Source organism: Glutamicibacter sp. FR1, assembly GCF_047300825.1.
In the GTDB taxonomy this organism is placed as follows: Bacteria; Actinomycetota; Actinomycetes; order Actinomycetales; family Micrococcaceae; genus Glutamicibacter; species Glutamicibacter nicotianae.
Genome location: NZ_CP178602.1, coordinates 3,348,046 through 3,404,214, shown reverse-complemented (window position 1 = coordinate 3,404,214; position 56,169 = coordinate 3,348,046). Strand labels below are relative to the sequence as shown.

General features: G+C 59.5%; 50 protein-coding genes and 1 riboswitch. Of the genes, 30 read left to right on the top strand and 20 right to left on the bottom strand.

Features of this window, described 5'->3' with window-relative positions; translation table 11 throughout:
• Positions 1–516: 516 nt before the first annotated feature.
• From rpmH to ACLQ8T_RS16345, 8 genes are all read left to right on the top strand, one after another.
• Positions 517–654 (top strand): 50S ribosomal protein L34, encoded by a 138-nt coding sequence (gene rpmH / locus ACLQ8T_RS16380; RefSeq protein WP_073707184.1) that lies wholly within the window; start codon positions 517–519, stop codon positions 652–654.
• Between the two features lie 64 nt (positions 655–718).
• Entirely contained in the window at positions 719–1,072 is a 354-nt protein-coding gene (gene rnpA, locus ACLQ8T_RS16375) for a ribonuclease P protein component (RefSeq protein ID WP_128470866.1), read from the top strand.
• Positions 1,072–1,449 (top strand): membrane protein insertion efficiency factor YidD, encoded by a 378-nt coding sequence (gene yidD / locus ACLQ8T_RS16370; RefSeq protein ID WP_128470867.1) that lies wholly within the window; start codon positions 1,072–1,074, stop codon positions 1,447–1,449. Before rnpA ends, yidD begins: the two co-directional genes overlap by 1 nt.
• Positions 1,449–2,423 carry a membrane protein insertase YidC gene (yidC, locus tag ACLQ8T_RS16365; protein ID WP_204719769.1) on the top strand — a complete coding sequence of 325 codons (975 nt, stop codon included), beginning with the start codon at positions 1,449–1,451 and terminating at the stop codon, positions 2,421–2,423. Before yidD ends, yidC begins: the two co-directional genes overlap by 1 nt.
• 2 nt (positions 2,424–2,425) lie before the next feature.
• Positions 2,426–2,953, top strand: coding sequence for a protein jag (locus ACLQ8T_RS16360; RefSeq protein WP_038992744.1), 528 nt, complete (start codon positions 2,426–2,428; stop codon positions 2,951–2,953).
• A 46-nt stretch (positions 2,954–2,999) separates the two neighbouring features.
• Positions 3,000–3,641, top strand: coding sequence for a 16S rRNA (guanine(527)-N(7))-methyltransferase RsmG (rsmG, locus tag ACLQ8T_RS16355; protein WP_066142774.1), 642 nt, complete (start codon positions 3,000–3,002; stop codon positions 3,639–3,641).
• A 176-nt stretch (positions 3,642–3,817) separates the two neighbouring features.
• Positions 3,818–4,741: a ParA family protein gene (locus ACLQ8T_RS16350; protein WP_239543109.1), complete on the top strand. Its 924-nt coding sequence runs from the start codon at positions 3,818–3,820 to the stop codon at positions 4,739–4,741.
• 196 nt (positions 4,742–4,937) lie between these two features.
• Positions 4,938–6,131, top strand: a complete 1,194-nt coding sequence (locus ACLQ8T_RS16345; protein ID WP_413455315.1) for a ParB/RepB/Spo0J family partition protein — start codon at positions 4,938–4,940, stop codon at positions 6,129–6,131.
• 5,731 nt (positions 6,132–11,862) lie between these two features.
• On the opposite strand, the gene trxA is transcribed toward ACLQ8T_RS16345, so the two are convergent.
• The 5 genes from trxA to ACLQ8T_RS16320 form a co-directional block, all read right to left on the bottom strand.
• A complete protein-coding gene (gene trxA, locus ACLQ8T_RS16340) occupies positions 11,863–12,186 on the bottom strand; it encodes a thioredoxin (protein WP_038992752.1) in 324 nt (107 codons plus the stop codon).
• 28 nt (positions 12,187–12,214) lie between these two features.
• Positions 12,215–13,180 (bottom strand): thioredoxin-disulfide reductase, encoded by a 966-nt coding sequence (gene trxB / locus ACLQ8T_RS16335; RefSeq protein ID WP_413455314.1) that lies wholly within the window; start codon positions 13,178–13,180, stop codon positions 12,215–12,217.
• 100 nt (positions 13,181–13,280) lie between these two features.
• Positions 13,281–14,843: a hypothetical protein gene (locus tag ACLQ8T_RS16330; protein WP_413455313.1), complete on the bottom strand. Its 1,563-nt coding sequence runs from the start codon at positions 14,841–14,843 to the stop codon at positions 13,281–13,283.
• A gap of 126 nt (positions 14,844–14,969) precedes the next feature.
• Positions 14,970–16,727, bottom strand: coding sequence for a murein biosynthesis integral membrane protein MurJ (gene murJ / locus ACLQ8T_RS16325; RefSeq protein ID WP_239543105.1), 1,758 nt, complete (start codon positions 16,725–16,727; stop codon positions 14,970–14,972).
• Complete coding sequence (locus ACLQ8T_RS16320) at positions 16,711–17,250, bottom strand: NUDIX domain-containing protein (protein WP_413455312.1); 540 nt, start codon at positions 17,248–17,250, stop codon at positions 16,711–16,713. Before ACLQ8T_RS16320 ends, murJ begins: the two co-directional genes overlap by 17 nt.
• A 124-nt stretch (positions 17,251–17,374) precedes the next feature.
• Between ACLQ8T_RS16320 and ACLQ8T_RS16315 the strand changes: the two genes are divergently transcribed.
• Positions 17,375–18,826 carry a CCA tRNA nucleotidyltransferase gene (locus ACLQ8T_RS16315; protein ID WP_413455311.1) on the top strand — a complete coding sequence of 484 codons (1,452 nt, stop codon included), beginning with the start codon at positions 17,375–17,377 and terminating at the stop codon, positions 18,824–18,826.
• A 582-nt stretch (positions 18,827–19,408) separates the two neighbouring features.
• Positions 19,409–19,531 (top strand): hypothetical protein, encoded by a 123-nt coding sequence (locus ACLQ8T_RS16310; protein ID WP_255209577.1) that lies wholly within the window; start codon positions 19,409–19,411, stop codon positions 19,529–19,531.
• A gap of 186 nt (positions 19,532–19,717) precedes the next feature.
• Here the strand turns inward: ACLQ8T_RS16310 and ACLQ8T_RS16305 are convergent, their stop codons facing one another.
• The 7 genes from ACLQ8T_RS16305 to ACLQ8T_RS16275 form a co-directional block, all read right to left on the bottom strand.
• The gene (locus ACLQ8T_RS16305; protein ID WP_204719751.1) at positions 19,718–20,803 is read right to left on the bottom strand and encodes an inositol-3-phosphate synthase; all 1,086 of its coding nucleotides are present in this window, start codon (positions 20,801–20,803) and stop codon (positions 19,718–19,720) included.
• 296 nt (positions 20,804–21,099) lie between these two features.
• Positions 21,100–22,332: a DUF6716 putative glycosyltransferase gene (locus tag ACLQ8T_RS16300; protein WP_413455310.1), complete on the bottom strand. Its 1,233-nt coding sequence runs from the start codon at positions 22,330–22,332 to the stop codon at positions 21,100–21,102.
• An 8-nt stretch (positions 22,333–22,340) separates the two neighbouring features.
• The gene (locus ACLQ8T_RS16295; protein ID WP_413455309.1) at positions 22,341–23,354 is read right to left on the bottom strand and encodes a hypothetical protein; all 1,014 of its coding nucleotides are present in this window, start codon (positions 23,352–23,354) and stop codon (positions 22,341–22,343) included.
• 8 nt (positions 23,355–23,362) lie between these two features.
• Positions 23,363–24,706: a polysialyltransferase family glycosyltransferase gene (locus tag ACLQ8T_RS16290; RefSeq protein WP_413455308.1), complete on the bottom strand. Its 1,344-nt coding sequence runs from the start codon at positions 24,704–24,706 to the stop codon at positions 23,363–23,365.
• Complete coding sequence (locus tag ACLQ8T_RS16285; protein WP_413455307.1) at positions 24,703–25,698, bottom strand: glycosyltransferase family 2 protein; 996 nt, start codon at positions 25,696–25,698, stop codon at positions 24,703–24,705. Before ACLQ8T_RS16285 ends, ACLQ8T_RS16290 begins: the two co-directional genes overlap by 4 nt.
• An 87-nt stretch (positions 25,699–25,785) precedes the next feature.
• Entirely contained in the window at positions 25,786–26,679 is an 894-nt protein-coding gene (locus ACLQ8T_RS16280) for an N-acetylneuraminate synthase family protein (RefSeq protein WP_128470879.1), read from the bottom strand.
• Positions 26,680–26,691: 12 nt separating this feature from the next.
• Complete coding sequence (locus ACLQ8T_RS16275; protein ID WP_413455306.1) at positions 26,692–27,876, bottom strand: cytidylyltransferase domain-containing protein; 1,185 nt, start codon at positions 27,874–27,876, stop codon at positions 26,692–26,694.
• Between the two features lie 241 nt (positions 27,877–28,117).
• On the opposite strand from ACLQ8T_RS16275, the gene ACLQ8T_RS16270 reads away from it, so the two are divergent.
• From ACLQ8T_RS16270 to ACLQ8T_RS16240, 7 genes are all read left to right on the top strand, one after another.
• The gene (locus ACLQ8T_RS16270; protein WP_413455305.1) at positions 28,118–29,581 is read left to right on the top strand and encodes a glycosyltransferase family 87 protein; all 1,464 of its coding nucleotides are present in this window, start codon (positions 28,118–28,120) and stop codon (positions 29,579–29,581) included.
• Entirely contained in the window at positions 29,578–31,011 is a 1,434-nt protein-coding gene (locus ACLQ8T_RS16265) for a phytoene desaturase family protein (RefSeq protein ID WP_413455304.1), read from the top strand. The genes ACLQ8T_RS16270 and ACLQ8T_RS16265 overlap by 4 nt, the downstream gene beginning before the upstream one ends.
• Positions 31,012–31,014: 3 nt before the next feature.
• Positions 31,015–32,046, top strand: a complete 1,032-nt coding sequence (locus ACLQ8T_RS16260; RefSeq protein WP_413455303.1) for a YdcF family protein — start codon at positions 31,015–31,017, stop codon at positions 32,044–32,046.
• Between the two features lie 149 nt (positions 32,047–32,195).
• Complete coding sequence (locus ACLQ8T_RS16255) at positions 32,196–33,122, top strand: ABC transporter ATP-binding protein (protein ID WP_413455302.1); 927 nt, start codon at positions 32,196–32,198, stop codon at positions 33,120–33,122.
• A 4-nt stretch (positions 33,123–33,126) separates the two neighbouring features.
• On the top strand, positions 33,127–33,969 hold the full coding sequence (locus ACLQ8T_RS16250) for an ABC transporter permease (RefSeq protein WP_413455301.1): 843 nt from the start codon (positions 33,127–33,129) through the stop codon (positions 33,967–33,969).
• Positions 33,970–34,003: 34 nt separating this feature from the next.
• Positions 34,004–35,299, top strand: coding sequence for a sensor histidine kinase (locus ACLQ8T_RS16245; protein ID WP_413455300.1), 1,296 nt, complete (start codon positions 34,004–34,006; stop codon positions 35,297–35,299).
• Positions 35,257–36,000, top strand: a complete 744-nt coding sequence (locus ACLQ8T_RS16240) for a response regulator (protein ID WP_204719731.1) — start codon at positions 35,257–35,259, stop codon at positions 35,998–36,000. Before ACLQ8T_RS16245 ends, ACLQ8T_RS16240 begins: the two co-directional genes overlap by 43 nt.
• Positions 36,001–36,070: 70 nt before the next feature.
• Here the strand turns inward: ACLQ8T_RS16240 and ACLQ8T_RS16235 are convergent, their stop codons facing one another.
• Positions 36,071–36,457, bottom strand: coding sequence for a LapA family protein (locus ACLQ8T_RS16235; RefSeq protein WP_413455299.1), 387 nt, complete (start codon positions 36,455–36,457; stop codon positions 36,071–36,073).
• A 240-nt stretch (positions 36,458–36,697) separates the two neighbouring features.
• Between ACLQ8T_RS16235 and ACLQ8T_RS16230 the strand changes: the two genes are divergently transcribed.
• From ACLQ8T_RS16230 to rplI, 8 genes are all read left to right on the top strand, one after another.
• On the top strand, positions 36,698–37,978 hold the full coding sequence (locus ACLQ8T_RS16230) for a M18 family aminopeptidase (RefSeq protein ID WP_204719727.1): 1,281 nt from the start codon (positions 36,698–36,700) through the stop codon (positions 37,976–37,978).
• Between the two features lie 99 nt (positions 37,979–38,077).
• A complete protein-coding gene (locus tag ACLQ8T_RS16225; protein ID WP_413455298.1) occupies positions 38,078–38,629 on the top strand; it encodes an LURP-one-related/scramblase family protein in 552 nt (183 codons plus the stop codon).
• 140 nt (positions 38,630–38,769) lie between these two features.
• Positions 38,770–39,261: a helix-turn-helix domain-containing protein gene (locus tag ACLQ8T_RS16220; protein ID WP_204719723.1), complete on the top strand. Its 492-nt coding sequence runs from the start codon at positions 38,770–38,772 to the stop codon at positions 39,259–39,261.
• Positions 39,262–39,370: 109 nt separating this feature from the next.
• A complete protein-coding gene (locus ACLQ8T_RS16215) occupies positions 39,371–41,467 on the top strand; it encodes an acyltransferase family protein (protein ID WP_413455297.1) in 2,097 nt (698 codons plus the stop codon).
• Between the two features lie 170 nt (positions 41,468–41,637).
• Positions 41,638–41,934 carry a 30S ribosomal protein S6 gene (rpsF, locus tag ACLQ8T_RS16210; RefSeq protein WP_038992775.1) on the top strand — a complete coding sequence of 99 codons (297 nt, stop codon included), beginning with the start codon at positions 41,638–41,640 and terminating at the stop codon, positions 41,932–41,934.
• Between the two features lie 55 nt (positions 41,935–41,989).
• Entirely contained in the window at positions 41,990–42,559 is a 570-nt protein-coding gene (locus ACLQ8T_RS16205; RefSeq protein WP_013350684.1) for a single-stranded DNA-binding protein, read from the top strand.
• A gap of 62 nt (positions 42,560–42,621) precedes the next feature.
• The gene (gene rpsR, locus ACLQ8T_RS16200) at positions 42,622–42,861 is read left to right on the top strand and encodes a 30S ribosomal protein S18 (RefSeq protein ID WP_013350683.1); all 240 of its coding nucleotides are present in this window, start codon (positions 42,622–42,624) and stop codon (positions 42,859–42,861) included.
• 17 nt (positions 42,862–42,878) lie between these two features.
• Entirely contained in the window at positions 42,879–43,337 is a 459-nt protein-coding gene (gene rplI, locus ACLQ8T_RS16195) for a 50S ribosomal protein L9 (RefSeq protein WP_038992777.1), read from the top strand.
• Between the two features lie 180 nt (positions 43,338–43,517).
• Here rplI and ACLQ8T_RS16190 read toward each other — a convergent pair whose 3' ends face one another.
• A complete protein-coding gene (locus ACLQ8T_RS16190; RefSeq protein ID WP_413455296.1) occupies positions 43,518–43,883 on the bottom strand; it encodes an SPW repeat protein in 366 nt (121 codons plus the stop codon).
• A 309-nt stretch (positions 43,884–44,192) separates the two neighbouring features.
• Between ACLQ8T_RS16190 and ACLQ8T_RS16185 the strand changes: the two genes are divergently transcribed.
• Both ACLQ8T_RS16185 and ACLQ8T_RS16180 read left to right on the top strand, forming a co-directional pair.
• A complete protein-coding gene (locus tag ACLQ8T_RS16185) occupies positions 44,193–44,498 on the top strand; it encodes a helix-turn-helix domain-containing protein (protein ID WP_413455295.1) in 306 nt (101 codons plus the stop codon).
• 205 nt (positions 44,499–44,703) lie between these two features.
• Entirely contained in the window at positions 44,704–46,221 is a 1,518-nt protein-coding gene (locus ACLQ8T_RS16180) for an acetyl-CoA hydrolase/transferase family protein (RefSeq protein ID WP_413455294.1), read from the top strand.
• 128 nt (positions 46,222–46,349) lie between these two features.
• Here ACLQ8T_RS16180 and ACLQ8T_RS16175 read toward each other — a convergent pair whose 3' ends face one another.
• From ACLQ8T_RS16175 to ACLQ8T_RS16155, 5 genes are all read right to left on the bottom strand, one after another.
• Positions 46,350–47,408, bottom strand: a complete 1,059-nt coding sequence (locus ACLQ8T_RS16175) for a PQQ-dependent sugar dehydrogenase (protein ID WP_413455293.1) — start codon at positions 47,406–47,408, stop codon at positions 46,350–46,352.
• A gap of 7 nt (positions 47,409–47,415) precedes the next feature.
• Positions 47,416–48,006 (bottom strand): dihydrofolate reductase family protein, encoded by a 591-nt coding sequence (locus tag ACLQ8T_RS16170; protein WP_204719713.1) that lies wholly within the window; start codon positions 48,004–48,006, stop codon positions 47,416–47,418.
• 94 nt (positions 48,007–48,100) lie between these two features.
• Complete coding sequence (locus ACLQ8T_RS16165) at positions 48,101–48,379, bottom strand: hypothetical protein (RefSeq protein ID WP_204719711.1); 279 nt, start codon at positions 48,377–48,379, stop codon at positions 48,101–48,103.
• 118 nt (positions 48,380–48,497) lie between these two features.
• The gene (locus ACLQ8T_RS16160; RefSeq protein ID WP_413455292.1) at positions 48,498–48,914 is read right to left on the bottom strand and encodes a PaaI family thioesterase; all 417 of its coding nucleotides are present in this window, start codon (positions 48,912–48,914) and stop codon (positions 48,498–48,500) included.
• 15 nt (positions 48,915–48,929) lie between these two features.
• Positions 48,930–50,537: a long-chain-fatty-acid--CoA ligase gene (locus ACLQ8T_RS16155; protein WP_413455291.1), complete on the bottom strand. Its 1,608-nt coding sequence runs from the start codon at positions 50,535–50,537 to the stop codon at positions 48,930–48,932.
• A 376-nt stretch (positions 50,538–50,913) separates the two neighbouring features.
• Positions 50,914–51,031: riboswitch (SAM riboswitch) on the top strand.
• Between the two features lie 94 nt (positions 51,032–51,125).
• Between ACLQ8T_RS16155 and ACLQ8T_RS16150 the strand changes: the two genes are divergently transcribed.
• The 3 genes from ACLQ8T_RS16150 to ACLQ8T_RS16140 all read left to right on the top strand — a co-directional run bounded on the left by ACLQ8T_RS16150 (position 51,126) and on the right by ACLQ8T_RS16140 (position 54,637).
• A complete protein-coding gene (locus tag ACLQ8T_RS16150; protein WP_128470894.1) occupies positions 51,126–51,626 on the top strand; it encodes a flavin reductase family protein in 501 nt (166 codons plus the stop codon).
• An 856-nt stretch (positions 51,627–52,482) separates the two neighbouring features.
• Positions 52,483–53,838 (top strand): replicative DNA helicase, encoded by a 1,356-nt coding sequence (gene dnaB / locus ACLQ8T_RS16145; protein ID WP_038992790.1) that lies wholly within the window; start codon positions 52,483–52,485, stop codon positions 53,836–53,838.
• Positions 53,839–53,899: 61 nt separating this feature from the next.
• The gene (locus ACLQ8T_RS16140; RefSeq protein WP_413455290.1) at positions 53,900–54,637 is read left to right on the top strand and encodes a ZIP family metal transporter; all 738 of its coding nucleotides are present in this window, start codon (positions 53,900–53,902) and stop codon (positions 54,635–54,637) included.
• Positions 54,638–54,725: 88 nt separating this feature from the next.
• Here ACLQ8T_RS16140 and ACLQ8T_RS16135 read toward each other — a convergent pair whose 3' ends face one another.
• Positions 54,726–56,132, bottom strand: a complete 1,407-nt coding sequence (locus ACLQ8T_RS16135) for an exonuclease domain-containing protein (protein ID WP_413455289.1) — start codon at positions 56,130–56,132, stop codon at positions 54,726–54,728.
• Positions 56,133–56,169: the final 37 nt, after the last annotated feature.

Below are 56,169 nucleotides of genomic sequence, written 5' to 3'. Positions count from 1 at the left end.
TAAGGGCGCCCCGCTTCCGTTCGAATGCAATCTTGGTCACAAGAATCCCGTTCCCAGGCTTCCTAAACGTGGTTTTTTGGACCACGTCTGCATTGATTCTATCCATCATCCACACAGTTATGCACAGCTGCATGGAAAATCAGGGTGTTATTACTGTGGAAAACAGGTTTTCCCATGAAACCAAGCGTTTTTCCTCGCGAGATGACTAGCTGTTTTGTGGAAATATGTGAAGTTTCTTTCGTTATACACAGCCGTAATCCACAACTTTGAGGTAGATTATTCACAGGCCGGCACCCGAGCAGGGGAGCCGGGGCTAAAGTTGCGCGCCAATTTGACCCAGGGCGCATATTTTTCTATTGTTATTCAGTCCTATGCGCACCTTTTTGCGACTTGCTCATTTTGGAAGAGCCCGCGAGAAAGCGCATTTTATAAGAAAACACGAGCGTCATCCTGTTGTTATCGAGCTAGCTGGTCAACGGGTAGTACGCATCATCTAAATCGTTTTGGAGTGTCACCGTGAGCAAGCGGACTTTTCAGCCTAACAACCGCCGTCGTTCGAAGAAGCACGGCTTCCGCCTTCGTATGCGTACCCGTGCAGGTCGTGCCATCCTTTCGGCACGTCGCGGCAAGGGTCGCGCCGAGCTGTCCGCATAAATTTGCGAAGCAGCTCTTGGCAGCATGATTTCAACGCGCTCAGCTAAAGAGCAACGCGAAACAGATGTTGCCTAAGAATCAGCGACTGCGCCTAGCGCAAGACCTTACAGCCACTGTACGTTCCGGTGTCCGAAGCGGACGCCGGAACGTCGTGCTATATGCACGCCCCCGAGTAACCGAAGAGTTCCTCGGCGACAGGTTTGGATTCATTGTTTCCAAGGCTGTAGGTATTGCCGTTAAAAGGAATCTCACCAAACGACGGATGCGAGAGATCGGCCATGAGCTTCGGCGCGTGGACGGGAATGTCGATTTCGTCTTCCGTGCACTTCCTGGCGCTGCCGAACTCTCCTGGGAAGAACTCAACGCCCAGATGAATTCAGCCTTCTCCGCTGTTTTGCGCAAGATCGAGGCGCGCTGATGCGCAAGGATTCAGCTCCGCGTACCGGTTTGCTGTGGTTCATCATCGATATCCCACGCAACATCGTAATCGGGTTGCTCAAAACTTACCGAAAAATCATCTCGCCGCTGTACGGCGATGTATGCCGATACTTTCCTAGCTGTTCTGCCTATGGGCTCGAAGCAGTGACTCAGCACGGTGTTGTCAAAGGCGCCGGATTGACCACTTGGCGGATCCTCCGGTGCAATCCGTGGTCCCACGGAGGCGTCGACCACGTTCCTGAGGGACCGAGGATTTGGCCAGAAGGCAAACTGCCGAGGATCATAGTTCTGAATCATCCTGTGATTCCCGACGATGAAGACGCCGCGGAAAGCGGCCGCAAGGAGCTCGACCACTGATGAACAACTTCCTAGACACGATACTGACTCCGTTTACATACGTAGTCTCGTGGGTTCTGTGGGCCTTCCACGAACTGTTCACCGCGATTGGAATGAACGCGGATTCAGGTGTTACCTGGACCCTGTCGATCATCTTCCTCGTGCTGCTGATCCGTACATTGCTGATCCCAGTCTTCGTCAAGCAGATCAAGTCCCAGCGCGCGATGCAGGCACTGCAGCCTGACCTTCGCAAGCTGCAGGCAAAGTACAAGGGCAAGACCGACCAGCTTTCGCGCCAGGCCATGGTGCAGGAACAGCAGGCGCTGTTCAAGAAGCATAAGACCAACCCGCTGTCTTCCTGCCTGCCTCTGCTCGTGCAGATGCCATTCTTCTTCGCACTGTTCCGCGTACTGAATGAAGCATCGCGCGCTAGCGATGACGGCCGTTCTATCGGCGCACTGTCCGCTGAGCACATCCGCAGCTTCGACGGTTCCACCATCCTGGGTGCTCCACTGTCCGAGACCTTCTTGGGCACCATCAACTCCGGCGCTATTAACTGGGCCGTCATCATCGTTGCCGTAGTCATGATACTTGCCATGACCGCATCGCAGTTCTTCACCCAGCGCCAGTTGATGACCAAGAATATGAGCGAGGAAGCCCTGCAGGGCCCATTCATGCAGCAACAGAAGATGATGCTGTACATCCTGCCTCTGGTCTTCGGCATCGGTGGCATCAACTTCCCAATCGGTGTGCTGATCTACTGGACCGCATCGAACCTGTGGACCCTGGGGCAGCAGTTCTGGGTTATCCGTAACAACCCAACCCCTGGCTCGGAAGCGGAGCGCGAGCTCAACGCCCGCCGTGCAGCCAAGGGCCTTCCTCCAGTAGGCATGAAGAAGGAAGACGCTGACGCCGCTGCAGCAGCCGCAGCGGAGCAGCGGGCCAAGGGCCAGCGTCATCAGCCGCAGCGCAAGAACCGTCGAAAGAAGAAGTAGCCATGACTGCAACTGAGAATATCGACGCGCCCGACCTGGAGAACCAGATCGATGACGATCAGGAAGTTCTGGACGAAGGCGACGTCGCAGCCGACTACCTTGAAGAGCTTCTGGATATCGCTGATCTGGACGGCGACATCGACATCGAAATCCGTGGCGGACGTACCTACATTTCGATCCTTACCGAGGACGATGACGCGTCGCTGGAAAGCCTGGTTGGCAAGGATGGCGAAGTCCTCGACGCGCTGCAGGAACTCACTCGGCTCGCAGTGCTGACTGCGACCGGTGAGCGTTCGCGCCTGATCCTGGACATTGCCGGTTACCGTGCAGAGCGTGCAGATCTGCTGCGCAAGATTGCTGAGGATGCCATTGCCTCGGTCCGCGAAACTGGCGAGAAAGTCCATCTGGATCCGATGAGCGCCTACGAGCGCAAGCTCGTGCACGACGTCATCGCAGATGCCGGACTGCACTCGGAATCCGAGGGCGAATCGACCCGACGCCATATCGTCATCTCGGTACTGGACAGCTAAGAACCATCACGCGTCCGCGCGCTGATCGACCTAAGGACCAACGACAATGACTGAGGACCTCAGCCTTACTGCAGAAGAGACCGTGGCTGCCGAGAAGATTTTCGGTGACCGCTTGGATCTTGCCAAGCGCTATGTAGAGCATCTGGCGACCTCTGGCATTGAACGCGGGCTGTTGGGTCCGCGCGAAGTACCCCGTCTGTGGTCCCGCCACGTGCTCAACTGCGCAGTGATCGAAGAGGTTATGGACAAGGATGCCGAGGTAGCCGACGTAGGCTCCGGCGCAGGCCTTCCAGGGCTTTGCTTGGCAATTGCCCGCCCGGACCTCAAGCTGACTCTGATTGAGCCGCTGGAGCGCCGCTGCATCTGGCTTTCCGAGGTAATTGAGGATTTGGGTCTGACCAATGTCACCGTAATGCGTGGCCGTGCAGAGCAGATGGTTGACGTGGTCAACGCACGCTATGTCACGGCCCGCGCTGTATCCGCATTGACCAACTTGGCCGGACTGACTATTCCACTGCTGCACGGTCAAGGCGAGCTGATTGCGATCAAGGGGCGCTCGGCTGCCGAGGAAATCGCCAAGGCAACTAAGGCCATCCGCAAACTCGGTGGCAAGGAAACCGAAGTGCTTACTGTGGGCGAAACTATCCTTGCAGAACCAACAACGGTGGTTCGCATCAAGGTTGGCTAAGGTTGACGCGATAGTCTGTTAAATAGTTATAGAAGTGAAATGGCTTTTATCCTCGTGTATTCGAGGATGAAGCCATTTCGCAATCTGCATGACTTGTTTTGAATGTTTCACGTGAAACATTATCGGTGCACGCTATGAGTATTAGGCGCACCACTTCACGAGGAGGAGTTTTACCTTTGTCTAAGACTAAGGATTCATCGGATAGCGCGTTTGATTTCAACGACTCGTCCTCGCCCCTGGCTACTCAAATAGCTAGTGAACATCGTCGTCGCGAAGCTTTGGAGGCCCGTAAGGTGCCAACGCCCAAGAAGACCCGCTATTTCACGATTTCCAACCAGAAGGGCGGCGTCGGCAAGACGACGACCACCGTAAACCTTGCAGCCGCTCTGGCCAAGGGAGGACTGAACGTCCTGGTGATCGACATCGATCCGCAGGGCAACGCTTCAACCGCGCTGGGTATCGAGCATCATGCTGAGGTGGACAGCATTTACGATGTGCTAATCAACGACCTTCCATTGTCTGATGTCGTAGCTACATGCCCAGACCTGCCAACCTTGCAGGTCGCTCCTGCGACGATTCACTTGGCTGGTGCAGAGATCGAATTGGTTTCTCTGGTAGCTCGCGAACAGCGCCTGCAGCGCGCCTTGGACGACTACGCTCGGACTCGCCAGCGTGAGGGACTGCCTCGCCTGGACTATGTCTTCATCGACTGTCCACCGAGCTTGGGCCTGTTGACCGTCAACGCCTTCGTTGCCGCCCGTGAGGTTCTCATCCCTATCCAGTGCGAGTACTACGCGCTGGAAGGTCTGAGTCAGCTGCTGAAGAACATCGAGATGATCCAGAAGCACCTGAACTCCAAGCTGACAGTCTCGACGATTTTGCTGACCATGTATGACGGTCGCACTAATCTTGCTGCACAGGTAGCTAACGAAGTTCGGGAGCACTTCCCGGAGCAGGTGCTCAAGGCTGTCATTCCGCGTTCGGTGCGAATTTCTGAAGCTCCGAGCTATCAACAAACCGTTATTACCTATGACCCGAACTCGACCGGCGCCCTGTCGTACTCCGAAGCAGCCCTAGAGATGGCTGAGCGGGGCGCGTAGGCCCGTAGAAGGGCATTTCACCCCCTAGAGTCGTTTACCTTAGGTTTTAGTTTGTTTCAGACGTGACACCGTGGCTGATAGCTAACACTCATTGTGAAAGTCATGGGTGACGCACTGTGCGCATCCCCGGTTCGATGCCAATAAACAGTAGACTAGTCTCGGGCTGAAATTTCGGATGAAAGGGCGTGCGAAAAACATGGCAGACAAGAAGCGGGGCTTGGGCAGGGGACTAGGTGCCCTCATTTCCAGCTCGCCGGCGACCGTAGCTCCAGAGGAGAAGCAGGATGTTTCACGTGAAACATCGCCCGCAGAACCTGTCGCAGAAGCATCGAGGCCACGGGCAGCACGTCCAGTCGATATGTTCTTCGAACCGGGACGCAAGTCCTCAACGCCGAAGGCACCAACTACTGCTGCTAAGCCGGCAAAGCGTGCTCGAGCAACGATGCCTGACTTGAACACAACTCTTGGGACGAAGAGTTCTCCTGTGCGCGAGGATGATGCATCTGCCGAGAAGCCAGCACCTAAGAAGAGGCAGCCGAAGCCTGACACCCCAGACTCTTCGGATCTAGTTGAAGTTCCTGGAGCGCAGTTCGCTGAACTCGACGTCAAGCTCATCCACCCGAATCGCAAGCAACCGCGAACCAACTTCGACCAAGAGCACATGGATGAGCTCATCCATTCCATCCGTGAAATTGGACTGCTTCAGCCTATCGTTGTCCGTCCTTCGCGCGAGAAGGATGACGCCCCATACGAACTGGTCATGGGTGAACGTCGTTGGCGAGCAACGCAGGCCGCTGGCCTGGCGACCATCCCGGCGATCATTCGGGACACGCAAGACACCGATTTGTTACGCGATGCGCTGCTCGAGAACTTGCACCGCTCGCAGCTCAATCCGCTGGAAGAGGCCGCTGCTTACCAACAGCTTTTAGAAGAGTTCAACTGCACGCAGGAAGTGCTTTCCGAACGAATTGGCCGATCACGTTCGCAGATTTCCAACACGATCCGTTTGATGAAGCTCCCTCCTCTCGTTCAACGTCGCGTTGCAGCGGGGGTTCTCTCGGCCGGCCATGCACGGGCTTTGCTTGGACTGTCCAACAACGAAGTCATTGAACAGTTGGCCCAGCGGATCATCAACGAGGGTCTGTCTGTGCGGGCGACTGAAGAGGCAGTTGCCCTGAGCGATGATAAGCCGCGCAAGCCAGCCAAGAAGGCGCGCGAGAACCAGCGTAATGAGCGTTTGGACTTCTTGGCGACATCGCTTGCGGACCGCTTGGACACTAACGTCAAGATTCAACTTGGCAGCCGCAAGGGCAAGGTCAGTATTGAGTTCGCTTCGGTCGATGATCTGAACCGCATCATGCAGGTTATCGATCCGACAATGAACTCGTAATTAGATAGAGAAGGCGCATGTTTCACGTGAAACATGCGCCTTCTCTATCTCCAAAACGCTGTTTCACGTGAAACAAGTATTGGGGAGCGGTGGCCAGTAATTAGGAAGGGTTGAAGGAGAGGTTGGCCAGCGGATGTTGTCACTGCATTAAAATCTCTCGGGACGTACAACCCTGAAGCCTGGATGCAAGGACTTCCTTCGGCCCCAAGAATCAGTACCACGCGAAGACCCAGGCTTTGCGCCAAGTGCATCTCAGTTTGTGTCCACGCCTCCCCATAGGGTCTTCATCGGAGTTGCAACTAAAAACCTCTCGCAACTGACGATGCACCGATCGACACCTGGTGCGCTTCCAAGGAGTTGCAGGAAGAGCAGAGAACCGTCATAAGCCTTTGGGGGAGTGCTCGGGAAGAGTAGTGCACCGAACTCGACTGGGGCACCATCCGCACCTCGTCACCCCGGAGCAAAACCGTCTAAATGTTCCTGTCTGCCGCACGCTCAAGAAGGTCAGGTCTTGATGAAATGGCGTACCTGGTTCTTGGTTGATTCTGTAGCCCTATGCACCTTAACTGCTGGACTGCGACCCCGACTTGGAGGCTGATCACTAGGCAATGGTTCGCTCACGAACAGGATGGGCGCTCCAAGCAAAGGCATACGATAAAAGGGTAGTGACCATCAAGCCAGAGAGTGAATGCATGTCCTTCAGCCGAGAGAACCTGATCCTCCCTTACGCGGGAAAGTCTCAGAATTCTTGACGGAGGTGCCATATCCCGAATGGCTCAATAGTGAATATTCGTGGCTTTGAGAGCCGCTAGAATTCTCGTCCAGAGCCACCGGCCAGCCATAACCGACTCACGGCTGCCTTATGCGAAGGCAGAGCTCCACGTAAAGTATCGGCTGAACGGCAGGCAGGCTTCAAATAGACCCTCAGAGCCTGTTGCCCGGCGACGATGCTCGTGCGAGGCCATGGAAGCTCCTAGCCAGCCCAATTTGATGCTGACGTTTTGTCATCGACGTCGGAGGTGACCATGAGTTGGAGTAAGCAGCGTTCGTAGGACGTAAAGAAGCTGTTCTAGCCCATGAAGGCAGCACCATTGGCTTCGGACTGGCTGGTCGTATTCACCATGTAAGAGCTTAAAATCGGCCCGACCTGGTCAGCTTCTTGGGCGCGATGTTCTAGCCCAGGTTGGGCAACGCGCCTTCTTGTTAGTTGCAGTCGGGAAGAGTAGTTGAAGGACGTGCTCGTCGCTCAGCTTCTCGAGGTGCTTCCAGTTACGAGGACGATATCTGCGGCATTGAAGTCTTCGCCTACGCTGTCGTGAAAGATGCCTTGCGTGGATGCGATGGCGCAGTCTGGCAGACTCTCAGCGCGAGATGGATTAGTCGAATGACTTCGAACTTTCGTACATTGAAAAAGGTTCTGTCCACCATACAGTCGGTTGCGTGGTGGGAGCAGCATATAGGGGGTGGCTCTGACGAAAAATGTTCGGTGGCAATGAGCGACAACGGCGGCGTTTCTCTCTGGTGACTCTAGATCGGAATTGTCGTGGCCCCCAGATTCAGATAATCAGTTTTCTGCGGATCTATGATTCGAGTGAAACTGTCCTATGGAATAGAACGAAAATGCCGACCAGACTGTGCTCGATGAGGAGTTGCTGTGTCGGTCGGTAGGGAGACTACTCCTTCATTCACTGGATCATCCAAAGATGATAAGTTCGCTGCGACTGATTTCCAGTACTCGATCCAGACTCTAGGATTTGATGACTCCACCCTGAATAGGCGTGGTCTTCTAATGCAGCCTTGAAATGATTAGCGTCGATCACGAATCTGTCTAGGCCTATACATTGGACTGATGCACTGTTTACTCTAACGACAAACACCAGTCCGGTGTTGCAACCGCCGTGAGGTCGCTGTTCGAATATTCAGGCTGATAGCCATGCCATAAGAGCAGATGATGAACCGACTTATGAAACGAGGAATAGAATTTCTCTCGGGCATCTTCGCTGTTAGTTCGCTTACGTCATGATTCATGAGAATAAGTTTCACGTGAAACATAGACCCTCCCTCAGGCGGTTCGATCGATATACCCTTGGCTGTGACTGTTGGCCAGGGCTCTGAAGAAACCTATCGAGCAATCAACATGCCGCACCCATCCACGGATCTGCAGGAACTGCAACGTGGACGAGTGATATTCGGTGGCCGTAGTCTGGCTTGCTTGGATTTCTACGTAAGCCTCGGAATAGACCGAACTGGCAGAGTCCAGCAACGAGCGGTTTGCAGACCTGATCAAGAGACGATCTAGACTTTCAAGAGTTGCTGTGAGCCGAACGCAATCTATTCATGGCCATAGTCGGCATTAGTCGGAGATTCATATCCACGCTACGTCCTTGAATGGCTTCGTTTCGATGGCTGTCACTCATTTGCATTCGAATCAGCTTTCAGGACATCGACTTCAAGCTTTTGGGTTGCTGTACATGACTGAATATGGTGAGTACATTCTGCTGGATAGGGGAATGGCATGAACCGGACCCACAATCTAATGGGCGAGCAGTGTTCTTGAGGTCGTGATGAATAATTGAACCTTTGGAGCCATAAATGAGTTCCGGTTCAGAGCCGCCCGTTACTATGCTTCTGCGCCTCTGAGAATTAACGCCTGGAGTCACCATTCCATTCTGACGGGATCACCGCTACCTCATATCACGACTGGGCTCTTCGAAAGGGAACATCTTGAACAGCAGGCAGATGACAAATGGAGACACTCTGGACCGTTGGGCATTGAAAGGGGGAGTGTAGGGTCATGATGGCATCTGGCCGTCAGCCTCTATGGTTATGCGTGCTTTGTGCTCAACTCTGGACTTGGCCAAGTCTACGAGTAAATGATGATGGTATGAGGATCAGAACTTGTTGTAGCCCTTGAATGCGGTTCGATGCTCCTGTCATGTCGTACGTAATCATCGTGCAAAGCTTGAGGTAGGCGCCAGCCTAACCTAGATCCGTATGGTCGATGCTCCAGTACGGTTGGGTGAACACGTTTAGAGTTGGTTGCGGTCAAGGAATTGCAATTAGTAGCGCTTTTGCCGCTCTTGTCCTGAAGGCGCTCTCAGCTTTGTAGGGAGGCGCCGCCTACTTCTATGACTCTGCTGCGGGAGATGCGTCGGGTGTGGACGTGAAGAATCGTCCTGACTAAGACTCGGCGTAAAGCTGGAGCATGAGCGTCATTCGCGCGTGCCGCTGAACATGGCTTGTTCTGCGAGAAAGTCTGTTGCACTGGCCGGGAGTTTATACAGGGTTATTTGGAGGGATAGTGTTTGACAGCTCCGAGTGACAATAATGGAGTACCCCTCGAGCGACTCTGAATTGGAAGGGCGGTGGCTTCCATAATGGCTACATACTCACTTGGACTCAGGCTGAAGACAGCCGCTTTTCGGCGCCGTTTCACGTGAAACATTAATCGATGAACCATACAGGACTTTCGAGACTAACCGCTGGGAACGTGTTTCACGTGAAACAAGGAGAACCACCTAAACGACACCTCGTTTCCAACGCCATGCCCAATGGAATGACCACGCAAGTCACTGGAAGTTCCGTTCAGCTGGAATGGCGAATGATCACAGGTAAATGATCATAGGGGTGGATGTCCTGGCGATAGCCGAGTTGCCAATAACTAGAACTGCATAGGCAGATCGGAAGGGACATCGGGAGCAACTATCCGATGTTCAACGTACGCGGACAGTATTCCGTGCAGGGCGCGCAATCAATGAATCTGGACGTATAACCAGAACGTAATCCCGACCAGCACGCATGGTCTGCCGGGGGCGCAGCACGCTTCATTCGTATGTTGTTGTCTCTAACAGGGGTACGTCTGGTGAGCGTCAAGTGCAGTCATGGAGTGTGATGATCAAACCGCATCTATAAGCGCTAAGAGCACCAGAAGCGCCACTGAAAGCCTTCCATCTACCACTCCGAGTACCAAGAGGTTCCATAGGCTCCTGGATCACTACACGAGCCCACAGATGCTTTGCTGAGAAGAGCAGCGCACTGCTGGCCCAGAACAGGATCAACTGAGCGACAATAGCGTTAGGCCTGTGGCTGTAGACGCTTTGATTTACGCTGATTTTCCGAGACAGTGGACGCGTACCGCAGGCCTATTTGCATGCCCAAGTCATCGAGAGAGAACTGAGTCAAGTGAGCCCGTCTCTGCCGTCGCGCAGCTATGTCGTCACTTGTCCGTGGATCCAGATGAATATTAGAAGCTTTGAGAGCCACCAGTATTGCCGCTCAGGGCCACCCAATATTCTTGTTCAGAGCCACCAGCCGGCCGGGGTAGTCCGACTGCTTGTACTGCGTGCAGAAAATGGGGATGCTCTGTCTTACTGTTGCTCCATGAGCACGATAATAGAACGCGAAATTTCCACGCTGGGTGGTTCTAAAAGCCACTGATCGTGCATCAGAACACTGTAAATTGATGCCCAATGCCCTGGCGACGTCCTCGGTGGATCGATTGCTGCGTCAGGCGCATATTTGCCAGACCAGCGGTGAATCTGTTCGGTTGACGCAGGTGTTGGCTGGTGCTGGGGTGAGTTCCTTGATGTAGCCCCTCTCAGCACGGGCAGACTGCCGTGCATGACGGCTGATACCACATTGGCTGATTATGGGCAGCAGGCAGTTTTGCTGACCCTTAGTGGGCATTATTCGTGGCCGCCGGTGGGCAGAAACTCATGCCCCTTGACAGAGGGGTTTATACAGGGTGGCTCTGAAGGAGAAAATCAGGTGGCTCTGATCGAGAATATGGCGTTTTCAGCTGGTGGCTCTGAACGGCAATATTGGTGGCCCTCAAAGAGTCAAATATTCAATTCAGAGTCTTTGGCGTGGTCGGCGCAGACACGGCGCATCAACGGCTGGGGCGTCGAATCTAGAACCAGTTCCCTCATGCGTGAATGATCCGGTCTGATTGGTCAAACAGGATTCTGCGACCGTTGCGGACTGGGAACAGGTGTTGGCAGATCTGCTCGTGGCCCAGGTCGTTGAGCACCTACCAACGGAGCCAGATAGTGCCTCGGGTTTTGAAGAGTGTAGTTCCACAGCGTCGGAGTTTCCTTGCAAAGACTCTGCCGCCGGTCCTGATGGAACCCCTGCTCTGGATACAGGAAAGCTCGACGCACTCCGGGGCAGCTAATGCATTCAAGAGCCCGGCTCGATAGCTCAGGCTGTCGCATGATGGAAGGATCCTATACAAAGGCGGCACTGAACGGCACGGTCCTGCTCTCTCAAAGAAAAGACTGCCGCATGCGTTTTTAAATCCGCATGCAGCTGCCACTCCTTGAAAGTCGGAGGCGAAGCATTCGGGATCGAGAGCTGGCCGACGGGCAGTCCCTGCAACGCAGAGCAGGTTGCAAAATGCACCGGAACAAACAGCACCGAATCACCGACGCAGGCCTCGAACTTGGCGAGCCATTATCCGAGCAGAAAGTGCGAGCTCGACTCATCGAAACCAAGTATTGATGCATTAAGTCTTAAAATGGTACCAAGAATTCAAAAACAAAGTGTACATATTGATATTTTAAAGTTAATCGTCAAAACGTCTTCAAATCAAAGAACAGCACCCATCTGAGCTGGGGTCAGGGCTGGAACTTACTCCGGAATGGGAGAACTAGCAAGATTTTCACAAGACATCGGTTAAAACAGGAGTGGAGACCTACCTTGCGGTTGGTCTCCACTCCAATGACGTATCGACTTACAGGTATTCTGCGAAGTCCTTCTCGATGACAGCCTTTGGCTTGGCACCAATGGAAGTGGCAACATGCTCGCCACCCTTGAACACGTACACGGCAGGGATGCTGGTGATGCCGTACTTGGCGGCAATTGCCTGGTTCTCATCGACGTTGACCTTCACGACGTCGACCTTCGCAGCGTGCTCTTCTGCGATCTGATCCAGGATCGGACCGAGCTGGCGGCAAGGGCCGCACCATTCAGCCCAGAAATCTACGATGACTGGCTTTTCGGCATCCAGGACATCAGCCTGGAAGGTTGCTTCAGTTACTGCTTTTGCGTTGCTCATGAGAGACAACCCCTTTCTGAGAAATCTGTTAGGCGGTAGCGAGGGTTTCGGAAACGTTGGCCAGGTAGTGCTCCACGTCCTGGGCCGCGGCGCAGCCCGAACCGGCTGCGGTGATGGCCTGGCGGTAGGTGGAGTCGATCACGTCGCCGGCAGCGAAGACACCTGGCAGTGAGGTCTTGGAAGAGCGGCCTTCAACGGCGATGGTGCCTTCGGAAGTCAGCTCAAGCTGGTCCTTGACCAGATCCACGCGAGGGTCGTTGCCGATGGCTACGAAGATGCCGGTGACATCAACGGTGGACTCTTCGCCGCTGGTGCGGTTCTTGAGGACCAGGCCGTTGACCTTGTCTTCTCCGTTGATGCCGATGACTTCGGAGTCCCAGATGAACTCGATCTTCTCGTGGGCCAAGGCGCGGTCGGCCATGATCTTCGAGGCGCGCAGTTCGTTGCGGCGGTGCACCACGATGACCTTGGAAGCGAACTTTGTCAGGAACAGTGCTTCTTCCATGGCCGAGTCGCCACCGCCGATCACGGCGATGGTCTGCTCGCGGAAGAAGAACCCGTCGCAGGTGGCGCACCAGGAGACGCCATGGCCGGAGAGGCGCTTTTCATCTTCCAGACCCAGCTCGCGGTAGGCAGAGCCCGTGGAGACGATGACAGCACGGGCACGATAGACGGTGCCGTCGGCCAGGGACAGCGTCTTGATTTCGCCCTCGAGATTCATTTCCGTGACGTCATCGAAGAGGATCTCGGCGCCGAAGCGTTCGGCCTGCTTCTGCATGTTGTCCATCAGATCAGGGCCCATGATGCCCTCGGGGAAGCCCGGGAAGTTTTCCACGTCGGTGGTGTTCATCAGTTCGCCGCCGGCGGTGACTGAGCCTGCGATGACTAGTGGGTTCAGATTCGCACGGGCGGTGTAAACCGCGGCGGTGTAACCGGCCGGACCGGAGCCGACAATGATGACGTCGCGGATTTCGTCGTTCTGTGCTGAAGTCACGGGGGTAGAACCCTTTCGTTCTAATAATGCGAGGTGGGTAGCAAGGTCTAACCTCACTATCCACCTCAACGCATTGCTTTCGTAAAAAATTCCGCTTCTATTACTTGGCGGAGAATTCACCGATCTGCAGACCGAATGGCCGCGAATCGTTGCCACCGGATGCCTTGCGAGGCAGCTCGGTGATGTCCAGGAATACGTGGGATCCTTCCATGTAGTCCTTGTCGTCGCCCTTGACAGTTACCGATACCGAAGGGCCGGAGAATGAGCCCTTGGCTACCGACTTGGCATCGCCCAGATCGTCGGAGTCGCCGACGAGGATCTCGTAATTGCCGCCGGTGCCGTTCAGGCCCTCGAGGTTGACCTCGGAGATCTTGGACTTCTCGTCCAATTTCAGGATGAAGACCATGTTGGAAGCGAAGCCGCCAAAATCAGCTGTGGTGTACGAGTAGGTGGCGTAGGTGCTCGACGCGTTGCCGTCGATCATCTGGCCCAGCTTGCCATCGGTTTCGGAGTTCAGCTGCTGGTTGCCGGGAACGAGGCGGGACACGTCATCGACCTTCGGGGCAGGCAAGGACTCTTCGGTAGGTTCCTGTTCCTTCTCGGACTCGGAAGGCTTCTCCGAGGATTCCACGGCAGTTGGCGTCTCGCCCTCTGCGGTGGTGTTCTTGTCGCCACCTAGGAAGTTGAAGGCGAAGACCACGGCAACGACCAGCACGATCAGCAATACGGCGCCAACGAGCAGGCGAGTTCCCTTGGATCCGCTTTCTTCCTCTTCCTGCTCGTCGACCTGCGGGTCTTGGGCGGGAGCGTTCTTGGCTGCTGCCGGGAAGGTCGAGGCCTTAGGCGCGGCTGCGGCGGCACCTGCAGCAGCCGCTGCTGCGCCCTTCTTCTTTGCAGGCTTTTCTTCTTCCTTGGCCGGCTCTTCCTCGGCAGGCTTGGCCGGGGTGTTGCCCTTGGACTGCGCTGCGGCGGCTAGCGCCGCGGTTGCGGTGACGTTAGGTTCGTCGTCGTCCAGACGGGTGACCTTCGGCTTGTCTTCGGCCGTTGCATTTTCAGCAGGGGCAACCGGGGTGGCGACGGTGTCGGGAACCTGTTCGTTCGGCGCGGTCTGGTCGAACTGCTCCTCTTCAGGCTGTTCCTGGTTCTTCTTGCCGAAGCGGTTCTTCAGCCCCGCGAAGCCCCCAGCCAGGGCGGAACCGATCTTGCCTTGATGTTCTGGTTCGTCCTCGTACTGCAGCTGCTCGTAGTACTCGTTGTCGTCTTCGTAGGTTTCGGGGACAGCCTGGCGGGACTCGCCAAAGATCTCGGTGCCGAGGGTATCGGTGAAGAACGGCTCAACGTATGGAGCGTCGTCGGTTTCCAGAACCAGGTCCAGCAGGTCCGAGGACCGCGCGGTATTGGCGACTAGGTAGGTCTGGTTGGAGTCGGTGATGCCCAGATCCAGCACCTGGACGTTCGATGCGCGCTCGCCCATGGCGATCTCGCGTGCGCTCGTTGCCAGCTGCGAGGAATTCTCCACGGAAGCCACCATGATGCTGACCGAGCGGTTCAGTACCTGGTCTACGCCACCGAGTACCAAGTCTCCTTCAGCTGATGAAAGGACACTCTCAGTTACCTGGTAGCGGCCGCTGAGGACAGAGCCGACATCGATTGGCTGCGACACGTGCATCTCCAAGGGGTTGAATTTGGTTCGGTGGCGGTCCACAGACCACCACCTGTCATGTTACCGGTCAGCTCCGGCTATTTGGTGCCTATTTGCCCAGAATCACTAGCAAGTTTCAGCGGATTTTCAGCGATTCAATCCCGGGATTCTGCGCAGGATCGGACCGAGGAACGACTGGAGCTCCGGAACCTTGGTCTTGTGCAGCAGGGCGATGAACACGATGCCCATCAGCAGGGCGACAACAGCCACCGAAATCAGCGCGCTGACTACTGAATCGTAGGCGAATCCGAAGCTGAATCCTCCCAGCAGCCAGAGCGCTACGCAGCCGACGATAGCTGACAGCGTAGCCATCCACCCGACTCGGATGTAGGTGTCGATGACCGAGGAAACATCGTAGCTGCCGTAGCGGCGCTTGATCAGATAATGGGTACCGATGCAGGTCAGCACGTTGGTCAAGCCGTAGATGAAGGCAATGGCGGCGGCGATATGCAGCGGGTCAATCACGGCGGCCGCGGTGAACGCCAGGACCAAACCGACCGCTGCCGTGGCCGATTGGATCAGCATCGGGGTGCGGGTATCTTCTTCCGCGTAGAAGACACGCAGCATGAAGAACTGCAGGGACTTGAACGGCAGGCCAAGCGCGGTGAGCAACAGCAGCTGCCCCAAAGCGCCCGCGGCCTGTGCGGCATGCTCGGAGCTGCCGGCAAACAGCCTGCCCAGCGGCCCGGCCAGCACGATGAAGACCAGCGTGCAGAACACGATGGGAATCGCAGTGGAGCGCATGCCCTGGTTCAGCAGCTTGCCGACATCCTTGCGGCGGTTCTCGGTGAACGCCCGGGCGAAGTCGTTGAACAGCACGGTGGCCACGGTCAAAGCGAACAGCGAATGCGGCAGCACGGTGATCAGCTGCGAGGTGTTCAGCGCGTACTCGCCGGCGACCGAGGCGGCCTGTTCGGACGGCAGCTGCGCTCGAGCTGCGGTAGCGCCGGAGACGATCTTAGAGTAGGCGAGCGAGGAAAGATTGCCGATCACCATGGCCGCCAGCGTCCAGATTGCCAGCTTGCCCACATGGCGCAGGCCCATGCCGCGCCATTGGAAGTCCAGGGTCAGTTTCAACCCGGTCTTCTTCAACGGCCAGAACAGCACGACTGACTGCAGCACGATGCCCAAGGTGGCTCCGCCCGCCAGCCACATGGTCTTGATGCTGTTCCACTCCTGCATCGGGTCGCCCGACGAGTAGGCGCCGAAGGTCAGGATGAATGCGCCAATGACGATCAGCTGGATGACGTTGTTCACCGCCGGGGCCCACATGAACGCGGCGAATCGGCCGTTGGCGTTCAGCACCTGGCCCAGGACCGCGTAGAGTCCGTAGAAGAAGATCTGCGGCAGCGACCAGTAGGCAAATGCAGTTCCCAGCGCGATCATCGGCTCGGTCCAGTTATTGGTGAGCACCGTGATCAAGGGCCTGGCGCACAGCGTGAGGATCAAAGTCAGGATCCCCATGCCCACCACGGTCAGCGTGACCAGCTTGGACGTGTACGCGGCACCGCGATCCTTGGCCTTGGAAGCCTTGATCAGCTGCGGGATGAGCACGACATTGAAAATGCCGCCGGCCAAGAGCATGTAGATGATGGTGGGGATGACATTGGCTTTTTCAAAGATGTCGGCCACCGAGGTGACCGAACCAATGGCCATCGCCAGCAAGGCCGTGCGCACAAAGCCCAGCAGGCGGGAAACCATCGTGCCGGAAGCCATCAGGGCATAGATCTTGGAACGCGATCCTGCCGGTTGGGCTATCGGCTGCCGGGGAGGTTCGGCGACGATGTCCGTGGCTCCGGTGTTTGGCTGGTCGAAGCCGGCAGTTGGATTAGGAACCTGGGACATGCTTTGTAAGGACCTCGCGTGCCAGATCGGCGATCCGGCGCTCATTAGGGAAGGACAGGCGCTTGCCCAGGGAACCCAGCGGCACCCAGGCAACATCGACGGCTTCATGATCGGGATCATTCTCGATCGTCAGATGCCCGCCGGTAGCTTCCAGCAGAAAATGGTGCACGGTCTTGTGCACACGGTAATTCGTCACGGTGAACCAGTAATCGACCGAACCCAGCGGGGCGAGGATGCGTCCGGCAATACCGGTCTCTTCCTCGATTTCGCGGATAGCCGCTTCCTCGTTGGTTTCCACGCCCTCCGGGTGGCCCTTGGGCAGGCACCATTCCAGCCGTCCGCCACGGTTGTAGCGGGCAATAATTGCCACTGGCAACTCGGGGTCGTCGAAGTCGATGACGATGCCTCCGGAAGAGATTTCTTCCACTGTCGGCAAGCTCGTATGACCGCCAGTTGCCTGCGCGCGAGCCATTGACGCAGTCAATGGAGTGCGCTTCGGGGCAGACGGGATCGGTCGGTTCATAGAACCACTCTATCGAGAAAGTGCCGCTAGCCGCCTGATCGACGTGGACAAGTAAGTTATCTCGCAGGCAAATTCGCCGAAAGCTCAAGCATTCTTGCCGGATTTCTGGCACGCTTAAGTAACTATGCATGCACTTCCCTCACCTGACGCGCTGCGTCAGATCCTGCCCGCGGTCATTTTCGACTTGGCCGACCGTTTCGTTCGGGCAGGCCATGAATTGTCGTTGGTAGGTGGGCCGGTTCGCGATCTGTATCTGGGACGCGTCTCCCCGGACCTGGATTTCACCACGAGCGCACGTCCGGAAGAAACCATCAAGGCAATTTCCGGTTGGGCAGATAACATCTGGGATGTAGGACGCGAGTTCGGAACGATTGCCTTCAAGAAGGGCGAACACACGCTAGAGGTCACGACCTACCGCGCTGATGCCTATGATAAGGAATCGCGCAAGCCCGTCGTCGCCTTTGGCGATAACTTGCACGATGACCTCTTCCGCCGCGACTTCACCATGAACTCGATGGCGCTGCGATTGCCCCAGCTCGAGCTGGTGGATCCCTTCGACGGCGTGAGTTCCCTGGAAGACGGTTCCATCCGCACCCCCGGTGCCCCTGATGTCTCGTTCTCCGATGATCCGCTGCGCATGATGCGTGCCGCCCGTTTCGCTTCGCAGCTGGAGATTGAAGTCAGCCCCGAGGTTCGCCGCGCCATGAGCGAAATGACCGATCGAATCGACATCATTTCCGCCGAACGGATCCGCGACGAGCTGGTCAAGCTGATCAACGGGGCCGACCCGAGCACGGGCATCGACCTGCTGGTGGAAACCGGCCTGGCGGACAAGGTGCTGCCCGAAGTGTCGGCTCTGCGTCTGGAGATCGACGAACACCACCGGCACAAGGACGTCTACCAGCACTCGTTGACCGTGCTGAAGCAGGCGATGGCGTTGGAAACCGATGAAGCGGGGCCGGTGCCCGGACCGAACTTCGTGCTGCGCTTCGCGGCGCTGATGCACGATATCGGCAAGCCGGCGACCCGCAAGTTCGAACCCAGCGGCGCCGTCTCCTTTCGCCACCATGACATGGTGGGTTCAAAGCTCGTGAAGGCGCGGATGCGCGCCTTGCGTTTCGACAAGGACACCACCAAGGCCGTGGCCCGCCTGGTCGAGCTGCATATGCGTTTCTACGGCTATGGCGAGGCGGGCTGGACCGACTCGGCGGTACGCCGCTATGTCACCGATGCCGGCGACTTGCTGGAGCATCTGCACCGCCTGACGCGTTCGGATGTCACCACGCGCAATCGCAAGAAGGCTGACCGCCTGGCCTTTGCCTACGATGACCTCGAGGCGCGTATCGCCAAGATTGCCGAGCAGGAAGAGCTTCAGGCGATCCGTCCTGATCTCGATGGCGAACAGATCATGCGGTTGCTGGAGATCAAGCCGGGCAAGGTGGTTGGCCGGGCCTACAAGTTCCTCCTGGAATTGCGTATGGACGAAGGTCCACTGGGCGAAGAGGTCGCCACGGAGCGCTTGCGTGCGTGGTGGAAAGAGCAGCCCGAAGCCCAGGAAACGCCTACCGAGGGGTAACTTTTGACCTGAATGCTATTGGAAGAGCACCTGGAATCCGCGTGGATCCAGGTGCTTTTGCCATTCCCGGAAAAGTACTTAAAGTTTTTGCTCTGGCTTGTAGCGCATTGGGCGTAATCCATGTATGCTGAATACTGTGATTGGGAAGTCTCAATGAGACTTGCGGATCGAGACAAATTTTCAGACAGGCCCATGGCATCCATGGCCGGCCGAGAGCAGATTTTAGGAGGTGGCGAAATGATTAACACGACTTGGTACACAGAGACTCATCGCGGAGCGCGATTTAATAGCGGCTCTCCAATGACTCGTCTGCGCAAGCGCATTTCCCCAACCTCCGGACAAGCGGATTCCTAGCCCACGGTAAATCCCGCTCAAGTTCCTGAGGTTGCAGGTCAGTAATCGACTCTCACCCTTAGGAACTTTTTTCATGTCCAGTCCACTGTTCTCCTCGTCCGCTCAACGGGCAGTTCGCACCTCGGAATTAATCTTCGCAGGACCGGAAAGCCTGAAAGCTCGCGCAATTTCAACCACGCGACAAGATCTTCCCTCCCCTTCGACTTTGACCGAAGGGAGGGACAGCAAATGAAAAAGCGTCAAGACAAGCGCAAGTTCACCAACCTTGACAGCACCGAGTTCAATCGTCGCATGCGTCAGCGCGAGCTGAAGAACCATGTGCCACCAGAAATGTACCTGCGAATTCGCTAGGCCCGGCAACGCCATTACCGTTGCCAGCTAACCAGAATCCGAGGTACCAATGATGAACTCGCAATGCATCGCCCAGAGGCCCGCCGGCCTGCAAGCCGGCGGGCTTCTCCGCATCCAAAGAACTTTTGAATACAGCAATGGCCAGGACATCAGTCCTGGCCATTGCTTTTCCGCCACAGCGGAAGATTAGCGTTCGATTTCGCCGCTGATGAAGGCTTCCACCTTGTTGCGTGCGGTCTCATCGTCGTACTGCTCTGGTGGCGACTTCATGAAGTAGCTCGAGGCGGACAGGATCGGGCCGCCGATGCCGCGGTCCAGGGCGATCTTCGCCGCGCGAACGGCGTCGATGATCACGCCGGCCGAGTTTGGCGAGTCCCAAACTTCTAGCTTGTATTCCAGGTTCACCGGAGCATCGCCGAAGTTGCGGCCCTCGAGGCGGACGAACGCCCACTTGCGGTCGTCAAGCCAGGAAACGTAGTCGCTCGGGCCAATGTGGACATCGTCGTCGCCCAGGGCGGCGGAGGTGTTCGAGGTGACTGCCTGGGTCTTGGAAATCTTCTTGGATTCCAGGCGATCGCGCTCGAGCATGTTCTTGAAGTCCATGTTGCCGCCAACATTCAGCTGGTAGGTGCGGTCCAGGACCACGCCGCGGTCTTCGAACAGCTTGGCCATCACGCGGTGGGTGATGGTTGCGCCGATCTGGCTCTTGATGTCGTCGCCAACGATTGGCACACCGGCGTCGGTGAACTTCTGCGCCCACTCCGGGGTGCCGGCGATGAATACTGGAAGTGCGTTTACGAAGGCAACGCCGGCATCGATGGCGCACTGCGCGTAGAACTTGGCGGCCTGCTCGGAACCCACCGGCAGGTAGCAAACCAGGACGTCGACCTGGTTGTCCTTCAGGGACTGCACCACGTCGACTGGCTCGGCTGCGGACTCTTCGATGGTCTCGCGGTAGTACTTACCGAGGCCGTCAAGGGTGTGGCCGCGCTGGACGGTCACGCCGGTGGTTGGAACGTCGGCAATCTTGATGGTGTTGTTCTCGCTGGCCAGGATGGCTTCCGAGAGGTCGAGGCCGACCTTCTTGGCGTCGACGTCGTAGGCGGCAACGAACTGGACGTCGCCAACGTGGTACTGGCCGAACTGCACGTGCATGAGACCAGGAACGGTGGAATCTGCATCGGCATTTCGGTAGTACTCAACACCTTGGATAAGGGAAGTGGCGCAGTTGCCTACGCCTACGATGGCAACGCGAATCGGGTTCGCCGACACATGAACTCCTTATTGAAATGTATAAAACCTTTGGGCAATTGGGCGCGCAGAAGCGCATCGCGCAAATTGCCCCATATTGATCTTAAGTCTTAATGGCTCGTAAACATTCCCAATCGTGCCCTGTATCACCGAATAACTCTTGAACAGGCGTTCCAGGGCCAGTGCCGTCGACGGCCAGCGGGGTTATCGCAGCATAGGAATACCAAGAATCGGTACATGACCAAAATTTAGAATGATACTGAGATGACCTATGTTTGCAGGTATGAACTGGTATTCATGAGCAAAATGCCATTAGCTCATGACAAAGAGTTGGCCCCATTCCTGCGGAATTGTCGGTAATGATGGCGTAACTTGAGCAAAACCCGGACCAGCGGGGCAGGCAACGTGGTGCGGAGCCGATGGCGTAAAGGCTGGCGTCGAATATGCGCCAGTATTTCTGGATCTGTGAGCAGCTTGCCGGCTCGAGCCCGATGCGCGAGGATCCCGAGGGATTGGGCGAAGCTGTGGTCGACCCGGTGGAAGTAGTTTTCCCGCAGCCAGGCTTTGGTCGGCTCCCCGAAGCTCAAGCCGATGACATCATCCAGGGTGCCAATCACTCCGGAGGCCACGAAGACCGTGTTGATCATCTGCGCGCTGACACCGAAGTCGGAGAGGATCAGCGTGGGCAATCCGCGATCAAGGGATTCCAGGGCGGCCGTCGAAGAGACCGTCATCAGGGCGCTGCCATCGGTCAACGCCTCGCTCATCGATCCTGTATCGAAGCGCAGCCGCGAATCCGCGCCGATCCGCTGTTCAGCCTGCAGCTTCTCGAACAGCAAGTCATAGGGGAACGCCTCGAGATGCGTCTGCGGCTCCCCGGCCTTGGCACGGAGCTTGATGAGGACCTCAAGTTCGGGATTCATCCTGCTGGCCTGCTCGAGCGCCAGCAGGATCGACTCACGTTCGTGCTCCTGGGCCGGAACCTTCGCCTGAGGTGCGAACACCAGCCGTTCGACGACTTGCTTTTGCTCCGGCGGGAAACCCGTCGAGCGCAAGAAGGGCAGCTTGCTGACCATGATGGTCGGCTGATGCCCTTCCTGTCCTTCGATCATGAACGAGAAATCACGGGCCTCGGCATGCGAATGGCAGATGAACGCATCGCCGGCCCGGCGATAGTTCCATCCCTTCTGCGTGGCGGGGAAGGCGACGCCGGGCAAGGCTGAAATCAGTGCAGTGCAGCGGCCGTCAACCGGCTCGGTGCGCAGGATGCGGGAATAGATTTCGGCAACGACCGGACCGGTCGCCGACGCGAAGACAATATCCTCGTGCACTGTGTCGGCCTCCAGCTGGGATACCGAGATTACCTGCAGGGCATCGGGGTCCAGATCCGTGCCTTCGAAGGCGGCTGCGATCTGCTCGGCTGTCGGCATCACCGGGGTCCGCGCCAAATACACCTTGCGATCCCATGCGGGGCCCAGGCGGGTCAGGAAACTTGTCGCGAGCTTCAGGTAGGAATCGGAATCTGCAATGGCAAGAATTGATGGCTTCATCAGCTGCTTCACACCTTCAACGAACTGGATAGGTGCTCACGCAACTCGAGGGGAGTACCAGGGGTCCACCAGCTGTCAAGCACGGCTTGCGGATACAGCAAGCGGGCATCGGGACCCAGCAGCAAGCGTAGGGACGGAATCACCGTGGACGGCAGGGCCCGGATCTCCTGGCCCGGCCGCAGGGCGCGCAAACGCATTTCGATGGGAACTGTGTGCTCCTTGAGCACGACCTGGTCAATCTTGGAGATCTTCGCCAGCAATTCCGGCGTCTCACGGCGATGCGGGAAGTAGGCGACCGGACTCTCGGATGCGATCCCTTCGATCCAGCGCAAGTACGGCTGCTCATGGATCAGCCCATCGGCGACCATGGCCGAACCGATCAGCAGGGTAGGTTCGGTGAACCGCTCGGCCACCGGCTGGGTAGCAAGCCACTCGAACTTGTGCTGCGCGAACTTGATCCCCAGATCAGCCATCTTCTGGCGGGATTCCAGGTCGACGAACAGCGCCGAGACAATCAGCAGGCGATCCTCGCGGGCAAGCTGGCGCAAACGATGCCAGGTCGCCAGCCCCATGGCGATGCGGGCCGCCGAATTCTTCGTCCGGGCGCGCACCAACGGGGTGGGCTCGTCGGAGATCAGCTGCTTGATCAGGGCCAGCGTCGCCATGCCGTCATCGATGATCACGATTTCCTTGGCCCGCACGCCTGCAAGGAGCGTGCGCTGGATCTTGCCCGAATAGGCATCCCCGGTGACATATCGGTCGGCAGCGCCTTTGGGCTGCGGAGGCTTGCGCGCCGCCGGTTCGAAATGAACCCCATCGGGGGCATGATCCAGCATGGCCTGGGTCGTGGCCTCCAGCGGCATTCCCTGGCGCGGAATGATCCGGATGTCGGTGCCCAGCAGACCCGCGGCATGCGTTTCCACTGCGGAGAGCAGCTGCAGGGGCGACTCGACCCACACGTGCGCCGTGCCGAAACGGGGGCGCGGCACCTCGTGGGTGTCATTTTGAGTCAATTTCATCATCGTGAGTGTCATTTTGCCAGTCGGTTCAGGGACTTGGAAAGCGTTTCGAACTGCTTGGAACCATGGCGCAGCACTCGGCGCGAGGCCCCGCGGACCTTCGAGGGCAGCGAGCGGCGTGAGCTGATGTGCGCCCAGTGCGGAGGCAGGTCCAGCTTGGTGATGCGGCGGCGCTTGAAGTGGGCCGAGAACTCAGGGTAGTGCGCGGTCAGGAAGGACTCGGCCTGCTCGCGCAGGTGCGGCAGCTGGGCGGCCTGCATGCAGTAGGCCACGGCGATCAGCAGTTCGGTGAGCCGGTCGTCATCGCCAGCGTGCGCCGGAACCGGCAGGTCCTGGACGAACAGTGCGTGGATGATGGACAGCGGGATGCGGTTGGAGTTCTCGTACGGAGCCAGCGCCTGCAGCATCCTGCCGGTGCCCACGGCATGGACTTCCGTGCCCAGGATGTACTTTGCGGTGGCCAGGCCGGTGGAGAAGCAGGAGATCACCACGGCTGGGTTCACCGCAGCGATCACGGTCTCCGCCAGATGATCGGTGGCGACCAGCCGGAAATCCAGGCCCATGTGCTTGGCGGCCGCGGCCAAGCGGGCCGCCGAGGTGGCGCTGGCCGACGGGTGCGCCTTGAACAGGACGGTGGAAAGCTCCCGGCGGGCCACCTCGTTGAGCATCTCGAGGTGCAGCTCGAATTCTTCCTCGGCGTCCATCAGTCCCAGAGAACCCAGATACTGCCCGAGGACGAGCGCGCCACCGGCGGGCAGGTCGAATTCGGCGCCCTGGGCCAATTCGCCAAAGATGCCAGCCAGCCCGCCGGCCTCCAGGACTTCACGCCGCGGCTCGAGCTCTGCGAGCAGATGCGGCTGCAGCCCGGGAACCAGATCCACGTGGATGGTGCCGATGACCCGCTGGCGCAACGGCATGGGCAACCGGTTGCGGGTGGGTCCATAGGACATCAGGCCGTCGGAATGGATCCACAGCTGTGCGTCGAAGAAGATGCGCGCCAGGGCGCGGGCGGGGTTGACCTGGATGGATTCCAGCACCAAGGTCAGCGGTTCATGGCCCAGATCCCAGGCGCTGCGCAGCAGGCGCTCGAAAATCAGCAGTTCGTCCTCGCGCGGGTTGAACTGCGCCGGGCGGCGCGGTGCGGTCAGCGCGGCGAAATCCACCACCCGGTCAAAGCGGGCGGCCAGTTGCTCAAAGCCCGGAACCTCATCCAGCGGGGTGGTCAGTTCCGGAACCTGCGAGCCGTTGGCCAGGACGAGAATGCGTTCATCTGCTTCGGGGAGCAGTCCTGCATCGGCCATCGCGGCCAGAGAAGCAAGCTGGAAGTAGCTGCTGGCTTCAATCAGTGCGATCACTTGGCGGCCCCGATCTGACCTGGCTGGAGGAAGGAGAGGATATGGCGGCGGCGCGCAACATCCATCTCGAGGGCGACCTGGCGGGCCATTGGCGCGTCAACGGTGGTGAATATCTGGCGCAGCTTCTGCTTCATCTCCAGGCGGACTTCTGGCGGGTAGTTCTTCGCGCGCTTCTCGTGATGGCACACGATGGCGAAGAACTGGCGCATCGCCTTGGGCAGGTGGCGATCCGCATCCGGGTGCAGGCGCACCTCGGTGAGGATCTGCGAGTAGGCGGGGATGAAGCCGAGCTGGCGATGGTCGAAGACCTGGGTCAGCGAACCGGGCAGGCCGCGGCGGTAGAACACCCCGGGGGAGGAGACGACGGAGTAGCGCTCGGTATTCAGGTGCAGCTTCCACAGCCACAGCCGGTCTTCGGCGCTGTGCAGCTGTGCGTCGAAGTACATCAGCTCGCGGGTGCGCATCAGCTCGGTGCGGTACATGCCTGCCCACACGAAGGCGTAGTCCACCATGGACGGGGAATCGATCGGCTCGATGTCGTCGGCCGGGTTCAGCGGCATGCCGCGCAGGGCCTGCGGGGCGCGGTGGATGACCCGGTTGGTGCCGGTGACGCGCACATGGTCGCAGCGCACGAAGTCCACATGCAGTTCGGTCAAGGATTCCGCCAGGGCTTCCAAATGCTCGGGGGAGTACCAGTCGTCGGGGTCGAGGAAGGTGAAGTATTCGCCGGTGACCTGTTCCAGCCCGGCGTTGCGGGCGGCGGAAACCCCTGAATTCTCCGGCAGCGAGATCAGCTTCAGGCCAGGCAGCTGGTCTTGGTAGCCGCGCACCAGATCGGCAGTCTGGTCATCGGAAGCGTCATCAACTACGAGCACTTCCAGCTCCCAGCGTCCCAGCTTCTGCCGGACCAGGGATGAGAGGGCATCGCAAATGTACGCTTCTTGGTTATAGGCGGGGATCACCACTGAAATGCGCCCGGAGATCAAACTCATTTGTGCTTCAAGGCCTTCCTCATGCAGACAAAAATAAACGGCGGTTGGACCCGTCGGTGAGTCCAACCGCCGGATACGCTGGCGTGCTTAGGCGTCGACGCGGCGCAGGCGCGAGAGCGGAGCCAGTTCGCCTGGGAAGACCTTCTTCACGCCGTCGCCCATGGCCTGTTCCAGGATGCGGATGTCGCGGATCAGCGACTCGAAGCCCTTTGGCTCCAGCGACGAAGCCTGGTCCGAACCCCACATGGTGCGGTCCAGGGTGATGTGGCGCTCGACGGTCACTGCGCCCAGGGCGACAGCTGCCAGCGAGATCTGCAGGCCGCGCTCGTGGCCCGAGTAGCCCACTGGGACCTGGTAGCGGTCGCGCAGGGTCTCGATCATGCGCAGGTTGGCCTCTTCGGCAGGCAGCGGGTAGGTGGAGGTCGCGTGCATCATGACCAGCTTGCTGGTGCCCAGGGTCTCCACTGCTTTGTCGATCTGCTCGATGGTGGACATGCCGGTGGACAGGATGATCGGCTTGCCGGTTTCCGCCAGCGCCTTGAGCAGCTCGATGTCGGTGACCGATGCGGAAGCTACCTTGTGGGTGACTGCACCCTGCTCTTCCATGAACTCGACCGAGGGAACGTCCCATGGCGAAGCGAAGGCGTGCAGGCCCTTGGATGCGGCGTAGGAGATGAGCTCCTTGTACTGGGCCTGGTCGAACTCGACGCGGTAGCGGTAGTCCAGGTAGGTCATGTCGCCCCATGGGGTGGAGCGGATCTTGTCGCGCATGTCCATCGGGGTGGAGATGTCCGGGGTGCGCTTCTGGAACTTAACCGCGTTGGCGCCGGCCTCGGCCGAGATGTCGATCAGCTGCTTGGCGATCTCGATGTCGCCGTTGTGGTTGATGCCGATCTCGCCGATGACGTAGACCTGCTGGCCTGCGCCAACCTGGACGTCGCCGATGGCAACTGGCTTGATGTCGGTAGTCATGGAGGTCATGGGTATTGCCTTTCAGTGGGTGAAACTTGGAGAACTCTTGGTGGCGGTGCGTGCGGCGAGAACCAGTTCGGCCAGTTCCCGTACCGCTCCGTCCCCGCCCTTGCGGGTCAGTGTGTGCCGTGCTGCCAGGTGCACGTCGTGGTGGGCATCGGCTACGGTGATCGGCCAGCCGACCAGTGCCATCGCGCCCAGATCATTGATGTCGTTGCCGACGTAGGCGACGCGGGCAGGGTTGATGGATTCATCAGCCAGCCAGCGGGCCAGGTATTCGGCCTTGTTCTCGATGCCGTGGGCCACTTCCACCTTCAGCTTGGCGGCGCGGGCGGCGACAACAGGATTGGTTTCCTTGGAGAGAATCAGGAACTTCACTCCGGCGGCCCGCAGCCGGGCCACTCCCATTCCATCGGAGCGGGAGACGCGCACGGTTTCGGTTCCGTGCTCATCGACATATGCGGTGTCCGGGGTGTGCACCCCGTCGAAATCCGTGATGACCGCGTCGACTTCGATCGGTTCCCGGTTGGCCGGAACGGCCAGCCCGGCGAGCATCAGGTCTGCTTCGGTATCGACGTCGATGCCGTGCTCTGCTGGAACCTCATGGACCCGGACCTTTCCGAAGAAGCGGTGGCCGGCTTCGAGGAATCCGCGGGTATCCATCACGTAGAAGGCCCCGGTCTCACGGAAGCGCGGTTCGCGATCCTGGCGGCGCGGACGGTGCAGCTTGTCGTGCCCCACGGCGACCGCTTCGCCCTGCGGATCCAGTCCCCAATGGAAACCGTGGTCCGCAACAGCCGCGAAGCTGACGTCGGCGCGTTGCGAGGCCACTGCCGCGATGGCCGCGTCCAGGTCCTCCGGGTCGATGAACGGGCTGGTGCACTGGATGAACACGGTGATCTCTGGCTGGGATTCCGCATTCGCCAGTGCGTGGAGCAGAACTGACTCGCTGCTGGCCGTGTCGCCGGCGATATCTGCCGGTCGATCGATGACCCGCGCCCCGTAGCGGAGCGCTTCGGCCTTGATCTGCTCATGGTCGGTGCTCACCACGACGTCGCTGACTGCCGCCGCGGATCTGGCCGATTCGATTGCGCGGCCGAGCAGAGATTTGCCGCCGACCTCGCGCAGGTTCTTAAGCCGGATGCCCTTGGATCCTCCCCGGGCGGGGATGATCGCCATGGCGTTTGGCTGGTTGGTTTTGCTCACGAATAAGACGCTATGGGCACAAGTTAACCGGGAAGGGGTATCTGGGTTAACGCACGGTGAAGTGCCGGTGTAATCACCTGTCTGTTTGCTGAATGCGAGGTCAGCAAGCGTTTTACGTCTCCGGGGGCAGCTTGCGGGAGGGGCGGGAAACGCACTGCGCTTCGCGTAGAAGATCAAAGCGGCTGATGAAATCAGAGTGTGCACGCTGGTGCTGGGGCACAGAACATCTAGGCTGGATGGTATGCACGAGCCTAACCAGTCACAGCCCACGCGTGGCCCGCTGCGCATTACCGTGCCTTCACGCGCTGACGGGTTCCTCCGGCAATTCACCGCAATGATCGGCGGCCCGCTAGGACGGCACAGCGACCCGGGCCGAGTCGATCCCGGGTTCTTCAGCGTGGAACGGGTCATCATCCTGATGACCACCGTGGGCGCGCTGCTGATGCTCCTTGCCAAGAACCCGTGCCGGGTCAACGGGTGGACCGGCAACAATCCCTATGTCTATGCGTGCTACAGCGACTGGGTTCCGCTGTTCTCCGCCCGCGGCTTCGCCGAGAACCCCTGGGCGCCGTTCAGCGCCGCCGCCGAGTTCGAGTACCCGGTGCTGATGAGCACGGTGGCCTCGGCAGTCGCCTCGATCATCCCCACGGGGATCGAGAACCGTTCGCTGCTGTACTTCGACATCAACCTGCTGCTCGTCGCGATCCTGTGGATGGCAACCGTGGTCGCCACCCTGCGGATGACCGGGCGCCGTCCGTGGGATGCCGCCATGGTGGCGATCGCCCCGGGCATCATCCTGGCCGGCAGCATCAACTGGGACATGTGGGCTGTGGCCTTGCTGGCCCTGGGCATGCTGGCCTTCGCCCGGAAGCATACGGTGCTGGCGGGGGTGCTGATCGGCCTCGGTGCGGCGATGAAGATCTATCCGTTCTTCGTCCTCGGCGCGGTGCTGGTGCTGGCCATCCGCACCGGCAAGCTCAAGACCTTCTGGGTGACGGGCGGAACCGCCGCGGCGACCTGGGTGCTGGTGAATCTTCCCTATGCGCTGGCGTTCCCCGACTCGTTCATGCACTTCTTCAATTTCTCCTCCGAACGCGGGGCAGGCTTCTCCAGCTTCTGGCACGCGTGGAATGTCATCGCCGATAACCGTGAAGGGGTGCCGCTCTTCGAAGCGGAGCAGATTTCCCGCTACGGGCTGATCCTCTTCTTCCTGTGCTGCGCGGGCGTGGCGGTGCTGGGGCTGGCGGCCAAGCGCACCCCGCGCCTGGCTTCCATGGCTTTCTTGATCATCGCCTCCTTTGTCATGGTCAACAAGGTGTATTCGCCGCAGTTCGTCGTCTGGCTGATTCCGCTGTTCGCACTGGCCCTGCCGCGCTGGCGCGAGTTCGTGATCTGGATGCTGGTGGAAATCGCCCACTTCTACGGGGTCTGGTACTACCTCGATTCCCTCTCGGCCGAAGAAGTGCAGAAGGCCTTCCCGGAGACCGGCTATGCGGTACTGGTGCTGGCCCATATGGTGATGCTCGGATACCTGATGTTCCTGGTGGCGCGTTCGATGCTCGATCCGCGCCACGACCCGGTGCGCGCCGTGGGACAGGACGATCCGCTGGCCGGTCCGTTTGCCGGACTGGAAGACCGCTGGACCCTGCGCGGGCTGCTGCCCCAGGCCAAGCCGGAGAAAGAAGCGGTGGGCAAGAAGCCATGAGCGATGTTGCAGTAGTCGGTGCCGGCCCCAACGGGCTGGCGGCCGCGGCAGTTGCCGCCCGGGCCGGATTGAGCGTCACGGTCTATGAAGCCAACGGCACCATCGGCGGGGCCGCCAGAACGCAGCCGCTGAATGGCTCGGCGGCGAAATTCGATCTGGGCAGCGCCGTGCATCCGATGGCCATGCAATCCCAGGCGATGCATGAACTCGGTGTCCATGACCGGGTGGACTTCATCGTCCCGGAGCTGTCCTTTGCCCATGTGCTGGATCGGCGGCCCGCCTACGCGTACAGGGATTTGGAACGCACCGGGCAGGAACTTGGCGGTGCGGATGGCCAGATGTACACCCGGCTGCTGGGGCCGCTGGTAAAGCAGATCGACGCAGTCAGCAACACCCTGCTCAACCCGCTGTTCAAGGTGCCCTCGCATCCGGCGGCATTGGCAACCTTCGCCGTCAGCACGGTGGCCGGCATGGCCGTGAAGGACCTCTTCTCCGGGAAATTCGAGCGTGCCGCAGCGCTCTATGCAGGCTGCGCGGCCCATGTCGCCGGCGGTTCGCGCGGGCCGGCCAATGCCGGGGCAGGGCTGTTCCTGGCGGCGGCGGCGCACGCCAAGGGGTGGGCGATCCCGCGCGGCGGCTCCCAAGCCATCAGCGATGCGCTGGCCGCAGAGGCAATGGATCACGGGGCGAAAATCCTCACCGGAACCCGCGTCGAGCATGTCGATGAGCTTTCTGCACGCAACATCCTGTTCGATACCTCCGCCGAAAGCGCTGCCAAGCTGTCAGCCGGGAACCTGCCCGAACGGCTCGCGCAGGCCTTGGCCGGCACGCGGCGCTCGCCGGGAAGCTGCCTGGTGCACTACGTGCTTTCGGAACCGATTCCGTGGCGCGATCCGACGCTGGCCCAGGCCGGCACCGTGCACCTGGGCGGCACCGCCGTGCAGGTCGGGAAGGCCGAGCGCACCGCGGTGCGCAGGGGAGCGGCGAAGCCGTTCATGATCGTGGCCCAGCCCTCGCAATTCGATGGCTCGCGGGCGCCGCAGGGCCAGCACGTGATCTGGGCGTACTGCCATGTGCCGCTGGATTCCCCGGTAGACATGAGCCGTGAACTGAAGGACATGATCGAACAGGCAGCCCCGGGATTCGCCGAGACCATCATCGAATCGCATGTGGTGACCGCGAAGGACCTGGAAGCGCAGAACTCTGCGCTGGTCGGTGGCGATCTTTCAGGGGGAACCATGGATCTGCTGGGCAGCATCAAGCGGCCGCGGATCTCCCCGGACCCGTGGTACCTGCAATCCAAGGGCCTGTACCTGGTCTCCTCGGCCGCGCCCCCTGGCCCGTCGGTGCACGGCATGGGCGGATTCCTCGGAGCGCAATCGATGCTCAAGCGCGAATACGGAATCGAGAACTGGAAAGCGGAGAACTGACAGATGATGGACGCGGCATTCGAGCAACTCCCCGGGGTGGTTTTCCTGGCAGTGCTCTGGTGGCTGTTCATCTGGCAGTACCGCAAGGACCCGCGCCGCCTGGGACTCGCCGTCCTGCTCTTGCCGCTGGTGCTCTTCAGCATTTCGGCGGCGGCTGGCCTGCTCTCCAGCGTGCTTCCCGGATTCGGGCTCCTGTTCTCCATCGTCCTGGTGCTGGCCCCGCTGATGGTCGTGGTCTTCGGCGCGGCCCTGATCCACAACGGGATCATGATGTGCCGGCGCGAAGGTGCCAAGCCCGCGAACCTGCTGTCCTTGGCGGCCGGGCTCGCGGTCTTCATCCTGCCGATCATTGCGGTGCTGCTGATCCGGATCCAGTCATGGTGGACCTATTCGCTCGCTTTCGTCCTGTTCATGGCATCAGTCTTCACCGCGAGCCTGTTCACCATGCTGCTGCTGTACGCCTGGGTGCACGCCAAATTTCCTGCCAAGGGCAAGGGCGCGGCCGTGGTGGTGCTCGGCGCCCGCACCATCGATGGCAAGGTCACCCCGCTGCTGCGCGGCCGACTGGACAAAGGCATCGAACTGCATGAGCGGCAGGCGGATCCCCGCCCGTTGATGGTTCCTACCGGTGGCCAGGGCCGTGATGAGATCGAGCCCGAAGGCGTGAGCATGGGCCGCTACCTGCGCGAACAGGGCATCGCCGATGAGCAGATCCTGGTGGAAGACCGGGCCAGGGACACCATCGAGAACCTCCGGTATTCCGATGCCCTGGTTCGCGCCCACCGTCCGGAAGGCCAGCTGTGGCTGGTCACTAGCGACTATCACGCACTGCGTGCCGCGATGGCCTCACGCCAGCTCGGCCTGGATGCCCGTGCGTTCGGCGGGAAGACGGCGGCCTACTACCGTCCAAGCGCCTTCCTCAGGGAATGCGCAGCGATCGTGCGCGATCAGAAGAAGCTGATGATCTTGCTGGCCCTGCCCTTCGCGTTGGCCGTCGCAGGAATGATGTACGTCCTCACGACGAGCTACCTATGACCGTCCTCTAACTGGCGTGGAGTCGTGGGTCCATGCACCATATGGTGCATGGACCCACGATTGGCCCAGCTGCCCTCACCCTTTCGGGTGAGCCCTAAATCAGCATTGCGGGCGGTGATAGCTGGACGCCAAGTCTCTAGGCTGGAAGCATGATCCAGGCTCAGCAGTTGACGAAGAAATACGGTGGAAAAACCGTGGTCGATAATGCATCGTTCACGGTGCAGCCGGGGATGGTGACCGGGTTCCTCGGCCCCAACGGCGCCGGCAAATCCACCACCATGCGCATGATCGTGGGATTGGCAGCGCCTACCAGCGGAGAAGTGCTGGTCAACGGGCGCGATTTCAAGAAGTCCAGGCATCCGCTGACCGAAGTCGGCACCCTGCTGGAAGCTAAATCGGTCCACAAGTCCCTGACGCCGCTGGCGCATTTGCGGGCCATGGCGGCTACTGCAGGATTGTCGGTTTCCCGAGTGCACCAAGTGCTGGAACTGACCGGCTTGTCCAGCGTCCAGCGCAAGAAAGTCGGCGGCTTCTCGCTGGGCATGGGCCAGCGGCTTGGCATTGCCACCGCCCTGCTGGGAGATCCGCAGGTGCTGATCCTCGATGAGCCGGTCAACGGGCTGGATCCCGAAGGCGTGGCGTGGGTCCGCAATCTGGCCCGCCAGCAGGCTGCCGAAGGCAAAACCGTGTTGATTTCCTCCCACCTGATGAGCGAAATGGCCCAGACCGCGGATCACTTGATCGTGATTGGCCGTGGCCGGATCATGGCCGATGCACCGATCAGTGAATTCATCGATAACGGCCTTGACCAGACAATTGTGCGTTCAGCAGACATTGAGGTGCTGATGAACGCGCTGAACGGCGACGGCGTCCAGCTGCGCCGGATCGACGAGCATGGCGTGGAAGTCACCGGTCCCGATTCGCAGACCATTGGCCGTCGCGCACTGGAATACGGTGTGGTGCTCAGCGAACTGCGTCCGCTGCAGCGCACCCTGGAAGACGCCTACATGGAATTGACCCGTGATGCCGTCGAATACCACTCGAGTAATGTTGCCGAGACTGGCGGCGGGAAGTAAAGACATGTCTGAGAAATTAGCAACCGCACCGCGCGGCAAGGTCTCCCTCTTCGGCGTGCTGCGCAGCGAATCCATCCGTTTCTTCTCCCTGAATTCCACCCGCATCCTGATTCTGCTGGCCATCGTGCTCTATGCGGCCATCGCGGCCATCGGCACTTGGGGCTTCGGATCGCTGCGGGCCAGCATGGGCGGCATGGAGCAGATGCCGGGCATGGAGGACCTGGCGGCTCCGGGATTCGCCTCCGAGCTCATTGGTTCGGGCCTGGTCTTCAGCCAATTGATCCTCGGCGTGCTCGGTGTCCTGCTTTTCAGCGGGGAATTCACCACCGGTTCAGCGGTGAGTACCTTCCTCGCCAGCCCGCAGCGCCTGCGCGTGCTGGCTGCCAAGACCATCCTGATCACCGTCGTGACAGCCGCCGTCCAGATCGTCAGCTCGCTTCTGGCCTTCGCCGTCAGCAAGCCGATTGCCGACAACTACCAGATGGACCTGGATTTCGGCAGCGACGCCTTCCAGCGGGTTCTCTGGTACGGGGCGCTTGCGGTGGCCATGGCGGCGCTGATCGGTTTGGCGCTCGGGATGATGCTGCGCAATTCGGCTGGAGGCATCACCAGCCTCGCTGCCCTGTTCTTCGTCTTGCCGATCATCCTTTCCATCCTGACCAGCATCACCGACTGGGCACAGCACATCGCGAAGTTCACCCCCGACCAGCTGGGCATGGCGTTGGCGACGCCTTCGAGCGTCGTCACCGACTTGGAAAGCTGGCAGCAGCTGCTGGGCGTCGCAGGCTGGATTGTGCTTCCGCTGGCGCTGGGTGCGGTCCTGCTGGCCAAGCGGGACGTCAAATAGTCCAGAGCGTCACCGAGAAAACTAGACTGGAAGCATGAGCCAACCGACGCTGCAGGAAACTGTGGTTACCTTCGATGAACTGGCCGCCAAGCGGATGGGCCGGATACGCCGCTATTTGCGTACCCACCCGCGCTTGGTGGTCATCGGTGCGGTAGTCATCTACCTGCTGCTCACGTTGCCAGGCGTTTTGGTGGTGGCGGCAATGCCCGAATCCAATGCGACCGGTCTGTTGGTCGTCACCCTCGCCGTCAGCGCCGCCCTGCTCTACCGGCGCAGGGCGCCGATGACGGTGATCATCCTGGTGTTCCTCTTCGAGTGCCTGGCCCTGGTGATTGCTGGACCGCAGGGCGGTCTGGGCGGGGTAGGCATGATCATCGCCCTGTATACCGTCGCCACCAGCTATTCGGCGAAGCGGACCATCCCGCTGTCCATCCTGGCCGGAAGCTTCCAAACCGTCCTGATGGTCCTGATGGGCTTCCCGGACATGACCGGCATGGAATTCGACCCTCAGGATGGAATCGATGAAACGATCTTCACCCGCGTCATCATCGCGGTCTCGGGCAGTTTCATCATCGGCTTCTACATCGCCGCTGCAGCAGTGGGCATGAACGTGCGCAACGCGCGCATCCACGAAGCTGAGCTGAATCACTGGGCTTCGCAGGTTTCCGTACTGGCCCAGGTGCAAGAGCGCAACCGCATTGCCCGCGAAATGCATGACGTGGTTGCCCATTCGCTGTCGGTGATGATTGCCCTGTCCGAGGGGGCGCGGGTGGTGGCCAAACGGGATCAAGCCCGCGCCGATGAAGTGCTCAACGAGCTTTCCGGAACCGGTCGCGCCGCCCTGGCAGATATGCGCCGCATGCTCGGCGTGCTGCGCCAAGAAGAATCCGGGGAGCTCGCTCCGCAGCCTACTGGCGGCAACGTGGAGCAATTGCTCGAAGGATTCCGTACCGCAGGCCTGCCGGTCACCTATGCGCATACGGGTGATCCGCTGCCGGAAGACACCACCTTCCAGCTCACGGTCTTCCGCATCATCCAGGAGTCCTTGACCAATTCCTTGCGTTATGCCCGTAACGTAAGTGATGTCCAGGTGCGCCTGGAACAGCGCCGCGGGGAACTGCGCATGGAAATCATGGACAACGGCGATGCAACGAGAGTTCCGAGCGTCGGCAGCGGGCGAGGTCTGCGCGGCATGCGCGAACGCGCGGCGCTCTTTGGCGGAACGGTAGATGCCGGACCAGTAGCCAGCGGTGGATGGATCGTCAAAGCGGTCCTGCAGCTGCCCGAATGCAGCTTGCAGAACAAGAGCCGGAAGGCAGTGAAGGAATAAGCGTGGAAGAGAAAATCAAGGTCCTGCTGGTCGATGACCAACCCCTGCTGCGCATGGGATTCCGCCTCATCCTCGAAGGCGAGGAGGATATCGTCATCGCCGGGGAAGCTGTCGACGGTCTCGATGCCTTGGCCCAGACTGCGGCGCTGAAACCCGATGTGGTCCTGATGGACGTGCGCATGCCCAAGATGGATGGCCTGGAAGCCACCGAACGCATCGCCAAGGACTACCCGGAAACGAAGATCATCATCCTGACGACCTTTGACCTGGACGAATACGCCTTCTCGGGCCTGCAGGCAGGAGCCAGCGCATTCCTGCTCAAGGATGTCGCCCCGGAAGAGCTGGTCCAAGCGGTGCGCCTGGTAGCTTCCGGCGACGCAGTCGTGGCACCGCGGGTGACCGCCCGCCTGCTGGAAACCTATGTGCGCAACGGTGGCGCCGGGAACCGCAGCCAGCCGGCCGAGACTCCGCACGACCCGCTGCTTGATGACCTCACCCCGCGTGAGCAGGAAGTGCTGCGTGCGCTCGCCGAGGGGCTGTCCAACGCCGAGATCGCCCACCGGTTCTTCCTGTCCGAAGCGACGGTGAAAACCCACGTGCGGCGCATCCTGACCAAATTGCACCTTCGCGACCGCGTCCAAGCGGTCGTGTACGCCTATGAGACCGGGCTGGTCATTCCATCCCAGGGCCTGGATTACTAGGCGGCGTCTGGGTAGCAAAACGGCCGCCGGGCGAAACCCATTCGGGTTCGCCCGGCGGCCGTGAAGTTTACTAGCGCTTTTTGTCCTTGCTCCGCTTCTTCGCGGTGGCGCGCAGCTGGATCACGCGGGCCACCCCGGCGATTGCCACCACGAGGGCGCCGCCAATTGCGGCGAAGAATAATGCCAGACCGAGGTTGACCTGTCCCTGATAAGCGAAGTAGTTCAGCGTCACCTGATCCTGGTTCTGGGCAATGAAGATGATCAGCAGGACCAGCACGATCAACCCGAAGATCGTGGCGGTCCAGATGCGGCCCAGCCTTGTGGCTGGAAGCTTGTTTGTGCCGGCAGGTTCGGACTGCTGGACCTTGGAATCCATCGGCAAGGTAGTCTCCAGCTCGCCTTCGGGTGAGTTTGCTGGAATCTCGTTTTGTTCTGGTGTTCGATCGGCTGTAGCCATGATGAACTCGCTTTCCTTGTCTCCGGGACTGCTTTCAGCATCCTCGAGAGCTAGGCCCCAAGTCAAGCTAAAGATATGGGTATATCTCAGGTTGCCAGCAAGGCTGGAGGTCCAGTCGGACACCAGCAAATGTGGTTCAGGCTACTAAGCTGGGAGGCAACTCGACTTTTCAGGCGGGAACCAAAACCTGAAGAACCGTCTGACAAACATCTCTTGACAGAAAGAAGTGAGCAACCAGCCATGGCACAAGCCGCAGCAATGGCCCACATTGCAGATCTGGCCGAATACGTCGCAACCTCGCCATCGAGCTACCACGCCGCCGCCTCGGCAGCGAAGCGCCTGGACGCTGTTGGATTCACGGCGCTGGACGAGAAGCAGGCGTGGAACCTTGGCCCGGGCTCCTACTACGTGGTCCGCGACGGTGCGATCATCGCGTGGGTGCAGCCAGAAGCTGCCACCGCAACGAGCGGTTTCCATATCCTCGGTGCCCACACCGACTCGCCGGGCTTCAAGCTCAAGCCGAAGCCGACCACTGGCTCCAACGGCTGGTGGCAGGCAGGAGTTGAAGTCTACGGCGGACCGCTGCTGAACTCCTGGCTGGACCGCGAACTGGTGCTTGCCGGCCGACTGGTGCTCAAGGATGGATCCGAGCACCTGGCCCAGACTGAACCGATCCTGCGCATTCCGCAGCTGGCCATCCACCTGGACCGCCAGGTCAATGAGGGCCTGGCATTGGACAAGCAGACCCACACCAATCCGATCTTCGGCGCCGGTGACCTTGCGGATGCCGACATCCTGGCGATCCTGGCGAAGTCTGCAGGTGTCGACCCGGCACAGGTCGCCGGCTACGACATCCTGACCGCACCAGCACAGCGCGGCGAGGTCTTCGGCGAAGGCAAGAACTTCTTCGCCGGCTCCCGCCTGGATAACCTCTCCTCGGTGCATGCAGGCCTGATCGCATTGATTGGACATTCGCGCAAACCAGCAGGCAACCGCATTGCCATGCTTGCCGCCTTCGACCACGAGGAACTGGGTTCGTCCTCGCGCTCGGGCGCCTGCGGCCCCTTCCTGGAAGAACTGATCAACCGCATCCAGGCATCCATGGGCGCAGGGGTTGAAGACACCGCCCGTGCGCTGTCGAATTCGGTATGCCTGTCTGCGGATGCCGGCCACGCGGTTCACCCGAACTACCCGGAGCGACACGATCCGGCCAACCGCCCGCAGCTGAATGCCGGTCCGTTGCTGAAGATCAACGCCAACCAGCGCTATGCCACCGATGCGGTCGGTGCTGCCGCATTCGCCAACTGGTGCGAGGCCGCTGGAGTTCCCTACCAGGAGTTCGTATCCAACAACCGCGTACCATGCGGTTCGACCATCGGCCCGCTGACCGCAACCCGGCTGGGCATCCGCACCCTTGACGTGGGTGTGGCGCTGCTGTCCATGCACTCCGCCCGAGAGATGTGCGGCGTCGACGACCCGTGGTACCTGTCCAAGGTCTCTAGCGAGTTCTTCGGAGCGTAGGCTAGGCATGGCATTGCGGAAAGCCGGCCTGCGGGCCGGCTTTCCGTGTCCCGGCTCGAACCTCGTCCGCCGCGCCTGATCGGTGGCATAATCGGCACCATGACGATCTTCAGCCAGGACACGTTGATCTTCCAGCAGACGAAGAACTTCTCGAAGAACGACTTCGCGATTCTGGATTCCTCCGGGATGCAAATTGCCCACGTAGATACCGGCGGAAGCACGCTGGGGCGCATGTTCGTTGGGGCTCGCGAACTTACTGTCTTCGATGGCCCGGATAATCCGGTGATCGTCGTCAAGGACACGATGACCATGGGCCGCGATCGATTCGAAATCCTTGACGGCAATGGTTCCCCGCTGGCCAGCTTGGTCAAGAGGATTACCTTCTTCAAGACAAAGGTCTCCATCTCGATGCTGGGCGAAGAGCTCGAGCTGTTGGGCAGCATCTGGGACTTCGACTTCCAGATCACCGGTCCCGGGGGAGTGCTGGGAACCGTGACCAGGGAATGGTCCGGAATGGGCAACGCGTTGATGGGGAAGTCAACCTACGCCGTGCGCTTGACCGAGAACCTCACAAGGCAGCAACGCCAAGCAGTGATCGGTTCGGTGCTGGCGCTGGATTTGATCCGTGAGAAGCAACAGCGCAATTCCTGACTGGACCGAAATAGTCGCTTCCAGGAATATTTCTTTTCATCAGGCCAACCTTGGTTTTAAGGTGCTGTCGTGTTGCAGTCGGTTAACTTTCGTGTTGATGTCGTGGTGCTTTCGTCAAGCCATTGGCTAGCGTTAGTGCCATGAATGAATCACGCATCGCACAGCTTCGCCGGGTCAAGGGCTGGACGCAAGAACGTCTAGCTGCAGAGAGCGGCGTTACTGTCAGAACAGTCCAACGGCTCGAAGCCGGAAATGACGCGAGCTTGGAAACTCTTTCGCTGGTCGCCAAAGTACTGGAGGTGCCGGTTGGAGACCTCTTCGCAAGCGTCCAAACCCCCAAATTCTCTGAGGCAGTGGATGGGCTCGAAGCTCGCACCCAAGCAGATCAAGAACGGCGGGATTCGGTCACGAAGGGGATCCTGCTCGTCTTCCGCGGGCTGGGCATCCTGGTCACCTTCGGCACGGTCATCTTGGCAACCACCGGCAACTTCGGCTGGTACATCTGGTTGCTGATCCCGGTCTACTGGGGCGTCGGGCAATTGCTGCTTGAAGCTGTCTTCCGGTTGAGTCTCGATTCCAAGCTTGATGCCAAGTACCCGTTGTCCAGGGCGAATCGGAAACTTCTGAGCTAGCGGTTTGTTCTGAAGCGGGAACCTCGGACCGCTCATGAGGTTCCCACGGGTCGTTAGAGTGCCTGTTGCCCGTTGATAACCTGCCGTTTACCCCCTGCTGGTCTGATCAATGACTATGAGTTCGATTTCCCTGCAGGTCAAGAATTTCCGTCCGGAGATCCAAGCGCTACGCGCCTTGGCGGTTCTGCTGGTCGTGGCCTATCACCTTGAGCCATCAGTGGTTCCGGGCGGCTATATCGGCGTCGACATTTTCTTCGTCATCTCGGGGTTCTTGATTACCTCGCACCTGCTGCGTGAGGCCGAACGCACCGGGCGGGTCAGCCTTCCAAGTTTCTTTGCCGGTCGCGCGAGGAGAATTCTCCCGGCAGCCATGCTGGTGATCCTCGCAGTGGTCGTGGCAAGTTTCCTGATCCTGCCTAAGACCCAGTGGGGCGAGTTGGGCACCCAAGCCATCGCCTCTGCCTTCTCGGTGCAGAACTGGGTGCTCGCCGCCGACTCCGTCGATTACCTGGCTGCAGACCAGGCTCCCGGGCCTTTGCAGCACTTCTGGTCCTTGGGCGTCGAAGAGCAGTTCTACCTGTTCTGGCCGTTGCTGGTTCTGGCCGCCTGCCTGATCGCCAAGCCAGGTACGGGCACCAGTGGCGGCGATGCCTTTGCACCGCGCCGCCGCATGCTCTGGATCATGTTCGGGGCCGTCGCGCTCTTGTCTTTGGGGTACTCTGCATTTGCCGGCTACTCAGGCAATAGCGCCGGATACTTCATCACCACCACGCGCATTTGGGAACTGGCCGTCGGTGGACTGCTGGCCTTGGCAGTGCAGGCGCACGCCAACGGAGCCTTGAAGCTCCCGGCGTGGGTTACCAGCTGGCCGACGAGAAACCTTGCCGTGCTCGCGGCCTTGGCAGCGATCTGCTTCGCTGCTTTCAGCTACAACGCCCAGACGGTCTTCCCGGGCATCGCGGCCACCATCCCGGTTCTTGGCTGCGCCGTGGTGATCGCCGCGGGCAGCACGCGGGGCCCTGGATCGTTGCATCCCTTGGTGAACTGGGCTCCCGTTCAGTGGGTAGGCCTCGCTTCGTATTCGCTGTACTTGTGGCATTGGCCGCTAATCGTGTTCTACATCGAACTGGCGGGCAGCGAGCCCGGGCCGATGCAGTCGCTGGCGTTGCTGGCAGGTTCCCTGCTGTTGGCCTGGGCCAGCTTGACGTGGGTCGAAACCCCGGCGCGCCACTTCCGTCCGATCGCCAGTTCGCCGGCCCGCTCCCTGCTTGCCGGGGCTGTGATGGTCGGGCTGGCGGCGTCCATCGCGCTCTTGCCGGGCACCATGCAGCAGCAAATTGTGGCAAAGGAGCAGCACGAGCTGGGTGCCATGATGCAAAACCCGCCAACTGGTTTCGGCGCGGCCTCCGTTGACCAGGGTGCACCGGCGTTCCTTGCCGGCCACCGGCAGGTGGTTCCGCTGCCGGCCACGGCCGCCGAAGACCAGCCCGAGCTGGGGGATTGCGTCCAGGAGCCGAAGTCCACGCAGATCAAGGGGTGCGAATTCGGCAGTGAGGATGCCAGCTACACCGTGGCGCTGGTCGGGGACTCCCACGCCGCGCACTGGTTCGAAGCCGTCAGTGGCTACGCACAAACCAAGGGCTGGAAGGTGGTGACCTACCTGAAGAATTCCTGCCCATTCTCCGACGCCCAGCGCAAGGCGGACCGGGATGGCAGCATCAACTGCGAAGAAGCCATCGACCAGACCATGGATGCGTTGACCTCGCGCGGTGACATCAACGCGGTGATCACCGCGAACTGGGGAGGTGCCACGTTCACTACCAATGCGGCACAGGGTCTGGCCACGACGTGGTCCGCGTTGGAAGACGCGGGCCTGCCGGTCTATGCCATTGTCGATACCCCGCGTCCACCGCAGAATTCCTATGCGCGGGACTGCGTAGAGGAAAACGTGCAGGATCCAGGCAAATGCTCCTTCCCTGAAGCGGGAGCCTACGAAAAGGGCGACGCCACTAAGCAGGCCGCCGAACTGGAACCGCGCGTCGAGGTGCTCGACTTCAGCGACTACTTCTGTGTGGACGGAACGTGTCCGGCAGTGGTGGGGAATGTGTTGGTCTACCGGGACAAGCACCACATCAGCGATACCTACATGCGCACCTTGGCTCCGATCTTCGGGGAAAGGATCGAGGCTGCCCTGGATTCCAAGTAGCCGGGCATGATCTAGGACACCAAGCCTTATGCAAGTTCGGGTCTCTCGGGTAGGATTGGAAGGTCTGTGCCACTGCATGCCCGAAAGTTGGGTGTCTGGTGCGCAGATAACGCAAGAACCTCCTGTTGCGGAAATACCGCGACCGTTTAGCCCAAAGGAGGTGGGTTCACATGCGTGCTTATGAACTTATGGTCCTCATTGATCCAGAGGTCGATGACCGCACCGTAGAGCCAACCATCGAGAAGTACCTCGAGGTTGTTCGCTCCAACGGTGGCACCATCGAAAAGGTTGATGTCTGGGGTCGTCGCAAGATGGCTTACGAGATCAAGAAGAAGGCAGAAGCCACTTACGTAGTGGTGAACTACACCGCAGAACCAGCCGCTTCCGCTGAGCTTGAGCGCCAGCTGAAGATCAACGAGCTGATCCTGCGCCACAAGGTCACCCGTCCGGAAGAGGCACGCGTTTAATTACGCGCAACCTTCCGTCGTAGGAATTAACGTTCAATCTTTCTAAGGAGAGTCAATGGCAGGCGAGACTGTTATTACCGTTATCGGAAACCTGACTGCCGATCCGGAGCTGCGTTTCACGCCGTCCGGTTCAGCCGTAGCGAACTTCACGATCGCTTCGACTCCTCGCACGTTTGACCGCCAGTCCAATGAGTGGAAGGACGGGGAAGCCCTGTTCTTGCGCGCATCGGTGTGGCGCGAAGCTGCAGAGAACGTTGCCGAGACGCTGACCAAGGGCATGCGCGTCATCGCCCAGGGTCGCCTGCGTTCACGTTCTTACGACACCAAGGAAGGCGAACGTCGCACCGTCATGGAGCTTGAAGTCGATGAAATCGGCCCATCGCTCCGTTTCGCGTCGGCCAAGGTCACCCGTACCCAGCGCTCCGGCGGTGGCAACGGCGGCTTCGGCAACGGTGGTGGAGGCTTCTCCAACGCACCGCAGCAAAGTGCACCAGCGCAGGCTCCGCGTCAGCAGCAGCCGCAGCAGGGTGGCGGATGGAATGCTCCAGCCGCTGACCCATGGAGCACCGGCGGAAACAACGGTGGCGGCTGGGGCAACCCGGGCGCAGACGAACCACCTTTCTAAACAATATTTATTCACCATCCCGCAGATCACTCTGCGGGCTCCAAAGCTAAAGGAGCTCCACGATGGCTAAGGCTGAAATCCGTAAGCCCAAACCAAAGTCCAACCCATTGAAGGCCGCTGACATCACCGTCATCGACTACAAGGACACCGCACTGCTGCGCAAGTTCATCTCCGACCGCGGTAAGATCCGCGCTCGTCGTGTAACTGGCGTTTCCGTCCAGGAACAGCGCAAGATCGCACAGGCAATCAAGAACGCACGTGAAGTTGCCCTGTTGCCTTACTCCGGCGCTGGCCGCGGCTAAGGAAGAGGGATAGCAAAATGGCAAAGATCATTCTGACTCACGAAGTATCCGGTCTCGGTGCTGCTGGCGATATTGTTGAGGTAAAGAACGGCTACGCCCGTAACTACCTGTTGCCACGCGGCTTCGCAATCGTCTGGACCCAGGGCGGTGAGAAGCAGGTGGAGTCGATCAAGGCTGCACGTGCTGCTCGCGCTGTTGCAAACCTTGAGGAAGCTCAGGAACTTGCAGCCAAGCTGAAGTCCCAGCCGGTGAAGATCACCATCAAGGCTGGCTCGAACGGTCGCCTGTTCGGCACCGTCAAGACCACCGACATTGCTGCTGCCGTCGAGGCTGCCGGTCTGGGCAAGATCGACAAGCGCAACATCGAGGTCAACGACCACATCAAGTCGACTGGCAACTACACCGCAACCGTCCGCGTACACGAGGACGTCGTTGCAAACCTGCGCCTGCAGGTTGTAGCTGCTGCCAAGAAGTAAGTCTTCCAGACTCCGCTTCTGATCAAGAGGTGGCGTGGGCTCCGCAAGGAGTGCACGCCACCTCTTGGCGTTAACCCTCCGGGTCCAGCCAAGGTCGAGTCGCATCCGCCGAGTGCCGGGATTAACGCCAGATGGCCGCGATGCTTCGACATCGCGGCCATCGATCGGGATTCCAGTTTCTCAGTGCGCCATCCGGGATCTGCCAGCTGCATGGTGCATATCCATGGCAGGGGAAATCGCGAGCAGGCCGGAGACGATGCCGACGCAACCGCAGATCCACGACATCCATGCGGCGCCGGAGAAATCGGTGAACGATCCCATCCAGGGCGAAGCGAACAGCAGCGCGCTGGCGATGGCCAATGCCCATTCCATGGAAACCAGTCGCGGCATCATGACGCTCCAAACACCGGTGACCACCATGAGCAAGCCGAAGACCAGCATCAGCGTCATCGAGGTGCTGGTTCCATCAAGCCAGGTGGTTGAAACCGCGACAACAATACCTGCCGCAACACTGACCCAGTCTTGCCACCGAGTCCATTTCTTCATTGCAAATACCTCCAGCATCCATCGCAGAGGGCTCTCCTTGGCGGGAGTCGATTTAAATGCAGGTTCGCGGTTGCCGACGCACAATCCGATTTCGGGAGCATTTTGGTAAAGGCTTGGCCGTCATCGTCGCATGTCCCTCTGGCCACTGGGCGATGCCAGCCTGTTTCCGATCCACCGTGGGTTTGCGCATAATTCACCAGATCGCCTTGTGAAAGGCGCGTCTGAAACGTTGGCATTGGATGCCCGGCCTCGTAGCCTCGAAAGTGAATGCGTTCTAAGCCAGCATGATCGAGAGAAACGGTGGAACAAATGGGTTTTGCGTATGCCGATCCTGAAGTCTTGACCGAGGCCCAACGCGAAGCCGTTGCAGAGCATCAGCGCCGTGTCCAGGTCGAGTCCCGGCGGCTGTCGTTACGTGCACTGCGCGAAGAAGCAGAGCTGAGCCAGGTTGAGCTGGCTGGCGCGCTGAAGCTGAGTGTCGACCGCATTGCCCGCATGGAGACCGGCGACCTGGATCGGGTCCAGTTGTCGACCTTGCGCCGCTACGCAGAGGCCATGGGCGCCCGCTTGCAAGTGCGGGCGATCCTCAAGGACATGCACGCCGAAATCGGCTAGCGATCCAACCGGCCCGCAACAATTGCCGCGCGGATTTTCCCGGCCGACCGGTCAGCGCAAATTGAGCCCAGCTCGTCGACAAATATGCCACCCATCGCGCAGAAGCGCCCGGTGAGGTCTGAGTCACTGCGCCGAACCCGCTAAAGTATTCCGGTGAGATGCAGGTTATAGACCTGCATCACAAGGAAGTTCCAAAGGGGTTATTTTGCACGAACGTATTCACCACCGGGCCTTTGCTGATCGCTTGATGAGCGCTGAGCAGGCTGCCGAGTTCATCAAGCCGGGCATGACCGTAGCCATGAGCGGCTTTACCGGTGCTGGATACCCGAAAGCAGTGCCCGGGGCACTGGCCGCGCAGATGGAGCGCCAGCACGCTGCCGGCAAGGACTTCAAGATCAACGTGCTGACCGGCGCTTCCACCGCCCCTGAACTGGATGGCGTATTGGCCAAGGCAGAGGGCATGAACCTGCGCCTGCCGTACATGTCCGATCCCGAGCTGCGCCGCCGGATCAACGACGGCAACATGGAGTACATGGACATCCACCTGTCCCATGTGGCACAGCACGCCTGGTTCGGCTTTTACGGCAAGATCGACCTGGCCATCGTCGAGGTTGTCGGCGTCACCGCCGAGGGCGCCTTGATCCCTTCCAGCTCAGTAGGCAATAACAAGACCTGGCTGGAAATGGCCGACAAGGTCATTATCGAGGTCAACAGCCAGCAGTCAGCGGCCATGGAAGGCATGCACGACGTCTACTACGGCACCGCGCTCCCACCGCACCGCAAGCCGATCGACCTGAGAACCGTGCGCGACCGCATCGGACAGCAGTACATGGACGTCGACGTGAACAAGATCGTCGCCGTCGTGGAAACCGACGCACCTGACCGCCTGAGCCCCTTCGCGCCAGTGGACGAGACCAGCGAGAAGATCGCGGATCACCTGCTGACCTTCCTTGATTCCGAGATCCGCGCCGGACGCCTGTCCGAGAAGCTGCTGCCTCTGCAGTCGGGCGTAGGCAATATCGCCAACGCCGTGCTGGCCGGCCTATCCCGCGGCGGCTACAAGGGCCTGACCGCCTACACCGAGGTCATCCAGGACGGCATGCTGGAGCTGATCAAGGACGGCACCATCGAGTTCGCCTCCGCCACCAGCTTCTCGCTGTCCTCGGACGGCATCGAGGAATTTAACCGCAACGTCGACCACTACCGCAAGCGCATCCTGCTGCGCGCCCAGGAGATCTCCAACCACCCGGAGATTATCCGCCGCCTGGGCTGCATTGCGCTGAACGGCATGATCGAAGCCGACATCTACGGCAACGTGAACTCCACCAACGTGCTCGGCTCGCACGTGATGAACGGCATCGGCGGTTCGGGCGACTTCGCCCGCAACGGCTACCTGTCCGTGTTCATGTCCCCATCCACCGCCAAGGGCGGCAAGATCTCCGGCATCGTTCCGATGGCCTCCCACGTGGATCACACTGAGCACGACACCATGATCCTGATTACCGAGCAGGGCCTGGCCGACCTGCGCGGGCATTCGCCCAAGCAGCGTGCGCAGACTGTCATCGACAATTGCGCCCACCCGGAGTACCGCCCGATGCTGCAGGACTACTTCGACCGCGCCTGCAAGGAGAGCTACGGCAAGCACACCCCGCACCTGCTGGGCGAGGCGCTGTCCTGGCATGAGCGCTTCCGGCAGACCGGAGACATGCGTCCGGCCAACTAGGCTGGCCCGAATCAAAGGCGGAGGGCCGGCACCACGGTGCTGGCCCTCCGCCTTTGCCGCGAGCGAGAACCAACTACGTGGATTCCTTGAGACAGAATTCGCGCGCTTGCGAGTTGCAGATGCGCGGCTTATCCAGTTGGCGAATGTGTTGCGACCTTGATGCGTACGATCTGATCATCTTGGGGAGCCGGATTGCCGCGGCCGTCGGTATTGCTGGTCAAGACCAGAAGATCCCCATGCTCGGAGAGCAAGGCATCGCGCAGCCTGCCATGTTCGCCCACCAGCAGTTCTGATTGGCTATCGGGCGATTCCAGACTGACGCTGCGCAAGAGCTGTCCACGCAGATTCGCGAGGTACAAGGTGTCGTCGACAATCTCGATTCCACTCGGACTCGCCTCGGACGGCGCCCACTGCGCGACCGGGTCAATGTACTGATCCGCCGTGCCAGCGGATCCCTCAACCAGCGGCCAGCCGTAATTCCCGCCGGCTTCGATGATATTCAGCTCATCCCAGGTGTTCTGCCCGAACTCGCTGGCGTACATGGTCCCATCGGAGCTCCACGCCATGCCCTGCACATTGCGGTGCCCATAGCTATAGACATGGGAACCTTTGAACGGGTTGTCTTCTGGGATGCTCCCGTCCGGTGCCATGCGCAGAATCTTGCCGCCCAATTGCTGGAGGTCCTGGGCTTGCTCGGGATCCGCCGCATCCCCGACGGAGGCATAGAGCATGCCATCGGGGCCGATAGCCAGCCGCCCGCCATTGTGGATGCTCGCCGACGGCAAGGCGGAGAGCAGCGTGCGCGGTGCCGAGAGCGAAAGGCTTCCCGTGGTGCCCTGCACGGTGAACTGCTGGATGCGGTTGCCTGATTCCGTGGTGGAGTAGGCGTACAGCTGATCGGGGGCGAGGAAGGCCAAGCCGAGCAACCCGCCTTCGCCCTGGGCTGCCACGCCATCGACCCGAGCGACTTCCTGATGCTGCCCGGAATCCAGGATTTCCAAGATGCGTCCCGAATCCCGTTCGCTGACCAGCAAGCTGCCTTGGGCGTAGACCATTGACCAGGGGGCTTCCAGACCGGTGGCCAGGGGAGCTGGCGTGCTGGCAGGCTGGTCGCTGGCGGTCGGTGCAGCGCACCCATTGAGCAGGAGCATGCCAACCAGCGTCCAAGGAAAGAGGATGCGAGGCATGGTGCTGCTAGCTGTGTGCTGGTTGATGGCGCGTCGGACGATAGGTCAACTCCTGGATCCGGCCGTCCAGCAGCTTGGAATCGACAAGTTCCAGGTCGTAGTCGTCCACCCCGCCAAGTACAGGAGCTGAGCCGCTGTGCCCGGTCAGCACGGGGAAGATGGTCACTTGGATGAAATCGACCAGGCCTGCCGCGAGCAGGGAATGGTTCATGGCGAGAGAACCGTGGGAGCGCAGCGGCACATCCGAGGTTTCCTTCAGCCGCGCGACGACTTCCAGTGCATCAGCGCGCTCCAGTGTGGGGTTGGGCCAGTTCAGAGGCTCTTCCAAGGTGGTGGAGATGACGGTGGCGGGCTTGTCGTGCAAGGCTACGCCCCACGCGTCTTCCACCTCGGGATTCATTTCGATTTCTTCCCAGAAGCGGCTGAAGAGGCGGAAGGTGTTGGCTCCGAAGACTACTCGGCATGCTCGCGTATACAGTTCGAGCCGATGGGCCAGCAGCTCCGGCCCTTGCTTTCCCCAATAGCCGCCCCAATCGCTTCCGGCACTGCCGAAGCCATCAAGGCTGCTGAACACATCGAAGGTATAGGTCGCGCTCATGGCGAACCTCCTGGAGCTCGGGCGTTAGATGCCACCTACCGTACGCCGGTGCTCGCAGAGGGAAAAGCAGTGACGCGGGATTCTCAGGGAACCGTTATGGACCCTGGACCACGGTGACCACGACGGATAGCAGTTGCACAACCAGCAGGCCGAAAGCCAGCGAGATGAGCGCCCATCCAAAGCTCTTCTTCAACGCAGCCACGATGCCTCCCAATAAGCCAAAGGCAGTGGGCAGGAGGAACATCCAGAGTGGTTTTGCCGTCCCCGTGTCTGCCCAGTCAATGAGGGCCAGGGCAGAAGCAAGCGCCAATCCCATCAGTACCCAAGTCCACAGCGGACATTTGCCGACGAGTATATTTGCGGAGACCTTCAATTGCGCACCTTCTTCCCGCCTTTGACAGTACTGCATCTGTGCATTGCGGGCGCACTACATGAAATGCACGCTCACTGTGCTGGACATGAAGCGCATCTTATGAATCTTCTGCTTGACGTCATTCCTTGGGCAAATCCACATTCTGGGTACGAAGCTGGCCACGGGAGAGCTGCTTGCCGGTGGCTTCATCGGTGATGATGACCTCCCAGAGCTGCTGGGTGCGCCCTTGGAACAGCGCGGTGGCGACCACCTGGACCCGCGCCCCGGTGGAGGGGCGCAGGAAGTCAGTGGCATTGTGCACTCCAACGGCGAATTGCCCGCGTTCGGCCACCGCATAGCTGGCGCCAACCGACCCTGCACTCTCGATCATCGAGGCGTACACGCCGCCATGGACCACTCCCCACGGAGTGTGGTGGTTCTCGTCCAATTGCGCGTGGCCGCGTACTTCAGTGGCAGAGATATCATCGAATTCCAATCCGATGCTTTCGCTGAATCGGCTGGTCTTGTCGGGAATCCGTGGTGCTGGCTTATCCAATTAGTGATCCTCGGGCTAGTTCGTCGTGCTGTCTTCGAGCGCCTGGGCGCGCAGAACATTCTTCTGCACCTTACCAGTGGAGGTGCGCGGCAGATCCTGCGGGAAGACGATGGTGCGCGGCACCTTGAATCCGGCGAGCTTTTCGCGGGCGAAGCCAATCAGGGTTTCGGCATCCAAGGTGGATCCGCTGCCGCGGATGACATAAGCCACCGGGCGCTCGCCCCATTTCTCGTCGGCGACGCCGATGACTGCAAGGTCCAGCACTTCTGGGTGCGATGCGAGGGCCTGTTCCACCTCGATGGTGGAGATGTTCTCGCCGCCGGAAATGATGATGTCCTTGGCCCGGTCGCGCACCTGGATGTAGCCGTCCGGGTGCATGACGCCGAGGTCGCCGGTGTGGAACCAGCCGCCATGGAAAGCTTGGGCGGTGGCGGCTTCGTCGCGGTAGTAGCCGATCATGACGTTATTGCCGCGCAGTACGATTTCGCCCATGGTCTGCCCGTCCGCGGGGACATCGTCCATGTTCTCGTCGACAATGCGCGCGGACTCGGCAGTGATCATGCCAACGCCCTGGCGGGCGAGCTTCGCTGCCCGGGCCGGCCCATCGAGCTCATCCCACTCATCCTGATATTCGCACACCGTGTACGGCCCATAGACTTCGGTCAGGCCGTACACGTGGACTACTTCGATGCCCAGATTCTGCAGCTTGGAGATGATGGCCGGGGACGGGGGAGCGCCTGCGGTGGTGATCCGCAATGGCGTATCAAGCTGATGGGCACGGGCTGAGTCGGCGATGATGGAGCAGACGGTCGGGGCGCCGCACAGGTGGGTGGTCCCAAGATTCTCGATGGCGTCCCAGACCGCATTCTCGCGCACGCCGCGCAGGCACAGGTGGGTTCCGCCCGCTGCGGTGACGGCCCATGGGGTGCACCATCCGTTGCAGTGGAACATCGGCAGGGTCCACAGGTAGCGGGTCTTGGCGGTGAAGCCCTGGTGGTGAGCTTCGCCCAAGGAATTCAGGTAGCTGCCGCGGTGCGAGTAGAGCACGCCCTTCGGCTTGCCGGTGGTGCCTGACGTGTAGTTGAGAGTGATCGGCGCCCGCTCGTCGGCAATGGCATAGGGAAGCTTCTCATCCGAGGCTTCTGCCAGCAACTCGTCCAAGGTGGCGTCGACTTGCACTTCGGGACGCGGTCCGGAGTACTGGTCATCGGTGATTTCAATGAGCGCTTCCAGCGTCGGGTTCTCCCGGCGCAGGGTCTTCGTATGCTCCAGCAGCTCGGTGTCGGCAAGCATCAGCTTGGCAGCCGAATGATCAATGATGTACTGCAGCTCGTGGGCCGAAAGGCGGGTATTCAGGGCAATGAGGACGCCGCCAGCCAGCGGCACGGCGTAATGCGCCATGAGCATTTCGGGAGTATTCGGTGCCAGCACGGCCACGCGGTCGCCCGGTTCAATGCGCGCCTTCAGCGCCTGGGCAAAGCGGTGCACGCGTGCTTCGAGTTCCGCGTAGGTGTAGCTGCGAGTTCCATGGATGACGGCGGTCTTCTTCGGATAGGCCTCGGTTGTGCGCTCAAGGAAACGCAGCGGGGTCAGTTCTGAATGGTTTGCCTGAATCTCTACCATGGTGTGGCTATTCCTCAATCGTCAGCGATGGTTACGGAGAACAATAAGAGGGAGTGTGACTCAATGCACTCCATGATCGATAGTACCATGAACCTCAGCGTCATGCGGAGAAACCAAGTTTCATTGCGGTGAGCGGTAGTGAATTCGCGACAGGCCTCCGGTTCCACGGGTAGAGCCGGGTCTTCCGCTGCAACGTGACCGGAGAAGGTCCGTAATGAAAGTTGCGTCGAAGGTCTCGGGCAAGGTGGATTTGGCGAATAAAAGACTGCTAAAAGGTTCATTTCAAGGCATTGGATCGAACGTTTCGTTGAATATTGCGATTTGCGAAGCAAAATGTTTGACGCTGCTTCGTAATCACCCATATTGTTTTAAGCAGAATCAAGAGCATCAGCTATAAGCCCTGGCTTGCTGATCGGCAACCCTCTCAACGGTAGTGGGGTGCTCCAGGTGAGGATTCGGTTCCACGCGAAAACGTGCTGGAACAAGTACCGCACACGGCGTGGAACTCCAACGCTGGCGGCTTCGAGAATCAAGAAGCTCCGGCGTGCGGATTATTGCGCGGTGGGCAAGACCCGAAGGAATCGAGCCATGTCATTGAATCTTGAACTTGACCCGTTGACCCTGCGCAAGGTTTTCGCTCAGCATCCGTCAGGCGTAGCCGCCCTCTGTGCAGAACTGGATGGCGAGAAAACCGGCATTGTGGCTTCGTCATTTACCGTGGGTGTTTCCCTCGAGCCAGCACTGGTGATGTTCGCCGTGCAGAAATCCTCGAATACGTGGCCAAAGCTGCGCAACGCTGGCCGCATCGGCGTTTCGGTGCTCAGCGAACGCAATGAAGGAGTGTGTGCTCAGATCGCGTCGAAGAACGGCGACCGATTCCGCGGGATCGACACCTATTCCTCGGAACAGGGCGCACTGTTCATTAACGACTCCACGCTGTGGCTGGAAACCTCGATTTACAACGAGGTCGAAGCGGGGGATCACTGGGTGATCTTGATGGAAGTCCACGGGCACCGCATCTCGAAGCACTCGCCGCAGATCTTCCACGATTCGCGCTTCCATTCACTGCCGGTCCCCGAGCTCGTCTAAGCTCTTCTGAACTTCCATAGCTTCGGCCAGATCAACATATCGATCTGGCCGAAGCTTTTTTGATTTCGAGGCCTGCGGAATCACTTGATCCCTGTGCCAATCGGAAAATTAGGCGCGATGCCTGTTGATCTCCGGGCACCCCGGCAGCAACCCTGGACTACATGCAGCCCATGCACTGCGGGCAAGTTCGACGTGTAATTGCACTTCCACTGCAGCTGATTGCCGGGGTAAATCGGTGGCAGTGGGCCAAGAGCCCAGTTACGGCTTCAAATTCACGCAACGCCACCTCGGCGACATCAAGTTATCCACGGCCCTGAGCGGTGAAATTCTTGTTGGTTGTGAACTACTTCGGGCTCGGAGCCTTGATAGCGAACATTAATCCGTGGTGACTAAGGGTTTTGCAAATTTAACAGTATCCACAATGTTATCCACAAAACTGTGGATGAAGTGTGGGGAAATGTGAACAAAGGAGCGAAAACCCCGGAAACTGGGCGATTGTGGGTGTTGATAACCTCGATGTGGTTGGCGTGACCTTCAATGAATTAACTTTCTTTCCACAAGTGTGAAAATACAAACAGACTAGTCAATTGATGTTACCGGTGTATAGAGCGGGGTAATCCACAGGGTTCTCCCCAGACTGTGAACAGGTGAGTCCACAGGTAGCGGTGTGTTATCCACATATTCTGTGGATAATGAGGTTTACGCCTGTTAATAACAGCCCTAGTGTTGGCTTCGGGAGAGAAATATCCACAGGCGCTTTACAGCTAAATGTCCGTATCGACTGACATGATGAAGCGTTGCCATGAGGGCAAGGAGAATTTTCCCAGCGGGTCAATAGGGGATGGAAGTGTCTGCAATGAGTGCTGAGCCGGTTTACGAAGGACGGGAATCCGACGCAGGGCGCAAGCCGCCACAGGATATCGAGGCCGAAATGTCGGTGCTCGGCGGCATGATGCTTTCCAAGGATGCGATTGCCGACGTCGTTGAATCCATCCGCGGCACCGACTTCTACCGTCCCTCCCACGAATCCATCTACGAGGCAATCGTTGACCTCTACGGCCGCGGCGAGCCAGCCGATGCGGTCACCGTAGCCGACTTGCTGACCAAGCGCGGCGAAATCTCGCGCGTGGGTGGCGCTGCCTACCTGCACAACCTCATCCAGCAGGTTCCCACTGCGGCGAATGCCGGGTACTACGCAGAAATCGTGCGTGAACGCGCAGTGCTGCGCCGGCTGGTTGACGCCGGTACGCGCATTGTCCAGATGGGCTATTCGCCCGATGGCGAGGTCGACGCAATCGTCAACGAAGCCCAGGCCGAGGTGTACAAGGTTGCCGAGAACCGCAGCAGCGAGGACTACGTGCGCCTCTCGGACATCATCGAAGACACCGTCGACGAGATCGAAAACGCGGCCAACGCTGGCGATGGCATCACCGGCGTGCCCACCGGCTTCTACGAATTCGATGAGCTGACCCAGGGCCTGAAGGGCGGCCAGATGATCATCATCGCTGCCCGTCCCGCCGTCGGCAAGTCGACCTTCGCGCTGGACTTCGCCCGTTCGGCTGCCATCAAGCACAACATGGCCACCGTGTTCTTCTCCCTGGAAATGGGCCGCAACGAGATCGCGATGCGCCTGCTCTCGGCCGAAGCGTCCATCCAGCTGCAGGACCTGCGCAAGGGCTCGGTGGAAGATGCGCAGTGGACCAAGATCGCCACGACCATGGGCCGGCTCAACGAAGCCCCGCTGTTCATCGACGATTCGCCGAACATGTCCATGATGGAAATCCGCGCCAAGTGCCGCCGGTTGAAGCAGCGCAACGAGCTGCGCATGATCATCCTCGACTACCTGCAGCTGATGAGCTCGGGCAAGCGCGTGGAATCGCGCCAGCAGGAAGTCTCGGAGTTCTCGCGTAACCTCAAGCTGCTGGCCAAGGAGCTCGACGTGCCGCTGATTGCCCTGTCGCAGCTGAACCGTGGATCCGAGCAGCGCACCGACAAGCGTCCCATGGTCTCGGACCTGCGTGAATCGGGCTCGATCGAGCAGGACGCCGACATGGTCATCCTGCTGCACCGCGACGACGTGTATGACAAGGAAAACCGTCCGGGCGAGGCCGACGTGATCATCGCGAAGCACCGTGCAGGTCCGACCAAGACCATCACCGTAGCGTTCCAGGGCCACTACTCGCGCTTCAACAACATGTCCAACGAGGGCTAGTCCCAGTCAGAACTCATATGGCACCTACTAAGCCAGCTCATTGCTGGCTATAGTGGGTGCCATGTTCGCTTCGTTGCAGGCTTTGCTTTGGGGCACCGTGGCCGGATCCGCCCTGCTGCTGGGGTCCGGTGCTGCCTGGTGGTTGAAGATCCCCAAGGTCTGGGTCAGCGCAATCATGGCTTTCGGCGCCGGGGTCCTGATCAGCGCACTGGCCTTCGAACTGGTGCTCGAAGCCTATGGCACCGGTGGCCTTGGTGCGACGCTGGGCGGAGTGATCGTGGGCGCTGCCTTGTACTTCGGTGCGAACCGGCTGCTGGCCTGGCGGACCGGAAAGCGGCAGGCGCAGCGCGCAGGCGAGCAGGAATCATCAGGATCAGCGCTCGCTGTCGGTGCGCTCATCGACGGCATTCCCGAATCCGTGGCTCTGGGACTGACCGTCGTCGCCAGCGCAAGCATTAATCCGGCAATGCTGATCGCCATATTCATTTCCAATGTCCCCGAGGGCCTGGCGAGCACCGCCCAGATGAAAGCGTCCGGAAAGAAGGGATCCTCGATCGCGTTGCTCTGGGGCTCAATCGCCATCTCCTGCGGCATCGCGGCCTTCCTCGGGGCGCTGCTGCTGGAATCCATGCCCGGCGAGGTGCTGGCCTTCGCCACCGCCGTCGCTGCCGGAGGCATCTTGACGATGATCGCCGACACCATGGTTCCCGAAGCCTACAAGGTGGAGCACGACTACACCGGATTGCTGGTGACCTCTGGCTTCCTAGCGGCCTTCAGCCTGCACGTGATCGGCGGCTAGGCGAAACCTGAGATCATGGATGCATGCCCCTGAACCGCAGCAGCCAATCAACCGAGCGCGCCGAGTCCCCACATTCAAATCGTGCATTCTATTTTCTTTTTGCAGCTCGGAATGCATAGAAACAGCCTGTTCCCAATATCACCGAAGAGACGAGAAATGTTGTCCCAGCGGCTGCGTCGAAGCTGTAACCAGCTGCGGTACAAAGTAGCGCGAACACCGTAGCAATGGCGAGAATCCACGCCATCGCGACGAATGCAACTCGACTGACTGTGCGTCGGGGTGAACTCGGCGTTCGCGTCTCGCTTGCTGAGTTGATTCTGGGGTGCGTCGAGACTGGACTTTGGAAGTTGTCCAAGGGTTGGGTTCGTGATGGGACACCGGAATTCTGAGGGGCTAGACGTGGGACATCTGAATTTATTGGATCGGTCGTTGCAGTAGACGCTGGATCATCGATGCCGTTTCCATTATTTGCTGGAACTGCAATCGACTCTTGGGTTGACGATGAAATATGTGGTGACAAGGGCCGCGTTATCTGAGCGTCGATCCGGTTAGCCTCCAGCATCGAAGGTGGCGCCATCCCTACGGCAATGTAGAACTCAGCCTCGCTCATGATTCGGATTTTCTGTGTTCGTTCCGTGATGTACTCGTAGGCTTTTCGGGCCTTCGTAGTGCCCCTGCTAAGGTTAAATCCAGGCGCGTGAGGGTTCTCACCGCAAATCACGAGAATCGTTGTTTTGCGTGTAGTGCTCAATTGGACGTTTGCACCGAAGCTCGCCGCCAGTTGGAATGCTTCCCGCCTGCCAAGTAACTCGAAACCTCCGGTGATGGTAAGTCCCTGACCAAATAGTTCATTGGTGGGATCTGCATCCAAATTGGGTTCTGGCAGATCACCTTTTTTGATCGAGGGTTCTGAGGAGTATGGTCGGCCAGATGGGGACAAAGCAGTTTTCCGAGGTGTGACCGTGTCTAGATCTACCCATGAGGACACACCTGCGCGTTGAGCGAGCGCCAAGACAATCTGTGCGCAGACAGCAGCATCGGATGCTGCATTGTGATGATCCAGGCCAGTGATTCCTAACGAATCTGCCACTGATGGCAGGCTGCAGTCCTCAAGGCCTAGGTGTGCCTTGGCTAAATCACGGGAACAGATCCATAGGAAGTCGCCAAAATCGACGCCTGACCATTCGGAAGCTTGCCGCCAGACGGACTTGTCGAATGGTGCGTAGTGGGCGACAACAATGTCATTATCGATGAAATCACGGATACGAGCAGCCGACTCGACCCACGAGGGCGCGTTGGCTACATCAGCTTCTGTGATGTTATGAATCGCTATGTTTCTCTCTGCAAAGGTGGTGAACCCGTTAGGAGGTTTGATTAGCCAAGAAGCGTGGTCGACGATTTTGCCGTTTCGAACTTTTGTCATGCCAACGGAGCAAACCGAAGCGCGTTTGCCGTTTGCGGTCTCAAAATCAACCGCTGTGAAGTCCAATCCCATAGCATTCCTCCGAGATCAAATAGCGTTCTCTTTCAGT

Coding starts and splice junctions, on each gene's coding strand:
- rnpA (WP_128470866.1), top strand. CDS start 719: ATGTTGCCTAAGAATCAGCGACTGCGCCTAGCGCAAGACCTTACAGCC.
- yidD (WP_128470867.1), top strand. CDS start 1,072: ATGCGCAAGGATTCAGCTCCGCGTACCGGTTTGCTGTGGTTCATCATC.
- yidC (WP_204719769.1), top strand. CDS start 1,449: ATGAACAACTTCCTAGACACGATACTGACTCCGTTTACATACGTAGTC.
- ACLQ8T_RS16360 (WP_038992744.1), top strand. CDS start 2,426: ATGACTGCAACTGAGAATATCGACGCGCCCGACCTGGAGAACCAGATC.
- rsmG (WP_066142774.1), top strand. CDS start 3,000: ATGACTGAGGACCTCAGCCTTACTGCAGAAGAGACCGTGGCTGCCGAG.
- ACLQ8T_RS16345 (WP_413455315.1), top strand. CDS start 4,938: ATGGCAGACAAGAAGCGGGGCTTGGGCAGGGGACTAGGTGCCCTCATT.
- trxA (WP_038992752.1), bottom strand. CDS start 12,186: ATGAGCAACGCAAAAGCAGTAACTGAAGCAACCTTCCAGGCTGATGTC.
- murJ (WP_239543105.1), bottom strand. CDS start 16,727: ATGTCCCAGGTTCCTAATCCAACTGCCGGCTTCGACCAGCCAAACACC.
- ACLQ8T_RS16320 (WP_413455312.1), bottom strand. CDS start 17,250: ATGAACCGACCGATCCCGTCTGCCCCGAAGCGCACTCCATTGACTGCG.
- ACLQ8T_RS16315 (WP_413455311.1), top strand. CDS start 17,375: ATGCATGCACTTCCCTCACCTGACGCGCTGCGTCAGATCCTGCCCGCG.
- ACLQ8T_RS16310 (WP_255209577.1), top strand. CDS start 19,409: ATGAAAAAGCGTCAAGACAAGCGCAAGTTCACCAACCTTGACAGCACC.
- ACLQ8T_RS16300 (WP_413455310.1), bottom strand. CDS start 22,332: ATGAAGCCATCAATTCTTGCCATTGCAGATTCCGATTCCTACCTGAAG.
- ACLQ8T_RS16295 (WP_413455309.1), bottom strand. CDS start 23,354: ATGATGAAATTGACTCAAAATGACACCCACGAGGTGCCGCGCCCCCGT.
- ACLQ8T_RS16285 (WP_413455307.1), bottom strand. CDS start 25,698: ATGAGTTTGATCTCCGGGCGCATTTCAGTGGTGATCCCCGCCTATAAC.
- ACLQ8T_RS16280 (WP_128470879.1), bottom strand. CDS start 26,679: ATGACCTCCATGACTACCGACATCAAGCCAGTTGCCATCGGCGACGTC.
- ACLQ8T_RS16270 (WP_413455305.1), top strand. CDS start 28,118: ATGCACGAGCCTAACCAGTCACAGCCCACGCGTGGCCCGCTGCGCATT.
- ACLQ8T_RS16265 (WP_413455304.1), top strand. CDS start 29,578: ATGAGCGATGTTGCAGTAGTCGGTGCCGGCCCCAACGGGCTGGCGGCC.
- ACLQ8T_RS16260 (WP_413455303.1), top strand. CDS start 31,015: ATGATGGACGCGGCATTCGAGCAACTCCCCGGGGTGGTTTTCCTGGCA.
- ACLQ8T_RS16255 (WP_413455302.1), top strand. CDS start 32,196: ATGATCCAGGCTCAGCAGTTGACGAAGAAATACGGTGGAAAAACCGTG.
- ACLQ8T_RS16250 (WP_413455301.1), top strand. CDS start 33,127: ATGTCTGAGAAATTAGCAACCGCACCGCGCGGCAAGGTCTCCCTCTTC.
- ACLQ8T_RS16245 (WP_413455300.1), top strand. CDS start 34,004: ATGAGCCAACCGACGCTGCAGGAAACTGTGGTTACCTTCGATGAACTG.
- ACLQ8T_RS16240 (WP_204719731.1), top strand. CDS start 35,257: ATGCAGCTTGCAGAACAAGAGCCGGAAGGCAGTGAAGGAATAAGCGTG.
- ACLQ8T_RS16235 (WP_413455299.1), bottom strand. CDS start 36,457: ATGGCTACAGCCGATCGAACACCAGAACAAAACGAGATTCCAGCAAAC.
- ACLQ8T_RS16230 (WP_204719727.1), top strand. CDS start 36,698: ATGGCACAAGCCGCAGCAATGGCCCACATTGCAGATCTGGCCGAATAC.
- ACLQ8T_RS16225 (WP_413455298.1), top strand. CDS start 38,078: ATGACGATCTTCAGCCAGGACACGTTGATCTTCCAGCAGACGAAGAAC.
- ACLQ8T_RS16220 (WP_204719723.1), top strand. CDS start 38,770: ATGAATGAATCACGCATCGCACAGCTTCGCCGGGTCAAGGGCTGGACG.
- ACLQ8T_RS16215 (WP_413455297.1), top strand. CDS start 39,371: ATGACTATGAGTTCGATTTCCCTGCAGGTCAAGAATTTCCGTCCGGAG.
- rpsF (WP_038992775.1), top strand. CDS start 41,638: ATGCGTGCTTATGAACTTATGGTCCTCATTGATCCAGAGGTCGATGAC.
- ACLQ8T_RS16205 (WP_013350684.1), top strand. CDS start 41,990: ATGGCAGGCGAGACTGTTATTACCGTTATCGGAAACCTGACTGCCGAT.
- rpsR (WP_013350683.1), top strand. CDS start 42,622: ATGGCTAAGGCTGAAATCCGTAAGCCCAAACCAAAGTCCAACCCATTG.
- rplI (WP_038992777.1), top strand. CDS start 42,879: ATGGCAAAGATCATTCTGACTCACGAAGTATCCGGTCTCGGTGCTGCT.
- ACLQ8T_RS16190 (WP_413455296.1), bottom strand. CDS start 43,883: ATGAAGAAATGGACTCGGTGGCAAGACTGGGTCAGTGTTGCGGCAGGT.
- ACLQ8T_RS16185 (WP_413455295.1), top strand. CDS start 44,193: ATGGGTTTTGCGTATGCCGATCCTGAAGTCTTGACCGAGGCCCAACGC.
- ACLQ8T_RS16175 (WP_413455293.1), bottom strand. CDS start 47,408: ATGCCTCGCATCCTCTTTCCTTGGACGCTGGTTGGCATGCTCCTGCTC.
- ACLQ8T_RS16170 (WP_204719713.1), bottom strand. CDS start 48,006: ATGAGCGCGACCTATACCTTCGATGTGTTCAGCAGCCTTGATGGCTTC.
- ACLQ8T_RS16155 (WP_413455291.1), bottom strand. CDS start 50,537: ATGGTAGAGATTCAGGCAAACCATTCAGAACTGACCCCGCTGCGTTTC.
- ACLQ8T_RS16150 (WP_128470894.1), top strand. CDS start 51,126: ATGTCATTGAATCTTGAACTTGACCCGTTGACCCTGCGCAAGGTTTTC.
- dnaB (WP_038992790.1), top strand. CDS start 52,483: ATGAGTGCTGAGCCGGTTTACGAAGGACGGGAATCCGACGCAGGGCGC.
- ACLQ8T_RS16140 (WP_413455290.1), top strand. CDS start 53,900: ATGTTCGCTTCGTTGCAGGCTTTGCTTTGGGGCACCGTGGCCGGATCC.
- ACLQ8T_RS16135 (WP_413455289.1), bottom strand. CDS start 56,132: ATGGGATTGGACTTCACAGCGGTTGATTTTGAGACCGCAAACGGCAAA.